This window comes from Streptomyces sp. NPDC055632 (assembly GCF_053618675.1).
This window is the reverse complement of record NZ_JBSHHY010000013.1, coordinates 112,867-167,557: the sequence shown is the minus strand read 5'-3', so window position 1 is coordinate 167,557 and position 54,691 is coordinate 112,867. Positions and strand designations below refer to the sequence as shown.

The window sequence follows — 54,691 nt, the reverse complement described above, 5'->3', positions numbered from 1 at the left end:
CGAACTTCTTCACCAGCGCCTCCGTCACCTTCCGCTTCGTCGCCGTCGTCGCGCAGAAGCGGTACTTCTCCTCCGGCTCGGCCGTCGCGTACGCGAGCCGCTCCGAGTCGGTCAGGTTCACCCGGACCTCGACGCAGTCGGCGGGCGCGATGTACCCCTGCGCCTCGATCTCCTTCCACGGCGCGTCGAACCGCTTCGGTCCGATCAGCGAGAACACGTCCGACTCGCGCCCGTCCTCGCGCACGAGGGTCGCGGTGAGGCCGAGGCGGCGGCGGGCCTGGAGGTCGGCGGTGAACTTGAAGACGGGCGCGGGCAGCAGGTGCACCTCGTCGTAGACGATGAGGCCCCAGTCGCGGGAGTCGAACAGCTCCAGGTGCGGATAGACGCCCTTCCGGCGGGTCGTGAGCACCTGGTAGGTGGCGATGGTGACGGGCCGGATCTCCTTCTTCGTCCCGGAGTACTCGCCGATCTCGTCCTCGGTCAGCGAGGTCCGCTTCACCAGCTCGTGCTTCCACTGCCGGGCCGAGACGGTGTTGGTCACCAGGATCAGGGTGGTCGCCTTGGCCTCCGCCATCGCCCCGGCGCCGACCAGCGTCTTGCCCGCGCCGCAGGGCAGCACGACGACGCCGGAGCCACCGTGCCAGAAGCCCTCCACGGCCTGCTTCTGGTACGGCCGCAGGCTCCAGCCGTCCTCGGCGAGGTCGATCCGGTGCGCCTCCCCGTCCACGTACCCGGCGAGGTCCTCGGCCGGCCAGCCCAGCTTCAGCAGGGTCTGCTTGATCTGCCCGCGCTCGGAGGGGTGCACGGCCACGGTGTCCGGGTCGATCCGCTCCCCGACCAGCGGCTGCACCTTCTTCGACCGGAGGATCTCCTCCAGGACGGGCCGGTCGGTGGTGGTGAGCACGAGCCCGTGCACGGGGTGCTTGGAGAGCGTGAGCCGCCCGTACCGGTCCATCGTCTCGGCGACGTCCACGAGCAGCGCGTGCGGCACGGGGTAGCGCGAGTACTCCACGAGCGCGTCCACGACCTGCTCGGCGTCGTGCCCGGCGGCCCGCGCGTTCCACAGCCCGAGGGGCGTCACGCGGTACGTGTGGATGTGCTCCGGCGCCCGCTCCAGCTCCGCGAAGGGCGCGATGGCCCGCCGACAGGCCTCGGCCAGCTCGTGGTCGACCTCCAGGAGCAGCGTCTTGTCGCTCTGGACGATCAGTGGTCCGTTCACGCGCGATCAGATCCTTCCCGGGCCGCTCCGACGACGGCCAATCCTCCAGTCTGCCTGATACGGGGCCCATGTCGGCAGGGGCTGCCACACTGGGGGCACCGGTTTCCGCGCGAGGGAGGTGGCGAGAGATGAGCGTGGCTCACGATCCGCATTACGGGCCTTGGACGATAGAGGAGGTCCTGGCTCTGGGGGAGGACCGTGGTGAACGTCGCGAATTGATGGGGGAAGCACTCCTGATGTCACCGGCTCCGGGATTCCTGCACCAGCGGGCTTCGTCGCGGCTGTGGAGTCTGCTCGACTCCGCCGTCCAGGCGGCCGGTATGTCCGCCGAGGTCCTCGAAGCCGTGAACGTCGTCCTGCCCGACGGGCTCTTCATCCCCGACATCGTCGTCGTGGAGGCCGCTGCCGCAGCCGAGAACCCGGTGACGTGCGACGCCGACGCCGTGCTCCTCGTCGTCGAGATCGTCTCCCCGTCGTCCTCCGGCCGCCGCACGGACCGGCTGCTCAAGCCGCCGTACTACGCGGAGGCCGGCATCGAGCACCTGTGGCGCCTGGAACTGGAGCCCGCGCCCGCCCTCGTCGTCTCCGAGCTGCGGGACGGGCACTACGTGGAGCGGCTCGTCGCCGAGGCCGGGCGCGAGACGGCCGTGGAGGCGCCGTTCCCGCTGAAGCTCGACCCCGGCGCCCTGGTGGCTCCGCGCCGTTGAGGACGGGCCCCGGCCCCGTCACACCTGGTCGTCCGCCAGCTCCGCCACGCCCGTGATCCGGTGCAGCGGGTACGTGCGCATCTCGTCGGCCGTGTGGTCGTAGCCCGTCACGAAACCGCCCTCCACGCGGACCGGGGCGATCACGCGCTGGCTCGCCGCGCCGTCCGCGTTCACGTAGCCGATCCAGACCGCCGAGCCGGTCATCGCGGCCGCCTGGACGGTCGCCAGGGTCTCGGCGGACGAGGTGCGGGGGAGGGAACCGGCCGGGGCCGGGACCGCCGGCTCCCTGCGGACCGCCGTCGCCGCCCGGTCGCCCGCCCGGATCGCCTTCACCGCCGCGTGCAGGAGGGTCGCGTCCGGGGCGGGCGGGCCGTCCGGGACGGGAACGGGGGCCGTACGCGCGGGCGTGCGGTGCGCGTCGGCGCGCGTGACCAGGACGTCCCCCTCCGCCGACTCGGCGGCCGGCGCGTACCCCATCGCCCGCAGCCCTTCGAGCAGCGCCGCCGGGTCCGTCTGCGCGGCGAGCACCGTCGGCGCCAGGCGCCGCAGGCCGAGGGCGGCTGAGCGCCGGTCGGCCAGGATCTCGCCGAGGACGGTGTCGTCGTCGCAGCGCACGTACGCGGACGCCGCCCCCACCCGCAGGTGCCCGTGGCGCCGGGCCACGTCGTCCACGAGGTACGCGAGCGGCTGCGGCACCGGCGTGCGGGAGTGCGCGGCGAGGAAGGCGTGCACGTCGGACGCGGCGAGACCGGAGTCGAGGGCCCGCCGCACGGAGCCGGGCGTGAACCGGTAGACCGTCGCGCCACCCTTCGACTCCACGTCCGCGAGGACCGCGAGCGCGTCCGCGAGGGGCCGCCGCAGCGGGCCGGGCGCGACCGCCGTCAGGTCGGCCTGGAGCAGCACGTGGTCGACGGCCTCGGGCAGCAGCGGCGCGAGCAGCGTCGCCGCCCGCTCGGCGGCCACCGACTCCTCGACCCCGCCGCCCTCGTCGGCCGGCGACGCGGCCTCGGCCAGCGGCAGGTTGAGCAGCGCCCGCGCCGGGGCCGCCAGGGCGCCCCGGCCGGTGAGCCCCAGGAGCTCGGCCTCCGCGAGCGACCAGCGCGCGAGCCGGGACCGCAGGTCGTCGGGGAGGACGGAGGCGGAGTCGGTGCCTTCCGTACCGGGAGAGGCGGGACCGGTGGTCACCCCGCCCCGCAGCGGCCGCTCCCACCGCAGCCGCGCGAACAGCGTCTCCGGGTCGGCCGCCGCGCCCGGCGGCAGCGTCGCCAGGAGGCCGAGCACCCGGTGCCGCACCTCGGGCGCGGCCGCCCGGTCCAGGTCGGGCCCGAGCGCGGAGAGCGCACGCCCCTTCGCGTCCTGGCCGCCGGCCAGGCCCGGCGTGCGGGTCGAGGCGAGCCAGGGCGCGACGAGCCGGGCCCAGCGTTCGGCGGGCGGCAGGTCCAGCCAGTCGTCGTAGGCGGGCGTCGGCGCGTACCGCTCGTCCGCCTCCCCGTCCGAGGCGAGCAGCCCCGCCCCGTGGCAGAGCTCCAGCCAGAAGGACGCGACCGGCTCCGTCACGTCCAGGGCGGCGGCGGTCCGCCGCAGGTCCCGCACGGAGAGCCCGCCCGCCCGCAGCACCTGCGGGCCCCCCTTGTCCCAGGACTTCAGCAGCTCCTCGACGGTCGCGAGCGCCGTGTACGCCTGCCCGGCCGCCGCGCCGTCCACCACCTGGGGACGGTGCTCGCGCAGCACGGCCACCTCCGGCGCCACCGGCTCCGGCGCCCGGTGCGCCCGCCCGCCCCGCAGGTGCAGCGCCACCTCGCGCGGCAGCACCACCGTCCGCGCCGACACCGGGAGCAGCAGGCCCCGGTCGCGCAGCCAGCGCACGGGCGGCGCCGGGTTCGCCGTCACCTCGCCGTACGGCGGCCCCCACACGAGCCGGTCCAGGACCGCCAGCGCCTCCGGCGGCGCCTCGTCGAGGAGCGCGCCCATCCGGGCCCGGTCGGTGAAGAGCCCGGTCAGGGCCGCCACCGCCGACACCGGGTCGTGCGTCGCGGCGAGCCCGGCCGTCGCGATGATCTCCTGCACCCGGCCCGGCGACATGCCGGACGTCGCCTCGGCGACCGTCGGCCCGAGCCCGGTCGGGGAGGGGTGCTGCGGCGACGGCGAGAGCAGCTCGCGCGCGGTCCGCACGAGCCGCAGCCGGTCGTCCTCGCCCCACACGAGCGCCTGTTCGCGCAGCAGCGCCACCGCGCCCGGCAGCGCCGCCCCGATCACGGGATCGCCCTCGTCGCCGGTGAGCAGGGCGAGGAGCACGGGGTACGGGGCCGGGTCGGGGGCGACGGCGAGCGCCTCGGCCGTCTGGAGCGCGAACCGGTCGAGCCGCTCCAGGGCCCGCACCACCGAGCCCCGCGTCCCGGCGCGGGTCGCGAGCTGCGTCAGGTCGTTCGGCACGGGGTTCAGCAGGTCCGGGCGGGCGCGCAGCAGCGCGGCGAGCCCCTCGTCCCCCCGGGCGCGGAGCGCCTCCGCGAGCGTGCGGGGCGCCGCGGCGGCGCCTGTTCCCTCGGCCACGTGCGCCTCCCGGTCGAGCCCACCGATCCCCATCCGGACCACGTTAACCGCTGCGCAGGCGCTAACGTCGGGCCGTACCGGGCGAACCGGCCGTGGAGGGGCACCGTGGGCATCGAGAGCGACCAGTTGGTCTACGACTACCTGAGCCGGGTCGGCGATCTGGCCCAGCAGCGCCACCTGCCGGCGGGCGACCGCATGCGGCTCGTGTCGACGCTCCGGAACGAGATCGACCGCCGGCGCGCCACCCACGGCGAGGAGACCCCGGCGGCGGTGCGGGGCATCCTCGGCGCCCTGGGCACCCCGGACGAGGTCGTGGACCGCGCGGGGGTGCCTGGAGGCGCCGGGAAACCGGAGACGGCCCGGGGCCCGGTGCCGCAGCCGCGCGGGGGCGGCCCGGAGCCGGGTGACTCCTCCCGTACGCGGAGGAAGGACCGTACGGGAAAGCCCGGAGACGCCCCGGCGGGCGACCGGGCGGGCCGCGAGGGCCGGACGGGCCGTCCGGCCCCGGACGGCCGTAAGGGCTCCGGCACCCGGTCGCCCCGCGAGGGAACCGCCCCCGACAAGCCCGGAATCCCGGCACCGCGCCCCGGCGTGTCGGGCCCGGACCGGCCGCTGTTCCACGGCGGGGCGGAGCGGGGCGTCTTCGACGGCCCGGAGGAGCCCGACTGGTGGCGGACGGAGGACGCCGACGGCGTCCCCGGCTTCTTCGGGGGGATCGAGCGCCCGGACCTCTTCACGCCGCCCGCCCCCGAGGAGGACGGGGAAGAGGAGGGGGCCGAGGCCCCCGCGTCCGGGAAGCGCCGGGTACTGGCCCGGATCCTGCGCCCGCGCAAGGGCCTGGCCCCGGCCCCCGAGGCGGAGGCGCCGGTGGCGGAGGCCCCGCCCCGCGCCCGCCTCGCCAACCCCTTCGTGCTGCTCGCCGCGCTGCTCCTGATCGGCGGCGCCGTCTTCGGCTCGCTCCTCGCCCTCGCCGCGGGCTGGCTCCTCGCGTACGCCTCCCGCCGGCTGACCCCCGGCGAGGTCAAGGGCGCGGTCCTGGTGATCCCGGGCCTCGCCGCCGGTGCCGGAACGCTCTGGCTGTGGGGCCGCGTCCAGGGCCGCTGGGGCGACCCGGTGGTCCCGGGCGGCGAGGCGATGGGCGCGGCGGTCGCCGAGACCTGGCCGTGGGTCCTGCGGGGGGCGGCGGTCGCGTCGGCCCTGTTCCTGCTGTGGCGCTCCCGCAAGCACTGAGACACCGGGCCGCGGACCGGGACACCGCCCACCGGGTACGACCCCGACCCCGCCCCGGAACACCCGGGTACGACCCCGATCCCGAGCACCCGGGTACGACCCCGACCCCACCCCCGAACCCCCGGGCACGACCCCGACCCTGCCACCGGACACCGGGACCGACCCCTACCCCGACCCCACCCCCGAACCCCCGGACCGCCCCCGAACACCCGCCCCGCCTGGCCCAGAATGGGAGCCATGACCTCTCCGGACGCGCCGCTCACCGTCGGCTTCGACCTCGACCTGACCCTCCTCGACACCCGCCCCGGCATCAAGGCCACGTGGGAGGCGTTCGCCGCCGAGACCGGGGTCGCGATCGACGCCGACCTCGTCGTGACCCGCCTCGGACCGCCGCTCGAACACGAGATGGCGTACTGGTTCCCGCAGGAGCGCGTCCCGGAGATGGTGTCCCGCTACCGCGCGCTCTACCCGGAGTACGCGATCGGGCCCACCGTCCCGATGCCGGGCGCCGAGGACGCGCTCCGGGCCGTCCGCGAGGCGGGCGGCCGGACGCTCGTCGTCACCGCCAAGAACGGCCCCCACGCCGAACTGCACTTCGAGCGCCTCGGCATCGAGCCCGACGCGGTCGTCGGCGGCCTGTGGGCCGAGGGCAAGGCGGAGGCCCTGCGCGCCCACGGCGCCCGGGTGTACGTGGGCGACCACACCGGCGACGTCCGGGGCGCCGCCGCGGCGGGCGCCCTCTCGGTGGCCGTGGCGACCGGCCCCTGCCCCGCCGAGGAGCTGCGGGAGGCGGGCGCGGACGTGGTCCTGGCGGACCTGACGGACTTCCGTGCCTGGTGGGAGGCCTACCTGGGCTGAGCGGGCGTGCCCGTACCGGCCTTGGCCTGGCGCCGCTGGGCCGCGATCGAGCGCATCACGCCGGCGGCGGCGACGAGGAATCCGACCCCCATCAGCATGGAGACGGTGTACGCGACGGTGGGGAACGGGTCCGTCCCGAGGAACAGCGGAGCCACGGTGACCAGCGTCGCGACCGCGCCGATCACGAAGAGGATGCCGCCGGCCTTGACGAGGCCGTCGCCCGGGGCGCTGTCGTCCACCGGCACGGCGCGGGTTTCACTACGCATTCGACCAGGGTAGTTCCCAGGCCGTAGGAACACATCGGCGACGTCTTGTCACCGGCCTCCGGACCATTAGCCTTGGTGCCGGCGGGTCGGTCGACCCGCCGTTTGCCATCCCCATCGACGAGGACGAGGACGGACGTGCCTACCGGCAAGGTGAAATGGTTCAACAGCGAGAAGGGCTTCGGCTTCCTCTCCCGTGACGACGGCGGCGACGTCTTCGTCCACTCGTCGGTGCTCCCCGCCGGAGTCGAGGCGCTGAAGCCGGGCCAGCGGGTGGAGTTCGGCGTCGTCGCCGGCCAGCGCGGCGACCAGGCGCTGTCCGTCGTGATCCTCGACCCCACCCCGTCCGTCGCCGCGGCCCAGCGCCGCAAGCCCGACGAACTCGCGTCCATCGTGCAGGACCTGACGACGCTCCTGGAGAACATTACGCCGATGCTGGAGCGCGGCCGCTACCCGGAGAAGACGGCGGGCAAGAAGATCGCCGGCCTGCTGCGGGCGGTCGCGGACCAGCTCGACGTCTGATCCGCCCTACGGGAAGGCGAGCGCGTCCGGGCCGAGGGGCGGTACGAGTCCCTCGGCCGCGGCGCGGGTGAGCAGCCCGCGGACCGCCGCGTAGCCGTGCTCGCCGAGGTCGGCCGTGAACTCGTTCACGTACAGGCCGATGTGCTGGTCCGCCACCTTCGGGTCCATCTCCTGCGCGTGCTCCATGACGTACGGCCGGGAGGCGACCGGGTCGTCCCAGGCCATCCGCACGGACGCGCGGGCCGCGTCGGCGAGCAGCCGGAGGGTCTCCGCGCCGAGCGAGCGGCGGGCGACGATCGCGCCGAGCGGGATCGGCAGGCCCGTCGTCGTCTCCCAGTGCTCGCCCATGTCGGCGAGCCGGTGCAGCCCGTACTCCTGATACGTGAAGCGGGCCTCGTGGATGACGAGCCCCGCGTCGACCTTGCCGTCGCGGACGGCGGGCATGATCTCGTGGAACGGCATCACGACCACCTCGCCGACCCCGCCGGGCACGGCCTCGGCCGCCCACAGCCGGAACAGCAGGTACGCGGTCGAGCGCTCGCTCGGCACGGCGACGGTCTTCCCGGCCAGGTCGGCGCCCGTTCCGGCGTCCCGGGTCAGGACGAGCGGCCCGCAGCCCCGGCCCAGCGCGCCGCCGCAGGGCAGCAGGGCGTACTCGTCGAGGATCCAGGGCAGCACGGCGTACGACACCTTCAGGACGTCGTGCGCGTCGGTGCCGCTCTCGGCCCAGCCGTTGGTGACGTCGATGTCGGCGAAGGTCACGTCGAGCCGGGGGGCGCCGGGGACGCGGTCGTGGGCCCAGGCGTCGAAGACGAAGGTGTCGTTCGGGCAGGGCGAGTAGGCGATCTTCAGTTTCACGGCGTCTCCACGGGGACGGTGCGGCTCAGTGCCCCGGCGGCCCGGCGGAGCGCGTCCAGGGCGTCGCCGATGCGCCAGGCGGCGCGGTCGCGGGGGCCGACGGCGTTCGACACGGCACGGAGTTCGATGACGGGCACGCCGTACGCGGCGGCGGCCTCGGCGACGCCGAAGCCCTCCATCGCCTCGGCGGCGGCCCCGGGGTGCCGCTCCGCCAGCTCGGCGGCGCGCCGGGCGCTGCCGGTGACGGTGGAGACGGTGAGGACGGGCGCGACGGCGCACGGCAGGCCCTCGGCGGCCAGGGCGGCGCGGAGGCGGCCGGTCAGCGCCTCGGGCACGGGGTGGACGGACCGTCCGAAGCCGAGCTCGTCGACGGCGAGGTACCCGTCGGGGGTCTCCGCCCCGAGGTCGGCGGCGACGATCGCGGACGAGACGACGAGGGTCCCGAGCGGGGCGGACGGCTGGAACCCGCCGGCGATCCCGGCGGAGACGACGAGGTCGTAGGGACGTTCCCGGTGGTCCGTACCCGTCGCCGGGGTGGGCGTCGGCGCCGTGCCCGTCGTCGAGGCGTGCGTCGGGTCCGTACCCGTCGCCGGGGCGTGCGTCCGACCCGTGTCCGTCGTCGAGGCGTGCGCCAGGGCCGTTCCCGTCGCGGCGGCGACGGCCGCGGGGCCGACCCCGCCGACCAGGACGTCGACGCGCGCGCGGTCCCCGTCCGCGTGGCGGCGCAGGGCGAACCCCCCGGGCAGCGGGACGTGCTCCGGGGCGGCGGTCGCGACGGGTGCGAGGCCGGCGGTGACGGAGTCCGCCTCCGCCGCCACGGCCGTCACGATCAGGATCCGGTGGACCACCGGCGGATCAGGATTCCTTCTTCAGCTGGAAGTGCCAGACGCCGGTCAGCTTCTTGCCGGTGTTCTCGACGATGGTCACCTGGGCCTGGTCCAGGGTCTCGCCGGTCTGCTGGCTGGAGAAGAAGGCGCTGGCCGGAATGGTCCGGTAGGTCTTCTTGTACGGCTCGGCCTCGGCCTGCTGGCCGCCGAGGAAGATCGTCCACCCGTTGTCGGCGATCTCGGGGTCCACGCCGAAGCGGATCCGGTCGTCCGGCGCGACGGTGATGGTCTTCTCGGCCTTCTTGTTGAGGCACTCCTGGACCTGCGACTCCTTGATGGCGTCGCCGTCGTTGTAGCAGGCGGCCTCGGAGTGGACCGAGTCGGATCCGACCGTCAGGGTCGCGATCGGGGTCGGCTTGTCGCAGGCGGAGAGGACGAGGAGCCCGGCGGAGACGGCCCCGAGGGCGACGGCGGTCCGGCGGCGCGAGCCGGAGAAGAACGCAACGGTCATGAGCCGAAGGCTATCGGGCCGTCGCTTCCGCGCCACGCGGGGGTACGGCGTGCCGCCTCCCGGTACCGGACGGGCTGGGCCATCCGTACGTCCGGAGGTCCCTTTCCCACCGCATGGGCCGCCATCCCGGGCCGCCGCCCGGTCACGCCCCGGGCCACTGCCCGGTCACGCCCCGGGCCACTGCCCGGTCACGCCCCGGGCCACTGCCCGGTCACGCCACCCGGGTCTTCGGGCGGTTCTTCGGGCCCGGGCGGCGGCGGGCGGCCGAGAGCAGGCCGCGGACGGCCAGGAGGGCGCCCAGGGCCAGGATCGCGGCGGCGACGGACATCCCGAGGGTGCCGTTCAGGGGGAGCGCGATGCCGATCGCGCCGCCCACCACCCACGCCATCTGGAGGGCGGTCTCGGAGCGGGCGAACGCCGAGGTGCGCACCACCTCCGGCACGTCCCGCTGGATCAGCGCGTCCAGGGACAGCTTCGACAGGGCCTGGGTGAGGCCCGCGACCGCGCCGAGGACGGCGACCATCACGCCGCCGAAGAAGATCGCCGTGCAGATCGCGGTGCCGAGGACCACGCTGATCATCGTGGCGATGATCACCTCGGGGCCGTGGCCCCGGTCCCGGAGCAGCGAGCCGACCGCCGTCCCGCACGCGTTGCCGACGCCCGCCGCCACGCCCACGATGCCGAGGGAGACGGCGGCGCTCTGCCCCGAGAGCGGGTGCTCGCGCAGCAGGAACGCCAGGAAGAAGATCAGGAAGCCCGACAGCATGCGCTGGGCCGCGTTGGCCGCCAGGCCGTGCAGGACCGCCGGGCCGACCGTCCGCAGGCTCGGCTTCTTCTCGCCGTGGGTCAGCAGGTGCGCCCGCCGCTCGCCCTTCGCGGAGTCCACCTTCGGCGGCATCCGCAGCGCCCAGAACACGCCGAGCAGGAACAGCGCGCACGCGCCGTACAGCGGCCAGCCCGGCCCGATCATCTGGAGCCCCGCCCCGATGGGCGCGGCGACCCCGGTGGCGAGCAGCCCGGCCAGGGTGACCCTGGAGTTCGCCTTCACGAGCGAGAAGTCCGGTGGCAGCAGCCGGGGCACGACCGCGCTGCGGACCACCCCGTACGCCTTGGAGGCCACGAGCACGCCGAGCGCGGCCGGGTACAGCTCGATGCCGCCGGTCGCGACGGCCCCGGACATCATGATCGCCAGGACCGCGCGGGTCCCCATCGCGCCCGCCATCGCCGCGCGCCGGCCGTGCGGGATGCGGTCCAGGAGCGGGCCGATCACGGGGGCGAGGAGGGTGAACGGGGCCATGGTGATGGCGAGGTAGAGGGCGACGCGGCCGCGGGCCTCGTCGGTCGGCACGGAGAAGAAGACGGTGGAGGCGAGGGCGACGGTGATCATGACGTCCCCGGCGCCGTTCACGGCGTGCAGCTCGATCAGCTTGCCGAGCCCCGACTCGCCCGCGCCGTGCGCGTGGGTGGCCTTCCGGATGCCCTTCGCCGTGCCGGTGAACGGCAGGTGCAGGGCACGCCCGACCGCCCGGCCCGCTCTCCGGAGCGGCCCGGCGTGATCCTCGGATCGTGCGGGGGACCGTGCGGCTGCCACCCCGTCATAGTGCCCCAAGGTCGGGTCCCGAACCGTGGCGTGACGCGGGATACATCCGGACCGACCGGGCTGCCCGCGGCGCGGCGGAGGACCCGGAGACGCGCCGGAGACCCGCTCGAACGGACCCGCGCGCCGGGCGTGTCGCGGCCGCGCCGGGGACGGGGGCGCGCCGTCGGCCGGCGCGGGCGGCCGGAGCGGGCGGCCCGTGGACCGTACGGCCGGCGCGGTGGTTCCGGGCCTCCGCGACCAAGCGCGCACGTGGTCCGCCCCGTCGTTCCCGGCCTCCGCGACCGGACACGCATGGGGTCCGCCCCGTCGTTCCCGGGCCTCCGCGACCAAGCGCGCACGTGGTCCGCCCCGTCGTTCCCGGCCTCCGCGACCGGACACGCATGGGGTCCGCCCCGTCGTCCCGGGCCTCCGCGGCCGGGTGTGCGCGCGGCCCGTCCGGCCGTTCCCGGGGCTCCGTGACCGGCCCGGCCGTCCGCGATGCGGCCCTCTTGGGACGGGCAGGTGGGCGGAGGCCCGCGAACGGGGTAGCGTGCGTAGCGCGTCACCGGCGGAAGCTCTCGGCCGCGCGCCTCTTCGGCATACCGCAGAATGGATGGCGTTAGGTGTGCCCGAGACGCGCGAGACACGTCGGGTGCGGACGTCGATGCGGCCCTCTGGTCCGCTCCGCCCGCCGCCCGTTGCTTCGCTCCCGCCTCCCGGCCGGCGCACCTGTGAGACGGCGTAGGAGAGAAGCGATACCTGTGAGTGCTGCGACGACGCGAAGCGGTACCCCGCGTGCCCCGCGAGCCACGCGTACCCCCGACCGCCTGTGCGCCGAGGCGGTGGAACTCGCCCGGGAGGCCGCCGAGGAGGCGGCCGCGCCGGGGATCGTGGGCGCCCACGTGGAGGTCCTCGCGGAGGGCGACCGCGTCGTCACCCACTTCTTCGAGTGCAAGGAGCCCGGCTACCGGGGCTGGCGCTGGGCGGTGACCGTGACGCGCGCCTCCCGCGCCAAGAACGTCACGCTCGACGAAACCGTCCTGCTGCCGGGACCCGACTCCCTCCTCGCCCCCGAGTGGGTGCCGTGGAGCGAGCGGCTGCGCCCCGGCGACATGGGTCCGGGCGACCTGCTGCCGACCGAGCAGGACGACCCGCGCCTGGAGCCCGGCTACACCGGCGAGGACGCGCCGCCGCCGAACTCCGCGGTCTCGGAGGAGCTGGCGGACCACCTCGACGTCGAGGACGCCGAGATCGTGACCCGTACCCCCTCGCGGGGCGCGATCGCGTCGGTCGCCGACGAGCTCGGCATGCGCCGGGCCCGGGTCCTGTCCCGCTACGGCCTGCACGTGGCCGCGGACCGCTGGGACGAGGCCTTCGGCGCCAAGACGCCGATGGCGCAGGCGGCCCCCGCCACCTGCGAGTCCTGCGCCTTCCTGGTGCCGCTGGACGGCTCCCTGAAGCAGGCCTTCGGCATCTGCGCCAATGAGTTCTCCCCGGCGGACGGCCGGGTCGTCTCCCTGGCGTACGGCTGCGGCGGCCACTCGGAGGCCGCCGTCATGCCGAAGCCGCCGCGCCCCGCGCCCCCGGTCCACGACTCGACGGCCGTCGACGCCTTCCCCCTCCGCCCCTCCAGTGACTCCGGCTCCACGACGGAACCGGACGAGGTCCTGGAGGACCTGGGCCACTCGTAGGGGCGGGCCCCTCCGCGGGGAAGGCCGTACCGCGCGGCGCGGTACCTTCGGGCCCCGGGACCTCCGGAACGGCACCGTACCGGTCCCGACCCGATTCACCGCACCGCAGAGTGGAGTCAGACGTGAGCGTCAGCGTCCGGACGACGACCGACGGAACCGACCCCTTCGGCACCGCACGGCTGCGCCGCGGCGTCCTCGACGCCTGGGGGGCCTCGCCCGCCCGGTTCCGGGAGGACGCCAACGCCGAGGAGGACCTCGCGCTCGGCGGCTACCGCGACCGGCTGGTCGTCGAGCTGGCCCAGAACGCCGCCGACGCCGCCCGCCGCGCCGGCGTCCCCGGCCGCCTCCGCCTCACCCTGCACCCGGCGGACCACGAGGGCCCGGCCGTCCTGGCCGCCGCCAACACCGGCGCCCCGCTGGACGCCACGGGCGTCGAGTCGCTGTCCACCCTCCGCGCCTCCGCCAAGCGCGAGCAGGGCGGCGAGGGGGACACGGGGGCCGTGGGCCGCTTCGGCGTCGGCTTCGCCGCCGTCCTCGCCGTCACCGACGAGCCCGCCCTCCTCGGCCGCCACGGCGGCGTCCGCTGGTCCCTCGCCGAGGCCCGCGAACTGGCCGCCGACGCCGCCCGCCACAGCCCGGGCCTCGGCGACGAACTGCGCCGCCGCGACGGCCACGTGCCGCTGCTCCGCCTCCCGCTGCCCGCCGAGGGCACCGCGCCCGACGGGTACGACACCGTCGTGGTCCTGCCGCTGCGCGACGCGGCCGCCCAAGACCTCACCGAGCGGCTCCTCTCCTCGATCGACGACGCCCTGCTGCTCACTCTTCCGGGTCTGTCCGAGGTCGTCGTGGAGACACCCGAAGGTGTACGAACGCTCCGCCGCTCCGAGGCCGACGGCTACGTCCGCGTCGAGGACTCCGCGAGCGGCGCGCACCGCTGGCGGACCGTCGGCCACGGCGGCCCGCTCGACCCCGAGCTCCTCAGGGACCGCCCGGTCGAGGAGCGCCTGCGCCCCCACTGGTCGGTCACCTGGGCCGTGCCCGTGGACGACGCGGGGGCCCCGCGCTACCCGCAGACCACCCCGGTCGTGCACGCCCCGACCCCCACGGACGAACCCCTGGGCATCCCCGCCCTCCTCATCGCCTCCCTGCCGCTCGACACCGCCCGCCGCCACCCGGCTCCCGGACCGCTCACCGACTTCCTGGTGCAGCGGGCGGCCGACGCGTACGCCGAACTGCTCGCCGACTGGCGGCCGGTGACGACCGCCGCGCTCGACCTCGTGCCCGGCCCGTTCGGCAAGGGCCCGCTCGACGGGGCGCTGCGCGAGGCGATCCTCGACCGGCTGCCGCGCGTCGGGTTCCTGGCGCCCGCCGTCCCGACCGAGGAGCTGCCCGCGCTCCGCCCGATCGAGGCGGAGGTCGTGGAGGGCGCGGGCGCGGAGACCGTGAACGTGCTCGCGGAGGTCTTCCCGACGCTCCTCCCGGCCGGTCTGGAGCGCCGCCCGGAGCTGCGCACGCTCGGCGTCGGCCGGGTCCCGCTGACCGAGGCGATCGACCGCCTGGCCGGGGTCGACCGGCCCGCCGGCTGGTGGTGGCGCCTGTACGACTCCCTCGCGGGCGTCGACCCGGACCGGCTCACGGGCCTGCCGGTGCCGCTGGCGGAGGAGACGGAGGGCACCCGGTCCCGCACGGTGATCGGCCCCCGCCAGGTCCTCCTGCCGCAGGAGGGCACCCCGCCCGAGCTGGCCCGGCTCGGCCTGAAGGTGGCGCACCCGGACGCCGCCCACCCGCTCCTGGAGAAGCTGGGCGCCCTGCCCGCCACGCCCCGCGCGATCCTGACGACCCACCAGGTGCGGCTCGCGGTCGCGGCCTCCCTCGACGTGGGCGAGATCTGGGACGAGGACGTCGACGCCCTGGACGCCGAGGAGCTGGCCGAGACCGTCCTCGGCCTGGCCCGCGACGCGGAGCTCGCCCCGGGCGAGGAGCCGTGGCTGGGCGCGCTCGCCCTCCCCGACGAGGACGGCGAACTCGCCCCGGCGAGCGAACTCGTCCTGCCCGGCTCGCCCTTCGCCGCCGTCGTCCGCGAGGACGAGATCGCCTTCGTGGACGCCGGCCTCGCCGCCCGCTGGGGCGAGCAGCCCCTCACCGCGTGCGGGGTGCTCGCCACCTTCGCCCTGGTCCGTACGAACGACCTCGTCCTCGACCCGGACGAGGTCGAGCCCCGCGAGGGCGACTACCCGGAGCCGGACGACGCCGGGCTCCTCGACGCGGTCGACGTGTGGTGCGAGGACGTCCTCGACCGCCTCCCGGAGACCCCGGTGCCGCCGGTGGCGACGGAGATCGTCGCCGTACGGGACCTGGACCTGGTCGACGACGACGCCTGGCCGCGGGCGCTGGCCCTGCTCGCGGTGCCGCCCCTGAGGGACGCCCTGATCCAGCCCGTACGGGTCCTCCTGCCGGACGGCACGACGGAGACGGTCCGCCCGTACACGGCCTGGTGGCTCCGCGACCACCCCGTACTGGACGGCCGCCGCCCGGCCGGACTGCGCGCCGCCGGCACCGACCCCCTCCTGATCGGCCTGTACGACTCCGCCGACGCGACCGGCTTCGACGACGAGCAGGTCCTGCGGGCCCTCGGCGTCCGCACCTCGGTCCCGGCGCTCCTGGACGAGCCGGGCGGCGCGGCGGAGCTGCTCGGCCGCCTGGCGGACCCGGACCGCGTGGTGACGGCCCCGCAGCTGCACGCCCTCTACACGGCCCTCGCGGACCTGGACCCGGAGCAGGTGACCCTCCCGGACGAGCTGCGGGCGGTCGTCGACGGGGTCGTGACCGTGGTCGACGCGGCGGACGCGGTGGTGGCCGACGCCCCCGACCTCCTCCCGCTGACGACGGGCCTGCCCCTCCTCCCGGTCGCCCCGCCCCGGGCGGCGGACCTGGCCGAGCTGTTCCAGGTGCGCCGCCTGAGCGAGACGGTCGAGGCGCGGGTCACGACGGCCGGCGAGGAGCACGGGGTCCCGGACTCCGTGACGGCCCTCCTCGGCCCCGCCACCCCCTGCTTCTACGTCGAGCACGAGGAACTCCGCGCGGGCGGCGTCGAACTCGACTGGCGCCGCACCCCCGACGGCACCGTCCACGCCGCCACCCTCGAAGGCGTCGCCGCCGGCCTCGCCTGGGCCGCCGGCCAGTGGCCCCGCCGCTTCGAGGTCGCGGCCCTCCTGGAGGACCCGACCCGCACGGAGGAGCTTTCGCGGGACCGGTGGTTCGACTGACCGGCCCGCCCGGCCCGTTACGCCGGGAACCTCCGGTCCACCCAGCGCCACGCGGCCTCCAGGAGCGCCGCGCCCGTCGCCGCGATCGCCACCGCCGCCCAGGGCATCGTCGTGCCGACCAGTTTCAGGGCGAAGAAGTCCTGGAGCCAGGGGACGACGAGGACGAGGAGGAAGGCGCCGGCCATGGTGGCGACCAGGGCGAGGCGCCACCAGGTGTAGGGGCGGGCGATGATCGCGAGGACCCAGAGGGAGACCAGGAAGAGGGTGAGGGTCGCCGCGCTGGTCTCGGCCCCCAGGGCGTCCGCGCCGCTGTAGTGGTGGCGGGCCAGGAGGTACGTGGTGAAGGTGGCCGCCCCGGCGATGATCCCGCCCGGGATCGCGTACCGCATCACCCGGCGCACGAAGTGCGGCTTCGCCCGTTCCTTGTTCGGGGCCAGGGCCAGGAAGAAGGCCGGGACGCCGATCGTCAGGGTGGACAGCAGGGTCAGGTGGCGGGGGAGGAAGGGGTACTCCACCTGGGAGCAGACCACCAGGACCGCGAGCAGTACCGAGTAGACCGTCTTCGTCAGGAAGAGGGTCGCCACGCGCGTGATGTTGCCGATGACCCGGCGCCCCTCCGCCACCACCGACGGCAGCGTCGCGAAGGAGTTGTTCAGGAGGACGATCTGCGCGACCGCCCGGGTCGCCTCCGAGCCCGAGCCCATCGAGACGCCGATGTCCGCGTCCTTCAGGGCCAGGACGTCGTTCACGCCGTCCCCGGTCATCGCGACCGTGTGGCCCTTCGACTGGAGCGCGGCCACCATGTCCCGCTTCTGCTGCGGGGTGACCCGGCCGAAGACCGCGTTCTCCTCCAGCACCTCCGCCATCTTCTCCCGGTCCTCCGGGAGCGTGCGGGCGTCCACCGTGTGCTCCGCCCCCGGCAGCTCCAGCTTCCCGGCCACCGCCCCCACCGAGACCGCGTTGTCGCCGGAGATGACCTTCGTGGCGACGTTCTGGTCCGCGAAGTACGCGAGGGTGTCGGACGCGTCCGGGCGCAGCCGCTGCTCCAGGACCACGAGCGCGGCCGGGCGGGCCGCCTCCGCCGCCCCGGGGGCGCCGGGCTCGCGGTCCGTACGGGCCAGGAGGAGGACCCGCAGGCCCTGCTCGTTCAGGTGGTCGGTCTCGGCGAGCGCCGGGTCACCGGCCTCCAGGAGGACGTCCGGGGCGCCCAGCAGCCACGACGAGCCCTCGCCGCCGCCCTCGTCGAACGTCGCCCCGCTGTACTTGCGGGCCGACGAGAACGGCAGCGCCTCCGTGCAGCGCCATCCGTCCGCGTCCGGGTAGGCCTCGATGATCGCCTGGAGGGAGGCGTTCGGGTGCGGGTCGGACGCGCCGAGCGCGCCGAGGACCTTCCGTACGTACGCCTCGTCGGTGCCGTTCAGCGGACGCAGGGCTGTCACGTCCATGCCGCCCTCGGTCAGCGTGCCCGTCTTGTCCAGGCACACGACGTCGACCCGCGCCAGGCCCTCGATGGCCGGCAGCTCCTGGACCAGGCACTGCTTGCGGCCGAGCCGGACCACGCCGATCGCGAAGGCCACGGAGGTGAGGAGGACGAGCCCCTCCGGGATCATCGGGACGATGCCGCCGACGGTCCGGGCGATCGAGTCCTTGAGGTTGGTGTCCTTGACGATCAGCTGGCTGATGATCAGACCGGTCGCGGTCGGGACCATCATCCACGTCACGTACTTCAGGATCGTGGAGATGCCGCTGCGCAGCTCGGAGTGGACGAGCGTGAAGCGGGACGCCTCCTCCGCGAGCTGCGCCGCGTACGCCTCGCGACCGACCTTCGTGGCCGTGAACGCGCCGCCGCCCGCCACCACGAAGGAGCCCGACATCATCGGGTCGCCCGGCCTCTTCACCACCGGGTCCGCCTCGCCGGTGAGCAGCGACTCGTCGACCTCCAGGCTGTCGGCCTCCGCCACCACCCCGTCGACGACCACCTTGTCCCCGGGCCCCAGCTCGATCAGGTCCCCCAGGACGATCTCCGAGGTGGACAGCTCGGCGGCGGTCCCGTCGCGCCGGACCGTCGGCTTGGCCTCGCCGATGACGGCGAGCCCGTCGAGGGTCTTCTTGGCCCGGAGCTCCTGGATGATGCCGATGCCGGTGTTCGCGACGATCACGAAGCCGAACAGGCTGTCCTGGATCGGCGCGACGAAGAGCATGATCACCCACAGCACGCCGATGATCGCGTTGAAGCGGGTGAAGACGTTGGCCCGGACGATGTCGACGGCTGAGCGGGAGCTCCGTACGGGGACGTCGTTGACCTCCCCGCGCGCGACCCGCTCCGCGACCTCGGCGGAGGTGAGCCCGGCCGGGCGGTGCTCGACGGGCGGGCCGTTCTCCGGCGTCCCGCCGCTTTCCGTGTCGATCTTCGACCGCTGCGTCATGCTCTCGACGGTACGGCCGGAAGGGGGCGTTCACCTGCCGGAGAGGGGGATATGGGGGGCGGGAGGGGGCGGGATCGGACCGTGGGGGGAGGGGGAGTGGTCCCGTGGTACTACCCGGTGCCGGGCGGCGTCACGGAGCCGGGTGCTCCTCGGCCTCCCGCGCCGCCGCGTGCCGCTTGAGCGCCGCGTCGCGCTTCCGTACGTACCAGATGCCGATCAGGCCGAGCCCGGCCCCGGCCAGGCAGGTCCACACCCACCAGGTCAGGTCCCGGTCGTCGAACCAGCCGTAGAAGGGGAGCTGGACGAGGAAGAGCACGAACCAGAGGATCGTTCCGCCGGTGATGGTGGCGACGACGGGCCCTTCCAGGGGCTCGGGTGCCTCGTGCTTCGGTGTCCACTTCGCCATGGGGGCCAGTCTAGGCGGCGGGGCGGGCGGCGGATCGGGTGGCGTGAATTCTTGTCTACGCGCGGAGATGGACGCTCGCTCGTTCATGTGTTCATACTGAAACGGTTTGCCTGTGGCGGGTTTCCTTCGTATGAACCGCCAAAATGGACACTCTCCTACGAGGACTCCCATGAGCACCACGGCCACCGCCAAGGCCCCTTCCCCCGAGCCGTCCGGTTCCCCCGAACCGACCTCCGGACTCGACCGCTTCTTCAAGATCTCCGAGCGCGGTTCGACCGTCGCCCGCGAGGTCCGGGGCGGCTTCGCCACCTTCTTCGCGATGGCCTACATCATCGTGCTGAACCCGATCATCCTCGGCAGCGCCAAGGACATGTACGGGCACCAGCTCGACAGCGGCCAGCTCGTCACCGCCACCGTCCTCACGGCGGCGTTCACCACCCTCCTGATGGGCGTCATCGGCAACGTCCCGATCGCCCTCGCCGCCGGCCTCGGCGTCAACACCGTCGTCGCGCTCCAGCTCGCGCCCCGGATGTCCTGGCCCGACGCCATGGGCATGGTCGTCCTCGCCGGCCTCGTCGTCATGCTGCTCGTCGCGACCGGTCTGCGCGAGCGCGTGATGAGCGCCGTCCCGGCCGGGCTCCGCAAGGGCATCGCGATCGGCATCGGCCTCTTCATCCTGCTGATCGGCCTCGTCGACTCGGGCTTCGTCTCCCGCATCCCCGACGCCGCCCACACCACCGTCCCGCTCCAGCTCGGCGGCGACGGTCACCTCACCGGCTGGCCCGTCCTCGTCTTCGTCCTGGGCGCCCTGCTCACCCTCGCGCTGATCGTCCGCAAGGTCCCCGGCGCCATCCTCATCTCGATCGTCGTCATGACCGTCGTCGCCATGGTGATCAACGCGGTCGCGGACGTCCCGTCCTGGGGCCTGACCACCCCGGAGTGGCCCGGCAACCCGGTCGCCTCGCCCGACTTCGGCCTCTTCTGGCAGTTCAGCCTCTTCGGCGGCTTCCACAAGGTCGGCGTCCTGACCGGCGTCCTCTTCGTCTTCACCGTGCTGCTGTCCTGCTTCTTCGACGCCATGGGCACGATCCTCGGCGTCGGCGACGAGGCCAAGCTGACCGACAAGGACGGCAACTTCCCCGGCATCAACAAGGTGCTCCTGGTCGACGGCCTGGCCGTCGCCTCCGGCGGCGCGACCTCCTCCTCCGCCACCACCTGCTTCGTGGAGTCCACGGCCGGCGTCGGCGAGGGGGCCAGGACCGGCCTCGCCTCCGTGGTCACCGGCGGCCTCTTCTCCGTGGCGCTGTTCCTCACGCCGCTGGCCACCATGGTCCCGTCCCAGGCCGCCACCCCCGCGCTGCTCGCGGTCGGCTTCCTGATCATGGCCGGTTCGGTCAGGGACATCGACTGGAGCGACTTCACCATCGCGGTGCCGGCGTTCCTGGCCATGGTGATGATGCCGTTCACGTACTCGATCACGAACGGCATCGGCATCGGCTTCATCGCCTTCAGCGTGCTGCGCCTCGCGGCCGGCCGGGGCCGTGAGGTGCCGGTGGCCATGTACGTCGTGTCGGCGGTGTTCGTCTTCTACTACGCGATGCCGGCGCTCGGCCTCACGTGATCCCGGGGCGGGGCGGGCGCCTGCTGCGGCTCCCCCTCCGCCCCCTCCGCACCGTAGAACTTCTCCGTCTCGTCGACGGCGGTCTTGAACCGCTCGTCGAAATCCTCGCGAATGAGCGTCCGGGCCACGTAGTCCTGGACGCTCATTCCTCTTTTCGCGGCGTGACTCCTGAGCCGGTCGAGCAGCTCACCGTCGATGCGCAGGCTGAGCACTGTCGATCCCATGCCGTCAGGGTCGGGGCACCCGGGGCTTCTTTGCGTCACTTTCTGGATCCGACTCACTCGTTTGGGTGATACATGGATGCCGAAGCGTGATCTGGGCCGGTGTGTGTTGTCGCGCGCGGGTGCGTGGGTGCGCGGGCGGGTGTGGGCGGGTGCATGGGGGGTGGGCGGGTGTGGGCGGGTGCATACGGGTGCGGGGGGCGGGCGGGCGTGTGCGTATCGGTGCGTGTGATCCGCGTGACGTCGGTGGGTTTCCGGTGGTATTTAGACAGGGTAATGAGTTATGCTAACGAACATGCCTGACCTGTCCCACGGCACCGCCGACGACGTCGCGGCCGTGAACGCGCTCCGCTCCTCCGTCATGCGGCTGGGCCGACGCCTCAAGCACCAGCGCGTCGACGAATCGCTGAGCCCCACCGAGATGTCGGTGCTCGGCACCCTGTCGCTCTGCGGCTCCGCGACCCCCGGCGAGCTGGCCCGCAAGGAACACGTCCAGCCGCCCTCGATGACCCGCATCGTCGCGCTGCTCGAAGCCAAGGGACTGGTCCGGCTGGAGCCGCACCCCGACGACCGCCGGCAGAAGGTGGTCAGCCAGACCGAGCAGGCCGAGGCCATGCTCGAGGAGTCCCGCCGCAAGCGGAACGCCTGGCTGGCCGCGCTCGCCGAGGGTCTGGACGAGGACGAATGGGCCAAGCTGCGCGCGGCCGCCCCCGTCCTGGAGAAGCTCGCGCACCTGTAGACCACGAGCCGAGGAGGCGACGCACTTTGAGTACGGGACCCGGAGCAGACTCCGCACCCGTCCACAAACCCGATACCTACACCCGTCGGGGCGGGGGAACCTTCTCCTCGCTCAAGATCCGGAACTACCGGCTGTTCTTCACCGGAGCGATCGTCTCCAACACCGGTACGTGGATGGCCCGGATCACCCAGGACTGGCTGGTCCTGAGCCTCACCGGCTCGGCCGCCGCCGTCGGCATCACGACGGCCCTCCAGTTCCTGCCGATGCTGCTCTTCGGCCTGTACGGCGGTGTCATCGCCGACCGGTACCCGAAGCGGCAGCTGCTTCTCGTCAGCCAGGCGGCTCTTGGGCTGTGTGGTGTGGCGCTTGCCGTGCTGACCCTGTCCGGGCACGTGCAGGTCTGGCACGTCTATCTGATCGCTTTTCTGCTGGGCATGGTCACCGTTGTCGACAATCCGGCGCGGCAGTCCTTCGTCTCCGAGATGGTCGGGCCCGAGCAGCTCCGTAATGCCGTTTCGCTGAACTCCGCCAACTTCCAGTCCGCTCGGCTCGTCGGGCCCGCCGTCGCCGGTGTCCTCATCGCCGGGGTCGGGAGTGGGTGGGCCTTTCTGCTGAACGGCCTCTCCTTCGTCGCGCCGGTGGTCAGCCTGTTGCTCATGCGGACCGGTGAGCTCCACAAGGTGGAGCGCGTTCCGCGGGGGAAGGGGCAGCTCCGGGAGGGGCTGCGGTACGTGGCCGGGCGGCCCGATCTGGTGTGGCCCATCGTCCTTGTGGGGTTCATCGGGACGTTCGGGTTCAACTTTCCGATCTGGCTCACTGCTTTCGCCGATGGGGTCTTTCACGTGGGGGCCGGTACGTACGGGTTCCTCAATACGCTGATGGCCGCCGGGTCGCTCGTGGGCGCCCTCGCGGCGGCCCGGCGCGGCTCGACCCGGCTGCGGATGCTGGTGATCGCCGCCGGCGTCTTCGGTGTGCTGGAGGTCGTCGCGGCGCTGTCGCCGGCGTTCTGGCTGTTCGCGCTGCTGCTCGTGCCGATCGGCATGATCGGGCTCACGGTCAACGTCACCGCCAACTCCGCCGTGCAGATGGCCACGGATCCCGCGATGCGGGGGCGGGTGATGAGCCTCTACATGATGGTCTTCGCCGGGGGCACGCCGATCGGTGCGCCGCTGCTCGGGTGGGTCACCGATGTGTACGGCGCTCGGGTCGGGTTCGCTGTGGGGGGACTGATCTCGCTTGCCGCGGCCGTTGTCGTGGGGCTCGTGCTCGCTCGGGTGGGAGGCCTCAAGGTCGCCGTGGGGTGGCGGCGGGGGCATCCGCAGGTTCGGTTCGTGGCGCGGGAGCGGTTGACCACTGCGGCGTAGGCCTTCGGGGGCCCGTGGGGGTGACGGGGGCGGGGCCTCCGCGGGGGAGGTGGTGTCCGGGCTGCGTCTCACCGTGCTTCGCGGGTTCAAGACGCTTTTACGCCCGGACACCACCTCCCCCGCTCCGGCCCCACCCCCTCCCGTACGTCGTCGTCAGACCCGCTGCTCCAGGATCTGGCCCTGCCAGTCGCCCACCGCGAAGGTGTCCGTGCGGGTGAAGCCCTGCTTCTCGTAGTACGCGATCAGGCGGCCCTCGCTGCCCGCGAAGCAGTCCACGCGGAGGAGCGAGACGTTTTTGCGGCGGGTCTCTGTGGCGGCGTGTTGGAGGAGGGCCGCTCCCACGTCTTGGTTGTGGAAGTTCTTGTCCGTGGCCAGGAGGCGGATGTAGGTCTCCGGTTCTTCGGCGTGGGGGACGTGTTTGCCGGGGTGGGGGGTCAGGGTCATCGTGCCCGCCGGTGTGCCGTCGATCTCCGCTATCCAGAGGTCGCCCTCGGCCACGGTCTCTTCCACTTGTCGTACGGCCGCGGGGCGGGCCGTGAAGGGGTCCGTGCCCCACTGGGCGGTGATGCCCTTGTCGTTCAGCCAGACCACGGCGCTGTCCAGGATGGCGAGTACTGCGGGCATGTCCTCGGGCCCGCCCTTACGGATCTTCATGATGGTGAGGGTAGGGGGTGCCACACTTTTTCCATGAGGCTTTTCGCTGCCGTCCTGCCGCCTCCGGAGCGGTTGGACGAGCTCGGGCGCGTGGTCGAACGGCTGCGGGAGCTGCCCGGGGCCGGTGGTGTGCGGTGGACCCCGTCGGGCGGGTGGCACCTCACGCTCGCCTTCATGGGGGAGGTGGATGAGGCGCTGGTGCCCGAGTTGCGGGTGCGGCTCGGGAGGGCCGCCTCTCGTACGCCCGGCTTCTCGTTGCGGCTGCACGGTGGCGGGCACTTCGGGCGGCGGGCGTTGTGGGCCGGGGTCGCCGGCGATCTGGACGTGCTGCGGCTCCTCGCCGAGCGGTCCGACGCGGCCGCGCGCCGGGCCGGGGTCGGGATGGGGGAGCACCGGCGGTATCGGGCCCATCTGACCGTGGGGCGGGAGGTGGGAGGCGATGTGGGGCCCTTCGTGGAGGTGCTCGGGGGGTTCGAAGGGAGTCGGTGGGAGGTGGGGGAGCTGGTGCTCGTGCGGTCTCGGCTGCCGGTGAGCGGGGTGCGGGGGGAGCGGCCCCGGTATGAGGCGGTGGGAAGGTGGCCCCTGGGCGGGGGCGGGGGCGGGGCGGGTTAACCTCGAAGGGTGGACCCCAAGACTCGTAACCGGATCATGGCCGGTGTTCTCGTGCTGATGTTCGCCATCGTCGCCGTCGCGTCGGTGGTCGGGCAGTAGGTGCTTGCCTGGAGTGCGTTCTAAGTAGTTGGCTGGTGACTCATGGAGTACACGCAGCTCGGACGCACCGGACTCAAGGTCAGCCGACTTGTTCTCGGCACGATGAACTTCGGACCCCAGACGGACGAAGTCACCAGTCACGCCATCATGGACGCGGCGCTGGACGCGGGGCTCAACTTCTTCGACACCGCCAACGTGTACGGGTGGGGTGAGAACAAGGGGCGGACCGAGGAGATCGTCGGCTCCTGGTTCGCCAAGGGCGGCGCCCGGCGCGACCGCACCGTCATCGCCACCAAGGTGTACGGGAACATGGGCGCCGACGGGGAGGCCTGGCCCAATCACGACAAGCTCTCCGCCCTCAACATCCGGCGGGCGGTCGAGGGCAGTCTCAAGCGGCTCGGGACCGATTACATCGATCTGTACCAGTTCCATCACGTCGATCGCTCCACTCCTTTCGAGGAGATCTGGCAGGCCGTCGACGTGCTGATCCAGCAGGGGAAGATCCTTTACGCGGGGTCCTCCAACTTCCCCGGGTACAAGATCGCCCAGGCCAACGAGATCGCCGCGCGGCGGGGATCGGTCGGGCTCGTGAGCGAGCAGTGCCTGTACAACCTCTTCGAGCGGCGCGCCGAGATGGAGGTCGTCCCGGCCGCGCGGGAGTACGGGCTCGGGGTCGTCGCCTGGTCGCCGCTGCACGGCGGTCTGCTCGGCGGGGTCCTGAAGAAGGAGGCCGAGGGCGGGCGGCGTACGGAGGGACGCGCGGCGGCCACGCTCGCCGACCCGGCCGCCCGGGCGCAGCTCCAGGCCTACGAGGACCTGCTCGACAAGCACGGGCTCCAGCCCGGGGAGACCGCTCTGGCGTGGCTGCTCACCCGGCCCGGTGTGACGGGGCCGATCGTGGGGCCCCGGACGCCCGAGCAGCTCGCCGGTGCGCTGAGGGCCCTGGAGGTCGAGCTGGGCGAGGAGCTTCTGGCGTCCCTGGACGAGATCTTCCCCGGGCCCGGACCCTCGCCGGAGGCCTTCGCCTGGTGATCCCGGAGTTCCCTCCGGGGGTGTCCCGTCGGTCGGTACGGGGTGGTGGGGTGCCCCTGGGTTCGTTGCACCCTCTAGGGCCGGACAGGCCCTAGGGCCGGGGCGCGTACGGGCCGCCCAGGGCCCACGCCCGGTGCATCGCGTCCGCGAAGGCCGACGCCAGTTTGTGTTCGCCGGTGGGGCCCGGGTGGGTGCCGTCGTAGGTGTCGGTCGGGAGGGCGTACGCGTCCGGGACCGTCGCCAGGAGGAGCGGTGACGCGGGGGTGTCCAGGTCGGCGACGGCCTTCGCGAGGAGGTCGTTGAAGCGGGCGCACTCGGCGGCGAAGGGGGCGTCGTAGGTGGCGCGGACGTTCGGGATGACCGGGAGGAGGACCGCCCGGACGCGCGGGTTCGCGGCGCGGGCGGCCCCGACGAAGGACCGGACGTTCTCGTCCGTCTGGTCGCTGTTCGTGTAGAAGCCGAGGTCGATCAGGCCGAGGGAGACGAGGAGGACGTCCGCCCCGGTCGCCGCGACCGTCTCGCCGATCACCGGTGCCATGTGCAGCCAGCCCTCGCCCCAGCCGGCCAGGTGGCGGCGGGCGGGGGCGGGGAAGTCCGGGGCGGCGTACGCCTCGGGCGCGTGGGAGCCGTCCGGGTCGTACAGGCCCGTGCGCGGGCCCACGATCTCGTACCCGCCCGGGAGGGTCGCCTCCAGGTGCTGCCACATCCGGTAGCGCCAGGTCCAGTCGCCGGCGCGTCCGATGGTCATGCTGTCGCCGACGAACAGAAAACGCATGGTCATATCATCGCGGATCGTGTGACGGGGCCTGTTGTGATCCGGGGCACCTTCGGGACCCGGGCGCCCTCAGGCGAGGAAGGCGTTCAGCGTCGCGGTGAGGCGTTCCGGGGCGTCGTGCCAGGGGAAGTGGCCCGCGCCGGGCAGGACGGCCGTCTCCGCCTTCGGGAACAGGGCCGCGTACGCGGCGGCCGTCGGCGGCGGGGTGTTCACGTCGCCCTCGCCCGCCACGACCAGGACCGGGCGGTCGAACCCCGCGAGCGCCGCGCGGGTGGCGGGCGGGTCGAAGGCGCCCTCGCCCGCGTAGACCGCCGCGGCCTCGTCGTTGCGCCGCCGGCCGCTCTCGGCGTGCCGCTCCCGCGCGGGTGCGTCCCAGGTCCCGTGGAGGAACGGCGCGACCGCCGAGAACGCCTCCGCCCCGCCCCGTCCCGCCGTGACCTCCTCCAGGGCCGCGTACGCCGGGCCGAACCACGGCTCCGCGCTCCGCAGCCGCGCCGCCGCGAGCCGCTCCTCCGGGGGCGTGTCGAGCCCCACCGCCGCCGTGCCCGGCGTGACGAGCACCAGGCGGTTCACGCGGTCGGGGTGCCGGGAGACGTAGAGCGCGGCCAGGTTGGCGCCCGCCGAGTGGCCGAGCAGGTCGACGGTGTCGAGGCCGAGGTGCGTCCGCAGCGCCTCCACGTCGTCCACCAGCCGGTCGCAGCGGTACGAGGCCGGGTCGGCCGGTGTCGCGGACGCGCCCGTGCCCCGCGGGTCGAGGCGGATCAGGCGGCGGCGGGCCGCCGGGCCGCCGAGGTCGCCCAGGTAGGCGGAGTCCTGCATCGGGCCGCCGGGGAGGCAGAGCAGCGGGGCCCCGGAGCCGGAGTCGTGGTACGCGAGTTCCGTGCCGTCGGGCGCGGTGAAAGTGGGCATGGACGCGACCCTGGCAGCGGTGCCGATCATGGTCAACCGGGTTGTCGCCGCCCGTGGCAGGCTTGGGGCATGCGATCTGCTCTGTGCGCCCTCGGCGCGGCGGCGGCCCTGGTGCTGCTCCCGGCCGGTCATGCCCGTGCCGAAGGGCAGGATCCCGACCGGGACTTCACGATCCGGGACGCCCGGATCACCGAGTCCAGCGGCCTCGCCGCGAGCCGCGCCCACCCGGGGATCTACTGGACGCACAACGACCAGGACGCGCCCCTGATCTACGGCGTCGACTCCCGTACGGGAGAGACGGTCGCGACCCTGACCCTGCAGGGGGTCGGCACGCCCAGGGACATGGAGGCGATCTCCGTCGGCCCCGACGGGAACGTCTACGTCGGCGACATCGGCGACAACCGCGACGGCTCCTGGGACCACGTCTGGATCTACCGCTTCCCCGAGCCGAAGGTCCTGAAGGACCAGAAGGTGGCGGCGCGGCAGTACGTAGTGAAGTACGCCGACGGGCCGCGCGACGCCGAGGCCCTGATGGTCCATCCGAAGACCGGCCGGGTGTACATCGCGAGCAAGAAGCAGGACGGCGGCGGCCTGTACGCCGGGCCCGAGCGGCTCTCGTCGTCGGGGACGAACGTCTTCCGGCGCGTGGGCGAGGTGCCGTGGGTGACCGACGGCGCCTTCTCGCCGGACGGCGGCCGGCTCGTCCTGCGCGGCTACTTCACCGCCCAGGAGTACGCCTGGAAGGACGGGCGGCCCGGGGACGGGGGGACGTCCGTGGGGGCGCCCTTCCAGGGGCAGGCGGAGTCGGTGACGTACACGGCGGACGGCTCGGCCCTCATGTTCGGCTCGGAGGGGAGGAACAGCCGGGTCCTGCGCGTGGATCCGCCGTCGGGCGGCGGCGGGCGGGAGACGCGGACCCCCGGCGCTCCGGCCGCCCCCGGCGCCTCCGCGTCGCCGTCCGCGGCGCCCGCGGGAGGCGAGCGGGGGAACGTCACCGTCGGCTTCCTCGTCCTCGCCGGCGCCACGCTCCTGGTGGTGGCCGGGAAGCGGCTCGTCAGGCGCCGCTGACCCCCTTCCGCCGGTTCACCAGGGCCTCGAAGCCGTCCAGGAGCCGTTCGAGGCCGAAGGCGAAGTGGTCGGCCTCGCGGGCGAAGGTGTCCTCGGCGAGCCCCGCCATCAGCGGGTAGTCGCCCGAGAGCATCGCCCGCTCCAGGTAGGGGCGCTGCGCGTCCCAGAACGCGTCGTCGCTGATCCCGGTCTCCCGCGCGGCCTCGGAGGCCTGGAGCTCCATGCGGGCCGTGCCCGCCGCGTACCCCTGCACGGTGATGATCACCGAGATGGTCTCGGGGTCGCTCAGACCCATGCCCCGCGGCCCCTTGAGCCCCGCGAGGCACAGCTCCAGGCCGCGCAGGGCGCTCGGGCCGAGGACGGAGCGGGCCTGGTTGACCCGGAGCAGCCAGGGGTGGGCCCGGTAGAGGCCGAGGGTGGTGCGGGCCAGGGCCGTGACGGTCTCCCGCCAGTGGGCGGCGGGCGGCGGGTCGTCGGGCAGGGACTCGCCCTGGACCCGGTCGAGCATCAGGTCGAGGAGCTCGGTCTTGCCGGGGACGTACCGGTAGAGCGACATCGTGCCCACACCCAGCTCGTTCGCCACCCGCCGCATCGAGACCGCGTCGAGCCCCTCCGCGTCGGCGAGGCCGACCGCCGTCGTGACGATCCGGTCGACGGTGAGGCCGGGTTTGGGGCCGCGGCTGGGGCGTTCGCCCGTGCCCCAGAGGAGGTCGAGGCTGCTCTTGGTCATGCGGCCACTTTAAAACGCTCCGTTTTTAAACTGGGTACGGTGTACTCGTAATGGAGTACGGTGTACTCGGTTACGTGTTCCGAGAAGACCGCACCGACCGGAGGCCTTCGTGTCCCAGCACGCCGTCACGCCCGAACGCACCGACACGCCCGAACGCACCGACGCGGCCGCCCGCGTCCCCGAGTACGCCGTCCTCGCCGAGGGCCTGCGCAAGGAGTACCGGGGCAGGGGCGGCGCCACCCACGCCCTCGACGGCTTCGACCTCGCCGTCCGGCCCGGCACCGTCCACGGGCTCCTCGGTCCCAACGGCGCCGGGAAGACCACCGCCGTCCGCATCCTCGCCACCCTCCTCCGGGCCGACGGCGGACGCGCCGAGGTCGCCGGGATCGACGTCACCCGCGACCCGCGCGCCGTCCGCACCCGCATCGGGCTCGTCGGCCAGTACGCCGCCGTCGACGAGGGCCTGACCGGCCGCCAGAACCTGGAGGTCTTCGGCCGCCTCTTCCACCTCGGCGCCCGCCGCGCCCGCGACCGCGCCGCCGAACTCCTCGACCGCTTCTCCCTCACCGAGGCCGCCGACAAGGGCGCCGGCCAGTACAGCGGGGGCATGCGGCGCCGGCTCGACCTCGCCGCCTCGATGATCCTCGCCCCCGCCGTCCTCTTCCTCGACGAGCCGACCACCGGACTCGACCCGCGCGCCCGCGGCGAGGTCTGGGAGGCCGTCCGCACCCTCGTCGCGGGCGGCACGACCGTGCTGCTCACCACCCAGTACCTCGACGAGGCCGACCGGCTTGCCTCCCGGATCACCGTCGTGGACCGGGGCCGGGCCATCGCCGACGACAGCCCCGACGGCCTCAAGAACCTCGTCGGCGGCGACCGCGTCGAGGTCGTCGTCGCCGAGGCCGCCGACCTGCCCGCCGTCCGCGCGGTCCTCGCCCGGGTCGCGGGCGCCGAACCCCGCACCGACGAGGCCGAACGGCGCGTCCACGTCCCCGTCACCGACCGCGTCGCCGCCCTGACCGAGGTCGCGCGCACCCTCCAGGAGGAGCGGATCGCCGTCGAGGACCTCGCCCTGCGCCGCCCCGCCCTCGACGACGTCTTCCTCCGGCTGACGGGGCAGGAGGCCGATCGCGTCGGTGGGGAGGAGGCCGATCGGCCCGGTGGTCGGGAGACCGGCCGGCCCGGTGGCCAGAAGGCCGCCGCCCGTGAAACCGACGCCCGTGGAGCCGACGCCCGCGAAACCGCCCCCCAGGAGGCCGCCGCATGAGCACCGCCGTCACCACCGTCACCGCCGCCACCACCGGCGGCCGCGCCTACTGGGCCCTCGCCGACTGCCTCACCCTCGTCCGCCGCACCCTGCTCAACTACCGCCGCAACCCCGTCGCCATCCTCTGGCAGCTCGGCTTCCCCATCGTCTCCGTGCTGCTCTACGGGTTCGTCTTCGGCAGCGCGATGCGGGTGCCCGGCGGCGGCGACTACCGCGCGTTCCTGATGCCCGGCATGTTCACCATGGCCATGGCCTTCGGGCTCATGAACACCGCCGTGGCCGTCGTCACCGACAGCGGCAAGGGGGTCGTGGACCGCTTCCGTTCCATGCCGATGGCCCCCTCGGCCGTCGCCACCGGCCGCGCCCTCTCCGACCTCATGATCGCCACCGCCGAACTCGCCGTCCTGGCCGTCACCGCCCTCGCCATCGGCTGGACACCGGGCAACGGCCTCGGCCCCGCGCTCCTCGGCTTCGGGCTGATCCTGCTGCTGCGCTTCAGCCTGATCTGGGCGGGCGTGTGGTGCGGCCTCGTGCTGCCGAACGCGGAGGCGGCCGGCGCCCTCTACGCCGTGGTCTTCCCGGTCACGATGATCTCCAGCGTGTACGTGGCGCCGTCCCTGATGCCCTCCTGGCTCGCGCCCGTCGCCGCCTGGAACCCGATCTCGTCCACCGTGACGGCCACCCGCGAGCTCTTCGGCAACCCGGGCGCGGGCGGCGGCTCCTGGATCGAGCAGCACGCCGTCCTCATGGCCGTCGTCTGGCCGCTCGTCCTCGTGGCGCTCTTCCTGCCCCTCGCGGTCCGCCGCTACCAGGCCCTGAGCCGGTGACGTACACGCAGGAGGGCCCGACACCGCGTGCGCGGCGCCGGGCCCTCCGTACGGGAAGTACGCGAAGTGCGGGGCGGAGGAGTTACAGCTTCTCGATCACGTAGTCCACGCAGGCCGTCAGGGCCCGCACGTCCGCCGGGTCGATCGCCGGGAACATCGCGATCCGGAGCTGGTTGCGGCCCAGCTTGCGGTACGGCTCGGTGTCCACGATGCCGTTGGCGCGCAGCACCTTCGCGACCGCCGCCGCGTCGACCTCGTCCGCGAAGTCGATCGTGCCGATGACCTGCGAGCGCTTCGCCGCGTCCGCCACGAACGGGGAGGCGTACTTGGACTCCTCGGCCCAGGAGTACAGCGCGTCCGACGACTCCTTCGTCCGGGCCACGGCCCAGTCCAGACCGCCCTGGCCGTTGATCCACTTGAGCTGCTCGTTCAGCAGGAAGAGGGTCGCGAGCGCCGGGGTGTTGTACGTCTGGTTCTTCAGGGAGTTGTCGATCGCGGTCGGCAGCGAGAAGAACTCCGGGACGTGCCGGCCGGAGTCGTGGATCCGCTGCGCGCGCTCCAGGGCGGCGGGCGAGAAGGCCGCCAGCCACAGGCCGCCGTCGGCCGCGAAGGACTTCTGCGGGGCGAAGTAGTAGACGTCCGACTCGGTGATGTCGACGGGCAGGCCGCCCGCGCCGGAGGTCGCGTCGACCAGGACGAGCGCGCCCTCGTCGGCGCCCGCGACCCGCTCGATCGGGGCGGCGACACCGGTGGAGGTCTCGTTGTGGGTGTACGCGTAGACGTCGACGCCCGCCTCGGCCACCGGCTCCGGGTGGGTGCCCGGGTCGGAGGAGATCACGCTCGGGTCGGCCAGCCAGGGAGCCAGCTTGGCGGCCTTCGCGAACTTGGAGGAGAACTCGCCGAAGGTGAGGTGCTGGGACTTGTTCTCGATCAGTCCGTGGGTCGCGATGTCCCAGAAGGCGGTGGAGCCGCCGTTGCCCAGGATCACCTCGTAGCCCTCGGGCAGCGAGAAGAGGTCACGGATGCCGGTACGCACCTCGCCGACCAGGTTCTTGACCGGAGCCTGGCGGTGGGACGTGCCGAGGAGGGAGGTGCCGGTGGCGGCCAGGGCGTCCAGCGCCTCCGTACGCACCTTGGAGGGGCCCGCGCCGAAACGGCCGTCGGCGGGCTTGATGTCAGCGGGAATCTGGATATCAGCCACGAGGCGGAGAGTATCGGGTCGGGAAGGGGACGGTCGCCGGATGTCCGCCGGATGAGACGAGCGAGGAGAGATCCTGGAGTTGTGGGAAGACACCAGGAACACGCGTCCGAGCTCGCCGCCGCCCTGCGTTCGGCCGTCGCCGGAGAGGTCGACTTCTCCGTCACGGCCAGGGCCCTGACCACCATGGACGCCTCCAACTACCGCCGCGTTCCGGCCGGTACGGTCGCCCCGCGCGACGCCGCCGACGTCGCGGCGGCCCTGGAGGTCTGCCGGGCGCACGGCACGCCCGTGGTCGCCCGGGGCGGCGGGACGTCCATCGGCGGGCAGGCCACGGGCACCGGCGTCGTGCTGGACCTCACACGGCACATGGGCGGGATCGTCTCCCTGGACCCGGAGGAGCGGACGGCGGTCGTCCGGCCGGGGCTCGTCCTCGACCGGCTGCGGGCGGCGGCCCGCCCGTACGGGCTCACCTTCGGCCCCGATCCGTCCACGCACAGCCGCTGCACGCTCGGCGGGATGATCGGCAACAACGCGTGCGGGGCGCACTCGGTCGCGTGGGGCACCACGGCGGACAACGTGCGCTCCCTCGATGTGGTGACCTACCGGGGCGCGGAGTTGACGCTCGGGCGGGAGGGGCGGGGCGCGCCGCCCGGACTGCGGGAGCTCGTGGAGGGCAACCTCGCCCTGCTGCGGACCGGTTACCCGGAGGGGCTCCCGCGCCGGATCTCCGGGTACGCCCTCGACGCGCTGCTCCCGGAGCGGGGTGTGGACGTGGTCCGCTCCTTCTGCGGCAGCGAGGGCACGCTCGGGGTGGTCACGGAGGCGACGGTACGGCTCGTGCCGCTGCCCGCCGATCCCGTACTGGTGGTGCTCGGGTACGCGGACGAGGGCGCGGCGGCGGACGCGGCGCCGGGGCTCCTGGAGCACAGGCCGCTGACGGTGGAGGGGATGGCCCTCGATCTCGTACCGGACGCCGTGGGGCTGCCCCGGGGCGGGGCGTGGCTGTTCGTGGAGGTGGACGGCGAGGGGGCGGCCCGGCGGCTGGTCCGGGCGGCGGACGCGGTGGACGCGGCCGTCGTGCGGGACCCGGCCGGGCAGCGGGCGCTGTGGCGGATCCGGGAGGACGCGGCGGGGACGGCGACCCGGGCGCTCGGCGGGGGCGAGGCGTGGCCGGGGTGGGAGGACTGCGCGGTGCCGCCGGCGCGGCTCGGCGCGTATCTGCGCGCGTTCCGCGCCCTGCTCGCCGACTTCGGCCTCCGGGGGATCCCGTACGGGCACTTCGGGGACGGCTGCGTCCACGTCCGGATCGACTTCGACCTGTGGACGCGGCGGGGGGTACGGGAGTTCCGCCGCTTCTCGGAGGCGGTGGCCGACCTGGTGGTCGCCCACGGCGGCTCGCTCTCCGGCGAGCACGGCGACGGGCGGGCGCGGGCCGAGCTGCTTCCGAGGATGTACGGGGAGGAGCTGGTCGGGCTCTTCGGCGCGGTCAAGGACGTGTGGGACCCGGACGGGGGCCTGAACCCGGGGATGCTGGTCCGGCCGGGGCGGCTGGACGAGGGGCTGCGGTTCGAGGGGCTGCGGTTCGAGGGGCTTCCGGTGGTGGGGCCTTCGTCGGAGGGCCCTCCGTCGGAGGGGCTCGCCGTGTCCGGGCTTCCGATCACGGCGGTGGGGCGGGCGGCGGCCCGGTGCGTGGGGGTGGCCAAGTGCCGGGTGGAGGGCCCGAGTTCGGGGCCCGGCGTGATGTGCCCCTCCTACCGGGCGACGGGCGAGGAGCGGCACTCGACCCGGGGGCGGGCGCGGCTGCTGCACGAGATGGCGCTCGGGGAGGTCGTCACCGACGGCTGGCGCTCGGAGGAGGTCCGCGAGGCGCTCGACCTGTGCCTGTCCTGCAAGGGCTGCCGCAGCGACTGCCCGGTGGGCGTCGACATGGCCGCGTACAAGGCGGAGTTCCTCGACCGGCACTACGCGGGCCCGCTCGGCCCGCTGCGCCGGCCGCGCTCGCACTGGACGATGGGGAGGCTGCCGCACTGGCTGGACGTGTTCGGGCGGGGCCTGAACGCGGCGATGCGGCTGCCGTTCGCGGCGCGGCTCGCGGGGGTGACGCCGGAGCGGACGATGCCGAGGGTGGCGGCGGCCCCGTTCACGTCCTGGTTCGCGGAGCGCGCCTCGGACCGCCCGCCGGCCCTGACCCTCTGGCCCGACACCTTCACCGACCACCTGTCCCCGGAGGTCGGCCGGGCGGCGGTCCGGGTCCTGGAGGACGCGGGGCTGGGCGTGCGGCTGCCGGAGGGGCGGGTGTGCTGCGGGCTCACGTACGTGTCGACGGGGCAGTTGAGGGCGGCGAGGCGGGTGATGCGCAGGACGCTGGACGTGCTGGACCCCTCGGACGGGGGCCTGCCCGTCGTGGTCCTCGAACCCTCCTGCGCGGCGACCCTCCGCACCGATCTGCCCGAGCTGCTGCCGGACGACCCCCGGGCCGCCCGGCTCGCCGCCTCCGTCCGCACCTTCGCCGAGGCGCTGGAGGAGCTGGCCCCCGACTGGGACCCGCCGCGCGTCGACCGTCCGGTCACCGGCCAGACCCACTGCCACCAGCACGCCGTCCTGGGCGACGCGGCCGACCGGCGGCTGCGCGCCCGCGCGGGCCTCACCGGCGGCCTGGCGGGCGGCTGCTGCGGCCTGGCGGGCAACTTCGGCTTCGAACCGGGCCACTACGAGGTCTCGGTCGCCTGCGCCGAGGACCAGCTCCTGCCGGCCCTGCGGGACGCACCCCCGGACGCCGCCGTCCTGGCGGACGGCTTCTCCTGCCGCACGCAGATCGCCGACCTGACGGGCGGACGGGGACGGCACGTGGCGGAGCTGCTGGCGGAGGCCGTCGACAAGGCGGGCGGGGCCTGAGGGCCCCTAGGGGCGTGTCCGGCGTGGTCATGAGCACGCCGGGCATCGAGCGCAGGGGCCCGGGGCGGGGGCCGCCGCGGCGGGGTGCGGGGCCTCGGGGATCTCACTCCTCGGCCGGTCCCGGCTCCTCGTGGGTGGCGATCTCGCGGGCCAGCGCCGCCAGGGCCGCCGTCGCCGGGTGCGGGAAGGCGTCCCGCCAGGCCAGGACGACCGGGAGCGGGGGCGCGTCCGGCAGGGGGCGGTAGACGACGCCGGGGTACGGGTGGAGGGCGGCGGTGGAGGCGGAGGAGACGCCGACGCCCCGGCCCGCGGCGATGGCGGTGAGCCAGTCGTCGGTGTTGGCGACGGTCAGGGTGGCCGCCGGGCGGGCGGCGGCGGGCCACAGGGTGAGGGTGGTGGTGCCGGAGACGGTGTTGAGGACGACCGTCTCGCCTGCCAGCTCGCCGAGCGCGAGCCGGGGCCGGCCGGCGAGCGGGTGGTCGGCGGGCAGCGCGGCGACCCGGGGCTCGGTGGCGAGCTCCTCGGTGACCAGGCCGGGCGCGTCCACGGGGCCCCGGAGCAGGGCGGCGTCGACCTCGCCGCGGACGAGCCCGGCGGTGCGGTCGTCGACGCGGAGGAGTTCGAGCGGGGTGTCGGGATGCTCCCGCTGCCAGCGCCGGAGCAGGGGAGTGGTGTACGGGCCGAAGGCCGACCAGGCGTGGCCGAGGCGCAGGGGGCGGCGGCTGAGCCCGGCCGGGTCGACGGCGGCGTCGAAGGCGGCGAGGGCGGCGGCGGCCCGGTCCCGGAAGGCGAGGCCCTCGGCGGTGAGGGCGAGGTGGTGGGTGGAGCGGTCGACGAGCCGGACGCCGAGGTGTCGTTCCAGGGCGGCGAGGGTGCGGGAGACGGCGGGCTGGGTGAGGTGGAGCCGGACGGCCGCCCTGGTCAGGCTGGACTCCTCGGCGATGGCGAGGAAGCAGCGGAGGTGGCGTAGCTCGATGCTCATGCGTTCGGAGCATAACCGCAGCGCAACAGGCATTTCCGCTGCCGCGCGGGGGCCCGTACGGTGAGGTGGTGCCGTACCGGTCCCGGTGCGGCGGACCTTCGTGCGTGGCGTGTCCACGTGCCGTGTTGAGGAGCAGCCGGTGGACAGTCCGGTCAAGGACGTGGCCCCGGTCGCGACGGCGGGGCCCGGCGACCTTCCCGTACGGGACGGGGACGGGGGCCCGGGCCGTCGGCTGGGTCCGGTCGCGCTGGTCGTCACGAGCGGGCTCTCCGTGCAGTTCGGGGCCGCCGTCGCCGTCCTCCTGATGCCGCGCGCCGGCGCCCTCGGCGTGGTGACCCTGCGGCTCGTGCTCGCCGCGGCCGTGCTGCTCGTCGTCTGCCGGCCCCGGATCCGCGGCTACGGCCGCGCGGACTGGGGCACGATCGTCGCGTTCGGCACGGCGATGGCGGGGATGAACGTCCTCATCTACCAGTCGTCGAGCCGGATCCCGCTGGGCGCCGCCGTGACGCTGGAGGTCCTCGGCCCGCTGATCCTCTCCGTGGTCGCCTCGCGCCGCTGGACGAACCTGCTGTGGGCCGGACTCGCGCTCGTCGGCGTGGTCCTGCTCGGCGGGGGCGGCTTCGACCGCCTGGACCCGCTGGGGGCGGCCTTCGCGCTCGGGGCGGGCGGCATGTGGGCCGCGTACATCGTCTTCGGCGCCCGCACCGGCCGCCGCTTCCCGCAGGCCGACGGGCTCGCGCTCGCCATGGCCTTCGGCGCCCTCCTCAGCCTGCCGCTCGGCCTCGCGGAGGCGGGCGACCGGCTCCTGGTGCCGTCGACGCTCGCCCTGGGCCTCGCGGTCGCGCTGATGTCGTCGGTCCTGCCGTACACCCTGGAACTCCTCGCGCTGCGCCGCATGCCGGCGCCCACCTTCGCGATCCTGATGAGCCTGGAGCCGGCCATCGCGGCCATGGCGGGCTTCCTCGTCCTCAGCCAGGCCCTGTCGGCCGCCGACGCCCTGGCCATCGCCCTCGTGATCGCGGCGAGCATCGGGGCGGTCCGCACGACCCGCCGGAAGGGGTAGGGGCCCGGGCGCGTGCCGCATCTCTTTCCGGCCGACGATGGCCGATGTCGGCTCTCCTGAGCAGGGACGCGGCGGCCCGCCTGAGTACCGGCACTCAAGCTCCGGCGATGTCGGGGAACGAGAGTGGGGTCAGACCGAACGACCGACAGGAGACCCCCGTGATCACCCCCCTGACCGGCACCGCCCCTTCCCTCCGCCGCCGGATCCGCACCTCCGCGGCCGCGGCGCTCACCGGAGCGGCCGCGGTCCTGGCCCTGACCGGATGCTCCGGCTTCTCCTTCCAGGACGCCGTCTGCGGCGGGGGCGAGTACCCCGTCCTGGCCGTCGGCGGGACCGGCTCCGCCTGCGTCAAGGACGGCGAGAAGGTCCCGGAGGGCTACACGCGCTACCCCGAGGGCAAGGTGCCGCGGAAGGTGGACGACGAGTGGGACGTGTACTGGCGCACCCACACCGTCGACAAGGACGGCAACATCGTCGACGCGCCCGAGGCGGGCTGACCGGGCCGTGGGGGAGGCGGACTCCACCGCCTCCCCCACGGCCCGGGGCGAACCGCCTCGCCTCCCCCACGGTCCGGGGCGAACGTCAGACGCAGCGTCCGTCCATCCAGTCGGTGAGGCCCTTCGTCCACGAGGTGGCCACACGGGTCGGCTCGGCGTCCAGCGCCCGCTGCCAGGAGGCGTAGTTGCCGGAGGCCGGCAGGGGCGGCTCCTGCCACTTGACGGTGTCGAGCCCCCACGTGGGATGGCCGGTGAGGGTCGCGGAGAGGCCTGCGGCGCTGACCCGGCTCCGGAGCTCCAGATCCAGGTCCGTGTCACTCGTGTAGATCATGATCTCCTGGGACGCGATGCGCTCCTTGATCGGGTCGAGCACCTCTTTCCAGGCCGCCTCCTTGATCGACGAGTCGCTGTGGAGGAGGTACTGCTTCGTCTCGCCCTTCACCTCCACCAACACGACCATGCCGAGGGACTTGGCGCTGTCGAGCCACTCGCGGAACGTGTACACGGTCTCGCCCTGGTAAGGGCCGCGCGTGATGGTGCGCCCCTTGAGCGGGTTCGTTCCGTTCGACCACGTCAGATCCGAGATGGGAGCGGACGATCCGGTCAGCCCGTAGGTGGTTTTGTTGTGCCACATCACGGCCTTGCTGCCGTCCTTGGTCAGCCGCAGATCGGCCTCCACCCCGGCCGCGCCCCAGCTCTTCTCCTGGGCGAGGCCCCTGGGGTGGTTCGCCGCACGGATCTGGTCCTCTCGCCAGCCTTCCGCCTCCGTGGGCCACCCGCCGTGCCCGAACACCGCGGGACAGTAGGGCAGCGTGGCGGGGCTGGTGTACCCCTCCATCATGTGGACCTGGCTGAAGGTCCAGTTGCCGGGCTCGGACTCCCAGCTGTGCAGGGGGCTGTTGAGGGCACCGTCGGACCTCGCGGTGAAGGTGATCGTCTTCACCCGTCCGTCGGCGTAGCCGTAGAGGGTGGCCAGGTCGTCGCGGCCGTCCCCGTTGAAGTCACCGGTGACGATCTTCATGCGCGAACGGTCGTACGAGCCCGCCGGGAGGGTCAGCATGTCCCGCCGGTCGCCGAACTTTCCGTCCGTGCCGAGGCGGAAGCCGATCACCGCGTCGTGTCCGTCCGCGTAGTCGTACCAGGCGGCCAGTTCGTCACGGCCGTCACCGTCGAAGTCACCCGCGTGCAGACTCGCCTGCCGGAACGCCCAGCCCGTGGACTCCCAGCCGTGCACGGGCTCGGCGAACCCGCCGTCGGTCAGCCCGGCCCAGTACATCAGCTTCACACTGCCGTCCCGGTACCCGTACAGCGCCGCGAGGTCGTCACGGCCGTCCCCGTCGAAGTCGCCGGTGGCGAACTTCATGCGGTTGACGTGCCAGCCGTCCCCGGGGGCCCGCTGGAAGGAGGAGGAGTGCGCGCCGAAACCGCCGTCCGGGCGGGCGAGCATCGTGAAGAGCTTGTCGCCGCCGTCCCCGTAGGCGTACCAGACGGCGACGTCGTCACGGCCGTCCCCGTTGAAGTCGCCGGCCTGGGCGGTCATGGCGTCGAAGTTCCATTTGCCCGGCGCGGCGGTCCAGGAATGGAGAGGCCCCGTGAAGCCGCCGTCTCCCCGGCCGAGCCAGGTCAGCAGGGTGACCCGGCCGTCCTCGTAACCGTAGAAGGCCGCGAGGTCGCCCACGCCGTCCCCGTCGAAGTCGCCGGTGAGGCGCTTCATGTTCTCGGCCCAGTAGTTGCCCGCGGGGGTCTCCCAGCCCACCCCGGGCGCGGCGAAGGCGCCGGTCGGGCCCGCGAGGAAGGTGCGTACGGCGTCGTGCCCGTCCGCGTAGTCGTACCAGGCGGCCAGATCGCTGCGGCCGTCACCGTTGTAGTCGTGGCGGACACCGGTGCCCGGCCCGGCGGCCTTACCGGTCGCCTTGCCGGCCATCTTACCGGTCGGAGCATTCGCCGCGCCGTCGAACGCCGTGGCCGTCCCCGCCGGTTGCCCGGGCGTGGCGGTCGCGCTGCCGACGCCCGTGGACAGGCCGAGCAGAGCGAAGCACAGCATGGCCGAGCCCACCGCTATGGAAGGTCTCCTCATTCAGCTCTTCACATCCCTTGCCGTCGAACGAGAAAAACGCACCCCTCGGCGGGGGTGCGTGGGGAGCGGGCCCCGCCCGGCCGGATCCCTCATCTCGCCACATTCATGACAAAAACGACGACCGACTCCTGCGGGGCCGTCGGTCATTAGATCACCCAAGATCCTTCCGAGACCGGTGAAGCGGGAGACCGGGCGTCCCCGAGGGGCCGGGTGCGGGCCCGCCGTGTCACCGATACCGGCCCGCCCGCGCCGACGGGTAACCCTTCACGGCGGACTCCCCCTCACGTCCAGGGACTTCCCGGTCTCCCGCCGGAGGCCGCACGGCCGCAGGCGCGTCTTCCGCACGGTGCCTCGCGGTGGCGTTCGGCGTGCGCGGTTTCGGCGTCCGGTCCGGAAGCGAGAGCTCGATCCGCGCCCACCGCGCGTCGGTCGACGGCACGACCGGATGATCCGAACGAAGCGGCCCCGGCCCTGATCCGCCGGACACGCCCTAGGCTCCCCAGGTGATCGCCGACCTCCAGTGTCTCGTCCTCGACTGTTCCGAGCCCCGCGCGCTCGCGGAGTTCTACCGGGCCGTGCTCGGCGGGGAGGTCGACCGCCCGGACCGGCGCTGGGCCCTCGGCGAGGGCTGGTCCACGCTGCACGCTCCGGGCGGGCTCGTCCTCTGCTTCCAGGGCGTCCCCGGCCACCGCCCGCCGACGTGGCCGGACCCGGCGGTCCCCCAGCAGTCCCACCTCGACTTCGGCGTCCCCGACCTCGACACCGCCCACACCCAGGTCCTCGCCCGGGGCGCGACCCTCCTGGACGCGGGGCGGGGAAACCGGAGCTGGCGGGTGTACGCGGACCCGGCCGGGCATCCGTTCTGCCTGGTCCGGCACTGACGGGAGAGCGGATCCGGCAGGGCCCTGGGGAGCGGAAGCCCCGCACGGCACGCGGCCGTACGGGGCGTTCCGCTGCCGGTACGGGGTCACGCGCCCCGGTCGAGCTCTCCGGGTACGGGCCCGGGGGCCACGTCCACGGCGTGAACGGGGCAGGCGTAGAGGATGACGTCGGGACCGCTCGCGCGGAGGTGGCACCCGACTTCCACGGGCACGTCCGTCCACCGCCCGCAGCGGCAGCACGGAGCGCCGAAGGCGGCCGGGACGGGGCATGTCAGTCCGTCACGGGTCACACGGGCACCGCCGTCGCGGCGGCGGCGAGAGCCTCGAACTGGTCGCCCTCGTAGCCGTAGGGCCAGTCCACACCGAGGGTGGCGAGGACGACGGCCCGTCGCCGCTCGCAGATCACGTCGAGTTCCCATGTGCTGTCGATGCGGCAGTAAGGGCGGGTGAGGGAGACGTCTTCACCGCGGAGCGGAGCGTAGAGGTCCCGCACGTGCGCGGGAGCCGGCGGCGTCGGCCACGGCTTCGACCACGGGTCGACGCGCACGGGTTCTTCGGCTCGGACGGGTTCGGCCCGGTCGGCGAGGAAGGCGGCGGAGTGGCGGCCGGGGCGGTGGGGGACGAGGAGGGTGAGCGCCCAGGAGAGGGCGCGGGCGATAGCATCGCGCATGGTCGTGCAGCTCCTAGCAAGCTGTTCGGCAAGCCCCGGCGAACCGGTCCTAAGCGGTTTGCCGGGGCGTTTTGGTATGCCGACGCCAGCGGGTCTGTATACCCCTGTCTATAGCAAGGGGTATACAGGTGGATCTATGCGCCTATGGATACGGATGAGTACTGTCCGGCCGTGATTGAGTTCGATCCCACCCGCCCGAAGTGGCAGCAGATCGCGGACGTCCTGCGCCGGCGCATCGCCGATGGTGAGTACCCTCCGCGCCATCTCGTGTCGGAGGTCCGGTTGGAAGCCGAGTTCGGCGTGGCGCGGACCACGGTCCGGAAGGCCACGGCGGCACTGAGGGAAGAGGGGCTGATCTTCACGACCCCCGGCATGGGCTCCTTTGTCAGCGGGCGCGAAGGTGAAGGCGCGGGCGGCGTATAGGCGTGCGGGTGCGCGTCGGCCGCGTGGCGGCGATCCGGGGCCGGCGCTTTCCGGGGCCTTACCGGCCGGTGGGACGGGGAAGCGGTTCCTGCGCCGTCGGGTGTTCGCCCCTGGATGCGTGGTGTCGCTCCCGAAGAAGCCCGGGAGGTTTCAGAGGCGCCGCACGGTGTCCGGCGGAACCATCCACTCAAGGCCTCCACCTTCGGGCCGGACGAACGCGACGCGTTGCTTCCGGCGCTTTCCCGGCGGCTTGGCGGGATCCTCCCAGCCGTGATCCACCGCGCACAGGACGCCGGTCCTTGCTGCGCCGTCTTCCACCCGGTGACCGATGTCGTTCCGGTCGTCGATCATCCCGGGCATCCGTCCAAGTGCCGGTAGACGACCATGTCCGGCTGCGAAGGCCGACGGAGTGTCCCCCGGCGGCAGCGCTCAAGAGGCTTGATCGGCTTGAGGCAGGCGGGGCACATCTCACCCGCCGGGGCGTAGGTCGTGTACTCCCACTTCCGCGCGTCCGTATCGCTCGGCTCTACCCCTGTCGCCATGTGGCCGTCTCCTCGCTGCTGCTGTCTCCTTTGGCACGACGCTAGGAGGGCGGTTGACCGCACGCCTACGAAGTTGCATGTGCTTGCACGTCAACTCATTTGGCTCGTAAGCTCCTTGGTTGCTCACTCGCTGCTCGTCATGGTTCGTGTAAGTCCGTGCAATCACCTGGACCGAGGAGTCAGCCATGGCCGTAGAGTTCGTAGGCATCGACCCGAACACCGACCGGGACCACTGCCCGACAGTGTGGGCGGACACGGAAACTCAGGAGATCTTGTTGCAAGGCTGGAAGCCTGAAGGTGAGACTCGGGCCCGGTGCGAGGCGAGCAGCCCCGCGAACGGACCGGTCCCCGACGGCGAGGCGATCGTCAGGATTCCGGCCCGCATGATTCCGATGATCCGGGAGGCGTGCGATGCCGTCGAGCGTGCCCGACTTCGCTGAGTTGCTCGGCCGTTGCGAGCGGTCCGCCGTACACCTGGAGATGCGCGACTCGTACGCGTCGACCGAACGTTTCGAGGCGTGGCTGCGGGGCGAGCGCATCGACTGGGACGACCGCATGTCCTGGTGGCACCCGTACGACCAGCTGATCGCGGACACCGTGGCTCGGGGAGTATCGATCCGTCGCGCCCGGATCGTCTCCGAGCCCGTGACGGAGTACATCCGGTGGGAGCACTACGTCACCCACGCCAATGTCACGGCCGGCGAGGACGTTCGATGGCTGCCGCGCCGCAGGGCCACGGACATCCCCCTCCCCGGGAACGACTTCTGGCTCTTCGACGGCGTTCTCCTGCGCGTACACCACTTCTCGGGGGGCGGGGCGGTGGTCGAGGACGAGATCACCGGAGACGCGGCGACCGTGGAACTCTGCGCGTCGGCTTTCGAAACCGTCTGGGACCGGGCCGTCCCGCACCGCTTGTACGCGATCTGAGGACACCCGACCCTGTGCCTCCACACCCCTCGTCGAACGTTCAGCAAGCCCGTGAGGCATTGGCGGGACGGCTGCGCGAGATCAGGCGGGACGCCGGGATCAGCGGGCGGGAGCTGGCTGTCAGGTGCGGATGGTCGGAAGCCAAGGCTTCGCGCATCGGAAACGCGAAGACGCCGCCTTCCGACGCGGACATCCGTGCCTGGTGCCGGGCGTGCGGTGCCGAGGGCCAAGTGGCGGACCTGATCGCGGCGAACCGCCAATCCGCCGATGCCCACATCCAGTGGAGACGACTCCAGCGCGGAGGTCTTCGGCACGTACAGGAGTCCACGGAGGGCCTGTACCGGCGCACACGGCTGTTCCGGGTCTACGTCTCCGACGTGATCCCCGGCTTCCTTCAGACGCCTGGTTACGCCACCGCTCTCCTGTCGTCCATCGCGGACTTCCGGGGGACACCCGACGACGTGACGGAGGCCGTCAAGGCCCGCATGAGAAGGAACGCTGTACTGGAGAACGCGGCGCACCGGTTCTCCTTCATCCTGGAGGAATCGGTACTGCGCTACCGGCTGTGCACCGTCGAAGCGATGGCGGCGCAGCTCGGCCACCTCTTGGAGGTCATGGATCTCCAGAACGTGGCCGTGGGCATCATTCCGTTCTCGTCCCGGAGAGCCGCTTGGCCCATGCCGACATTCACGATCTTCGACGACGCGAGGGTGCACGCGGACACTTTGGACGCCGCCTCCACGCTGACCCAGCCGGACCAGATCGACCTGTACGCCAGGGCCTTCGGCCGGCTTTCCCGAGGGACGGCACGCGGAGCCGCCGCACGTTCCCTCGTCTCTTCCGCCTTGGAGTCCCTCGGATGATCGGCGTGCAACCTGCTGCAATTCGCTCCAGGTTGAGGCGGCTCTCTCCCTGGCCTCGTCGTATCGCGGACCCGCAGGAGGTTCGTGGGGAAGAGGGGAAACGTCATGGGATGGGGAACGGGCAAGGGCGGAAGCGGTGGCGACGGAAAGCACTCGGGCAAGAAGGACCCGGGCGACGTCAAGCCGTCCCCCGACAGTGCGAGGCCCAGGCCGGAGCCGAAGCACAAGAAGGACAAGTAGGCGGACGCCGTGGACGACGGTTCAGTGAGTGACGGTTCGGCAGTGCCGCACGCCCTGCTGCGCGGTCTCCTCGGTGAGGTGGCCGCGGAATTGGGTTTCCTGGCACCGGAATGGGTGCGGGCCGCACACGAGGTGCCGCGCCACCGGTTCCTCCCCGATCGGCTGTGGACCGGGGAAGACCTGGAGACGTGCGACCGCGAAGCCGGGCCGGACGCCTGGCTTCGGGCCGCCTACGCCAACGCGCCCGCCGTGGTGCAGATCAACGACGGCCGTGGTCCGGAGGCCGATGAGGAGAGGTGGCCGTCGTCCTCCGCGAGTGCTCCGGACATCGTGTTCCGCATGCTGCGCATGCTGGACGTGGAGCAGGGACACAAGGTCCTGGAGATCGGCACGGGAACCGGCTGGAACGCAGGCCTCCTGGCCCACGTCGCCGGACCGGGGAACGTGACGAGCGTCGAGATCGACCCCGCCCTTGCGTCGGAGGCCGGGGAGCGTCTGCGGGAAGCGGGACTCACCGTGGACGTGGTGGTCGGGGACGGGGCCGAAGGACACGCGGGCAACGCTCCGTACGACCGCCTGGAGGCCACGTGCTCGGTGCGGTCCGTCCCGCGCCCGTGGCTCAGACAGATGAAGCCCGGCGGTGTCGTCCTCACCCCGTGGGACTCGGCGTGGTTCTGCTACGGACTGCTCCGCATGACCGTGGACGGTATCGGGAACGCGTCGGGACGGTTCTCGCCGCACTCCGCCTTCATGGTCATGCCCGAGCACCGTACCGACATGGGCATCTACCGCGACGTGGTGCGCGACGAGCACCAGCCGGAGGAGTCGGCCACCCCTCTCTCCCCGTGGAAGGTGGCAGGGGACGACGTCGACGCGCAGTTCGCCCTCGGGCTCCGGCTCCGTGACGTGTGGCGGATGCGGCATCAGGACCCTGACGTCGAAGGCGTGGAGACCCGGCTGTGGGTCGCCACGACCGACGCCACGTCGTGGGCCGCCGTGGACCGGGACGGGAAGTCCGACGACCGGTTCACGGTCTGGCAGTACGGCCCGCGTCGGCTCTGGGCCGAAGTGGAAGCGGCCGGCGTACGACTGGTGGACGGCGCACGGCCGTCCCGGCCCGGAACGGTTCGGGCTGACCGTGACCGCCCTGGGGGAGACGCCATGGCTGGACGACCCCGGGCAGCCGGTCTCCGGGACCGGCTGATCGGGGGCGCCCGTTCCGCGGTTCGGCCTCGGTTTCCGTTCCGCGGTTCGGCGTCGGCGCCCGCGGCGCTCAGTCGAACAGGTCCAGCAGACCCGTCCCCGACCCGTTGTCGGACGAGCGGGCCCGCATCGGGCGCGGTTCCGGGTACGTGGTCGTCGCGGCCCTCGCGCGGACCGCTTCCGGGCCTCCACACGCCGTGACCGCGAAGTCGCCGAAGATCCTGGCGAACGCGGCCGGGTCGCGGAACTCCACGCCGTAGGCCCGGCCGTCGTGCAGCGGCACCCACACCACCCGGTCGGACCGCGTCCACTCCGCCACCGGCCGCTCGTCCGCCGTCGACCGGCCCTCCAGCCACAGCCGCGCCACGTGCAGCAGGTTCACCCGGTCCATCGGCAGCCGCCTGCGCCGTACGCGCAGCTCCCGCGTCGTCAGGGTGACCAGGTGGTCCTTCCGCGCGTACCAGACGACACCGATCCCGAACGGCACCCACAGCAGGACCCCGATCACCGCCCAGATCAGGGCGTCGCCCCACGACCGGACCAGCCCGCCGTCCAGCAGGTACAGGGCCCCGAAGACCACGACCCACTTCGCCGTCATCCGCCAGAACCCGGTGCCCTGCCGGTACAGAACGCGCTGCTTCCCCGTTGCCGTCATGCCCGCACGCTATCCGCCGCCCGAACGGGCGGAACGGGCGGCCCGATTCCGTCGAATCCTGGCCGTCGGACTGTTGAGACGGCCGGGGCGGGTGAAGAGCATGGGTGGTCACAGCCGTACGAGGAGGGGAGTGGGCCATGGCCCTGGAGATGCGCGACCGGTGCGAGCGGTGTCAGGTGGTGGTGCTTGCGGCGGACGGGCCCGCGCGGATCTGCTCGTACGAGTGCAGCTTCTGCGTGCCGTGCGCCGACGCGATGGGGAGCATCTGCCCCAACTGCGGGGGCGAGCTCGTCCCGCGACCGCGCCGTTTCGCCGCCGTAAGCGGGTAGAGGCCGCCGGCCGCGGGAGCGGGAGCGGGGGCGGGGCCGGGAGCGGGAGCGGGAGCGGGGCCGGTAGCGGGGGCGGGAGAATTTCCTGAGAAACCTCGCGCGGCGGCGCGCATGCCCCGGGACTTCCCGGGCACACGGAGGGGGAGCGCGTGGGACCGCTCCAGAACGCCGGGCCCGTGGTTCCCCCCGTACCGCGGGCCCGGTGAAGCAGAGCGCGCGGCCCGTACACCTGGCGGAGGTGCGGGCCGCGCGCCGCTCGTTCACGGTAGGGGTTTTGGCAGGGGTGATTTCCTCGCCGTCCTCGCCGCACCGCGCGCGTGGCGCCCCTCCCCGGCCCCCCGCCGCACCATGATGGCGCCCATGAACGCCCGCAACGTCGCAGACGAATCCGTCATCCGTGTCGTGGGAGCGGCCGCCAACAACCTCAGGAACGTCACCGTCGACCTGCCCAAGAAGGCCCTGACGGTCGTCACCGGCGTCTCCGGGTCCGGCAAGTCCTCGCTCGTGCTCGACACCGTCGCGGCCGAGGCGCAGCGCCTCGTGAACGACTCGTACCCCTCCTTCGTGCGCAACCGGCTCCCGCACATGCCGGCGCCCGAGGTGCAGTCGATGAGCGGGCTCACCTTCACCGCCATCATCGACCAGCGCCGCTTCACCGGGAACGCCCGGTCCACCGTCGCCACGGCCTCCGACATCGCCCCGCTGCTCCGGCTCGTGTTCTCCCGGATCGGCGAGCCCTCCGCCGGGTACTCGCCCGCGTACTCCTTCAACGACCCCTCGGGCATGTGCCCCGACTGCGAGGGCCTCGGCACCGTCGTCGACATCGACGTCGACGAGCTGATCGACCCCGAGAAGAACATCGACGAGGGGCCCGTGCGGTTCAGCCAGTTCCGGCCCGGGGTCTACCGCTGGAAGCGCTTCGCCCACTCCGGCCTCTTCGACCGGAAGAAGCCGCTGAAGGACTACACGGAGGAGGAGAGGAACCTCTTCCTCTACGCCGAGCAGCTGAAGCTGCCGAACCCGGACCCGAGCTTCCCCAAGACCGCCCGCTTCGACGGCGTCGTCACCCGGATGCGCGACGTGTACGTGAAGAACCGCCCGGCCAAGATCTCGCCGCAGGTCCACGAGGAGCTGGAGCGCCTCACCACGCACCGCGTCTGTCCCGCCTGCGGCGGCGCGCGCCTGAACGGGCCCGCCCGCGCCAGCCTCGTCGACGGGCGTTCGATCGTGGACTGGTCGGCGATGTCGGTGGCCGAACTCCGCCGTGTACTGGGGGACTTCGACGATCCGCGTGTGGCCCCCGCCCTCGCCGGCGTCCGCCACACCCTGGACGCGCTGCTCTCGGTCGGGCTCGGCTACCTCTCGCTCGACCGCGAGTCCTCGACGCTCTCGGGCGGCGAGGCGCAGCGCGTGAAGATCGTCCGGCACCTCGGCAGCGCCCTCACCGACATCACCTACGTCTTCGACGAGCCCTCCACCGGTCTCCACCCCGCCGACGTGCAGCGCCTCAACCAGCTCCTGCTGAAGCTGCGCGACGCCGGCAACACCGTCCTCGTCGTGGAGCACCACCCCCAGGTGATCCGCGTCGCCGACCACGTCGTCGACATGGGGCCGGGAGCGGGGTCGGAGGGCGGTCTCGTACGGTTCGAGGGGACGCCGGAGGAGCTGCGGGCGAGCGACACGATCACGGGGCGGCTGCTCTCGACGCCCCTGGAGCTGCGGCGCGAGGTCCGCGAGCCGCGCGGCCGGGTCCGGGTCGAGCGCGCCTCCGCGCACAACCTCACCGGCTTCGACGTCGACGTCCCGATCGGCGCCCTCACCGCCGTCACGGGCGTCGCCGGCTCCGGCAAGAGCTCCTTCGCCGTCGACGAACTCCCGCGCCAGCACCGTGAGTTCACCGTGGTCGGGCAGGATCCGCTGCGCGGCGGCGTGCGGTCGATGTCGCTGAGCGTCCTCGGCGTCGCCGACGGCGTGCGCGAGGCGTTCGCCGCCGCGTCCGGGCTCGAACCGTCCTGGTTCAGCTTCAACTCCAAGGGCGCCTGCCCCGCCTGCCGGGGCAAGGGCCACATCACCACCGAACTCGCCTTCCTGGACGACGTCGCCACCCCCTGCGACGCCTGCGGGGGCGAACGCTTCAACCCCACGACCCTGAAGGCGGAGCTGGACGGCCACACGATCGCCGACGTCCTGAGGATGCCGGCGGGACCCGTGGCCGACCTCTTCGCCGACCGCCCCGGCATCGCGGGGCCGATGCGGTGGCTGGAGCGCGTCGGGCTCGGCTACACCGCCGTCGGGCAGTCGCTCGACACCCTCTCCGGCGGCGAGAAGCAGCGGCTGCTGCTGGCCCGGCACCTCAGCGCCGCCGCTTCCGGACCCGGAGGGGGAAGCGGCTCCGGCTCCGCCTCCGGTTTCGGCTCCGGCTCCGGCTCCGGCTTCGCCGAGGAGCGGATCGTCCTCGACGAGCCGACGACCGGTCTGCACCCCAGTGACGTGGAACGGCTCGACGTGCTCTTCGCCGACCTCGTGGACGCGGGCGCGACCCTCGTCGTGGTCGAGCACAACCTCCGCGTCGTCGCCCGGGCCGACCACGTCATCGACATCGGCCCGGGCGCGGGCGCGGACGGCGGCCGCCTGCTCTTCGCGGGGCCGCCGATCGAACTGGCGGGGCGGGATGACTCGTTGACGGGGCGGGCTCTGGCGGAGGCGGCGAAAGGGTGAGGGTGTGCGGCGCCGTACCCCCGAAAGGAGCCGACGCGATGGCGGTCGGCGCACGCCCCGAACACCGCGTCCACGACGGTTTTCGAGAGGGTGCCGCGGAAAGCCTGGCGTACACGCCTGACCTGCTCGTTCCCCGCTCTTCGGGCCCATTGTCTCCCCGGTCGGTCCACACCTGGTCCACTGGGCCGACTCAGTCGCCGGAGAAACCCCAGAAGTGGATTTCCCGCGGCTCCCCTTGGTCGTCGTGGAGCACGGCGCACCGCCCGTACCAACGCCAGTGGTCGAACTCCCCGAACCTCGGCACATGCGCCCGGGTGAGCTTCCGCGTGCCCAGGACACGCAGCGCCTCTTCTTCGGTCACCTGCTTCATCGTGGAGTAATCCGGTTCCTCGTCCGGCCCGATGATCTGGAAGATGTCGAGGATCGAGTGAGTCCCGTCGTGCTGCACGAGCTCGTGCTCCCACAGCTCCTCCTCGGTCTCGGGCCACGGCAGCCGCTCCTCCTCCGGCCGCCAGTCGCCGCCCGGACCCCAGTAGTAGTCCCGCTCCTCGAAGACCTTCCTCCGCAGCGCATCGAACGCCCCGACGAGATCCTCCTGATACGGCACCGAGTAGTCCCACCCCGACGCGCCCATAGGGCGGCCCCTCTCCACACAGCTCTTCCAGAACGGCCGGACGCTAACAGCGGCCACTGACAGAACACGGGCCAAGAGACAAGAGAGCTGGAGAAGCAGAAGCGCCAGTATTCGTCACCCTGACACAAAATCTGGCTGAACCTAGCGGAATCCAGAGGTGGTTCTGCGATGCTGGAGGCTGATCGAGAGGGGCCGCAGCGATGCAGTGGAAGATCCACGGGGAACGTCCGATCTACGAGAACGCATGGGTGAACGTGTGGCTCACCGACATCGAGACCCCGGACGGGAACCGCTGGGAGCACCACGTCGTCAAGCTCCGGCACCTGGCCGTGGCCGCTGTGGTCAACGAGCGGCGCGAGGTTCTGATGATGTGGCGGCACCGCTTCATCACGGACGCCTGGGCGTGGGAGCTGCCGATGGGCCTGGTCGAGGTGGGCGAGACCCCCGCCGAAGCGGCCGCGCGCGAGGTACTGGAGGAGACGGGCTGGCGGCCAGGACCGATCAGGCCGTTGATCTACGCCGAGCCGGCCAACGGCATCACCGACTCCCAGCACCACGTCTTCCGGGCCGAGGGGGCGACGTACGAGGGACCGCCGACCGAGAAGAACGAGTCGGACCGGGTCGAGTGGATCCCGCTGGCCGACGTGCGGGGCATGATCGACCGGCGGGAGATCGTCAGCAGCGGCTCCCTCGTCGGGCTCCTCTACGTGCTCATGGACGAGGCGATCCGCTGACCTGGCGGGGCAGCGCTTCCCGGAGCCGGGACTCGAACGCCACCGCGACGGGTTCCCGGCGGAAGGGTTCCAGTTGCTCGTAGAACTCGCGGAGATGGCCGGCGACTCGTTGTGAGCTGACGGCCGCCGCCGGGACCAGGGCGTCCATCGCCGTATGGCACGCCTCGTCGAGCTTGCCGCGCTGGAGCTGGGTGCGGGCGAGCCAGAAGGCGTGGAAGGCGCGGCCCCGGTGGTTCGTCGCGTGTTCCCGGCGTAAGGCGTCCGCGATCAGGGGCTCGGCGAGGACGGCTTCGCCCAGGCGGCCGTGTGCGATGCCGGTGTCCACGACCAGCTTCGTCTCGTCGAAGTACGCCACCCATGCCGGGTCCGGGTCGCCGGGGCCGATCCGTCCGAAGTGGGTGTGGGCTTCCGAGATCGCGGTGTGGGTGGCGCTGCGGTTCCCGAGGGTGGCGTGGGCGAAGGCTTCGCGCATCGCGAGCATGGCCAGGACGCGCGGCGTCGTCCCCACTGCGGCCCGGGCCTGGTCCTGAGCTGCCGCGACCAGGGCGAGGGCGTCTCCCGGCTTGTCCTGGTAGGTGGCCTGGAGGCTCATGCAGGCGAGCACGTTGGCCATGAACCGGTGGTCGTCGACCGCCTTGGCCAGGCCGAGGGCCTCGGTGAAGTAGGCCCGCGCCTGGTGGTACCGGCGGGCGTCGAAGTACGTCCACCCGGTGAGCCGGGCCAGCTCGGCGGCGATGCCGTGCAGGCCGTCCCGCATGGGTGAGGAGCGCTCCTCCTTGAGGAGGCCGACGACGTAGTGGAGCTGTCCGACGACCGCCGGCCGTAAGGTCTCGCCGCCGTGTTCGTCGTCCCGGCGCCAGTAGTCCGTGATCGACGAGTGCAGCGCGTTCAGCGTCGACGGGCTGAGGTCCCGTTCGGCCGCCAGGGCGAGGATGCTGTCCACGTCCGTTCCTGGCAGACCTGCGGCCAACTGCGCGTCCATGGGCGGTGTCGCCTCGGCGGGCTCTCGTGGTGTGGCGGCCAGGTTCTGCGGTGTCTCCCATGTGCGCCGGGCCAGGCCGAGCATGTGTCCGGGGATGCGCAGGCCGTCCGAGATGCGCTCGATCACGTCCATGTGCAGCAGCTGCCGACGGCCGTCGATCACCTCGCCGACACGGCTGGGGGTCAGGTCACAGCGTCGCGCGATCATCGACGGGTAGATGCCTGCCCTCGTCTTGACCAGCTGAAAGACGCGGCCGAAGTCCCTGGCCCGGCATGCCTCGATCATCACTGGATCCGTGAGCAGGCTGACGGGGAGTTCTTTCGAGCGAGATGGCTCGGGCATCGGCACGCTCCGGCATGAGGACTACGGATCGCTGCTCTTCGTCAACCGTGGGTGATGTTACCCACGTTGGGTAACCCGCTTGGCCTTTCTGGGTCACTGCCCGGATCGCGATGCTCCTGGTCATGGCGAACGGACAGGATGACGTACGGATGACGCTGCGGGTCTCGCGCGACTCCGGCCGGACGTGGGGGCCTCTCACGGAGGTGCGGGTGGGCGACGATCCGGTGCTCCCGGACAACCCCGGCCGCTTCCCGCCGTGCGCCTGTCGCCGATGTGCGGAGCGGGACTCCGCCGCATTCCTCCGGGCGGTGTCGTGATGCGGTGCGTTCACTGGAGCCGGTTGTCCCTGGACCTGGTGCGAGAAGCCCGGGAGAAGCGGGGCGTCGATCACGTCGACGGGGCGGTGCAGTGCCAACTGCCCGCGCACGACGACGGTGACCACTTCGGCCTCCTCAGCGACACCGGCCCGTACGGGACCGCAGTGTGGCTCCGCTGGTGCGGGACGGGCGAGGCGGAGCTCGTCGTGCTGCCGGACTGCCCGGTGGCCGCCCCGGGGCCCGACGGTGAGGGCTGCTGTCTGTTCGCCGGCCACGCCAAACAGCACACCTGGGAAGACGCCTCGGAGGAGACCCCGTGCACCAGCTGATCGCGAGCCCGTACAACGGAACGTTCCTGATCGCCCGCCCCGGCTCCAGGGGCGGCATGCGCATCACCCGGACGCCGTCCTCGTACGCTCCGGTACCGGCCTCGGCTACGGCCGGGCCACGTACGAGATCAACAAGGGCTGCAACTTCAACTGCGAGCACTGCTACCTCGCGGAGCGGAAGTTCGAGGGGCTGCCCTGGCCGGACAAGGTCCGGCTCCTGAACCTGCTGCGGGACGCCGGGGTGCTGTGGCTCCAGTTCACCGGTGGCGAGCCGCTGATCGACCGGGACTTCGTGGACGCGTACACCCTCGCTCACCGCTCCGGGATGCTGATCGAGATCCTGACCAACGGCTCCCGGCTCCACCGCCCCGAGATCATCGGCCTCCTGCGCGACCTGCCACCGCACAAGGTGACCGTCTCCCTCTACGGGGCGACCCCGGACAGCTTCGACTCGCTCACCCGCAAGCCGGGGGCGTTCAAGCTGGTCGAGAAGGGGCTCGTCGCGGCGCGCGAGGCCGGCATCGCGCTGGAACTGGCACTGATCATCACCCGGCACAACGCCCATGAGCTGGACGCCATGCGCGCTCTCGCCGAGCGGTACGGGGCGGGCCGCCAGGAGTACGGCACGATCTCCCCCACGTACACCGGCACGCCCGAACCGCTGGCCGCGCAGGCCCCCGGCTTCCTGGACAAGACCAGCATCTTCAGGGGCTGCCCCGCCGGCCACACCTTCTTCCACGTCGACCCGCACGGCCTGGCGACCATGTGCAAGGTCGGCCGCGAGAACCCCGTCGACCTCATGTCCGAGGGCCTGGACGGGCTCCTCCGTCTGCCCGGCATCGCCGATGCCCAAATGCTTCGCACCGGTGGCTGCGGCGGCTGTCGGCTCTCCGGCACCTGCCGGGTCTGCCGACCGCTCGCCAAGGCCTACCAGGAGGCGAAGGCACCACTGAACACCTACTGCCAACACGGAAGCGAGGAAGCGCCATGACCGCTGTCACGGTGGAGATCGGCCCCCGGCCGCCGGCCCTGGAGGAGCCCGGGGGAGTGATCCTCCTGGACGACCTGGAGGTGCTGTCCGAAGGGGCCGTCCCGGGCTGCAACGACGACAACCCGTACCGGTAGACGACCGGTCGCACAGAACCGCGGGGGCTCCCGGACGTTCTTCCGTCCGAAGCCCCCGCACCACTGCCCGCTCACGCCCGCACCCGCCCCCGTGGAAGAGTGAAGCCCCATGGCGACCATCCGCATCGGCCTCGACCGACTGCCGCCCGCCGCTCGCGCCGCCGTCGAAGAGCACACCGGCCCCCTCCTCACGGTCGAGGAGATCTCTGAGGGCTTCAACAGCGAGATCGCCGCCCGCGTCACCTCTGCCACGGGCACCTGGCACATCAAGGGGCTGCGCACCGATCACCCCCGCGCCTGGACTCAACGCCGGGAGGCCGCCGTCGCCCCCTTCCTCACCGGCCTGGCCCCTGCCCTCCGCTGGCGCGTCGAGGCCGCCGGCTGGGACCTCCTCGGTTTCGAAGTCCTCGGAGGCCACCACGCCGACTACGCCCCCGGCTCCCCCGACCTCCCCGAAGTCGCCTCCCTCCTGCGCCGCCTCGGCGAGACCTCCTGCTCCGGCATCGAACTGCGTCACGCCGAGCAGCGTTTGGAGCACTACGCCGCCCACCGCGACGACCTCCGCTTCTTCGCCGGGACCCACCTGCTCCACACCGACCTGAACAACGCCAACGTCCTCGTCGACGATCACGCTCTCCAGGGCGATCGGGCCCGCCTGGTCGACTGGGCCTGGGCGACCCGTGGAGCGGCCTGGCTCGACGCCGGCTACTGGGTCATCTGGCTCATCGCCGCCGGTCACGCCCCCGCTTCCGCCGAGCACTGGGCCGCCGAAATCCCCTCCTGGCACACCGCCCCGACCGAGGGCGTCACCGCCTTCGCCGCCGCCAACGCCAACGTCTGGTCCGAGATCGGCAACGCCGATCCCGACCCGTGGACCCTGCGCCTCGCGACTGCCGCCACCACCTGGCACGTGCACCGCAGGACTGGCTGAACCGGACTCTCCACTCGGGTGGGCCGTGGCCTGCGTCCAGGGGTCTATGCACCCTGTGTATACACAGTGCGTATAGTCAGGCGGCATGGCATCACCCGCACCCACCCCCGCCGCCCCCCGCCTGCTCAAAGCGCTGATCGTCTCGTCGATCGGCGTCGCGGCGTCCCATCTGGTCCTGTCCGACACGCTCTATCTGTCGCTCGCCGCCCAGGCCTCCGCCACGCTCGGGGCCGGGCCCGGGTACTCCTCCGACCAGGCGTTCACCTCGGCCCTCATCAACACGTTCCTGCTCATGCCGCT

Annotated in this window: 53 protein-coding genes and 1 pseudogene (2 of these 54 running past the window's edge); 32 read left to right on the top strand and 22 right to left on the bottom strand. The window is 73.0% G+C overall.

All coding sequences use genetic code 11. From position 1 onward, the window contains the following. Positions 1-1,219: the 5' portion of a DNA repair helicase XPB gene (locus ACWGSR_RS19020; RefSeq protein WP_376240273.1), read on the bottom strand. The gene continues 422 nt to the left of window position 1, outside the view; only the first 1,219 of its 1,641 coding nucleotides appear in the window; the start codon lies at positions 1,217-1,219; its stop codon lies off the left edge, out of view. A 128-nt stretch (positions 1,220-1,347) separates the two neighbouring features. Between ACWGSR_RS19020 and ACWGSR_RS19015 the strand changes: the two genes are divergently transcribed. Next, on the top strand, positions 1,348-1,926 hold the full coding sequence (locus tag ACWGSR_RS19015) for a Uma2 family endonuclease (RefSeq protein ID WP_432086829.1): 579 nt from the start codon (positions 1,348-1,350) through the stop codon (positions 1,924-1,926). 18 nt (positions 1,927-1,944) lie between these two features. Here the strand turns inward: ACWGSR_RS19015 and ACWGSR_RS19010 are convergent, their stop codons facing one another. Next, positions 1,945-4,509, bottom strand: coding sequence for a helicase-associated domain-containing protein (locus tag ACWGSR_RS19010; RefSeq protein ID WP_453567635.1), 2,565 nt, complete (start codon positions 4,507-4,509; stop codon positions 1,945-1,947). Positions 4,510-4,581: 72 nt separating this feature from the next. On the opposite strand from ACWGSR_RS19010, the gene ACWGSR_RS19005 reads away from it, so the two are divergent. Together ACWGSR_RS19005 and ACWGSR_RS19000 are read left to right on the top strand one after the other, a co-directional pair. After that, the gene (locus ACWGSR_RS19005; RefSeq protein WP_453567633.1) at positions 4,582-5,706 is read left to right on the top strand and encodes a hypothetical protein; all 1,125 of its coding nucleotides are present in this window, start codon (positions 4,582-4,584) and stop codon (positions 5,704-5,706) included. A 228-nt stretch (positions 5,707-5,934) separates the two neighbouring features. Next, complete coding sequence (locus ACWGSR_RS19000) at positions 5,935-6,564, top strand: HAD family hydrolase (protein WP_453567631.1); 630 nt, start codon at positions 5,935-5,937, stop codon at positions 6,562-6,564. On the opposite strand, the gene ACWGSR_RS18995 is transcribed toward ACWGSR_RS19000, so the two are convergent. Continuing rightward, the gene (locus ACWGSR_RS18995; protein ID WP_432086833.1) at positions 6,552-6,830 is read right to left on the bottom strand and encodes a hypothetical protein; all 279 of its coding nucleotides are present in this window, start codon (positions 6,828-6,830) and stop codon (positions 6,552-6,554) included. The genes ACWGSR_RS19000 and ACWGSR_RS18995 overlap by 13 nt on opposite strands. 135 nt (positions 6,831-6,965) lie before the next feature. Between ACWGSR_RS18995 and ACWGSR_RS18990 the strand changes: the two genes are divergently transcribed. Further along, a complete protein-coding gene (locus ACWGSR_RS18990; protein WP_366376211.1) occupies positions 6,966-7,349 on the top strand; it encodes a cold-shock protein in 384 nt (127 codons plus the stop codon). A gap of 6 nt (positions 7,350-7,355) precedes the next feature. Here ACWGSR_RS18990 and ACWGSR_RS18985 read toward each other — a convergent pair whose 3' ends face one another. The 4 genes from ACWGSR_RS18985 to ACWGSR_RS18970 all read right to left on the bottom strand — a co-directional run bounded on the left by ACWGSR_RS18985 (position 7,356) and on the right by ACWGSR_RS18970 (position 11,136). Then, a complete protein-coding gene (locus ACWGSR_RS18985) occupies positions 7,356-8,207 on the bottom strand; it encodes a 1,4-dihydroxy-6-naphthoate synthase (protein WP_376240289.1) in 852 nt (283 codons plus the stop codon). Next, positions 8,204-9,055 carry a futalosine hydrolase gene (locus tag ACWGSR_RS18980; RefSeq protein ID WP_453567628.1) on the bottom strand — a complete coding sequence of 284 codons (852 nt, stop codon included), beginning with the start codon at positions 9,053-9,055 and terminating at the stop codon, positions 8,204-8,206. Before ACWGSR_RS18980 ends, ACWGSR_RS18985 begins: the two co-directional genes overlap by 4 nt. A 7-nt stretch (positions 9,056-9,062) precedes the next feature. Continuing rightward, positions 9,063-9,545: a DUF2771 domain-containing protein gene (locus ACWGSR_RS18975; protein ID WP_366376216.1), complete on the bottom strand. Its 483-nt coding sequence runs from the start codon at positions 9,543-9,545 to the stop codon at positions 9,063-9,065. A 211-nt stretch (positions 9,546-9,756) separates the two neighbouring features. Further along, positions 9,757-11,136, bottom strand: a complete 1,380-nt coding sequence (locus tag ACWGSR_RS18970) for an MFS transporter (protein ID WP_453567626.1) — start codon at positions 11,134-11,136, stop codon at positions 9,757-9,759. Positions 11,137-11,885: 749 nt separating this feature from the next. On the opposite strand from ACWGSR_RS18970, the gene ACWGSR_RS18965 reads away from it, so the two are divergent. Together ACWGSR_RS18965 and ACWGSR_RS18960 are read left to right on the top strand one after the other, a co-directional pair. Next, positions 11,886-12,815 carry a DUF3027 domain-containing protein gene (locus ACWGSR_RS18965; protein WP_376240298.1) on the top strand — a complete coding sequence of 310 codons (930 nt, stop codon included), beginning with the start codon at positions 11,886-11,888 and terminating at the stop codon, positions 12,813-12,815. 110 nt (positions 12,816-12,925) lie between these two features. Then, on the top strand, positions 12,926-16,081 hold the full coding sequence (locus tag ACWGSR_RS18960; protein ID WP_453567623.1) for a sacsin N-terminal ATP-binding-like domain-containing protein: 3,156 nt from the start codon (positions 12,926-12,928) through the stop codon (positions 16,079-16,081). Between the two features lie 17 nt (positions 16,082-16,098). Here the strand turns inward: ACWGSR_RS18960 and ACWGSR_RS18955 are convergent, their stop codons facing one another. Continuing rightward, complete coding sequence (locus ACWGSR_RS18955) at positions 16,099-18,507, bottom strand: HAD-IC family P-type ATPase (protein ID WP_453567621.1); 2,409 nt, start codon at positions 18,505-18,507, stop codon at positions 16,099-16,101. A gap of 130 nt (positions 18,508-18,637) precedes the next feature. Further along, positions 18,638-18,913 carry a DUF2530 domain-containing protein gene (locus ACWGSR_RS18950; RefSeq protein WP_376240307.1) on the bottom strand — a complete coding sequence of 92 codons (276 nt, stop codon included), beginning with the start codon at positions 18,911-18,913 and terminating at the stop codon, positions 18,638-18,640. A 169-nt stretch (positions 18,914-19,082) separates the two neighbouring features. Between ACWGSR_RS18950 and ACWGSR_RS18945 the strand changes: the two genes are divergently transcribed. Next, positions 19,083-20,534 (top strand): NCS2 family permease, encoded by a 1,452-nt coding sequence (locus ACWGSR_RS18945; protein ID WP_376240309.1) that lies wholly within the window; start codon positions 19,083-19,085, stop codon positions 20,532-20,534. Here the strand turns inward: ACWGSR_RS18945 and ACWGSR_RS18940 are convergent. Next, on the bottom strand, positions 20,504-20,758 hold the full coding sequence (locus tag ACWGSR_RS18940) for a hypothetical protein (RefSeq protein WP_376240311.1): 255 nt from the start codon (positions 20,756-20,758) through the stop codon (positions 20,504-20,506). The genes ACWGSR_RS18945 and ACWGSR_RS18940 overlap by 31 nt on opposite strands. Positions 20,759-21,050: 292 nt before the next feature. Here ACWGSR_RS18940 and ACWGSR_RS18935 point away from each other — a divergent pair, with 292 nt between their 5' ends. Then, the gene (locus ACWGSR_RS18935) at positions 21,051-21,494 is read left to right on the top strand and encodes a MarR family winged helix-turn-helix transcriptional regulator (protein WP_062753095.1); all 444 of its coding nucleotides are present in this window, start codon (positions 21,051-21,053) and stop codon (positions 21,492-21,494) included. A gap of 26 nt (positions 21,495-21,520) precedes the next feature. Beyond that, positions 21,521-22,858 (top strand): MFS transporter, encoded by a 1,338-nt coding sequence (locus ACWGSR_RS18930; RefSeq protein WP_376240314.1) that lies wholly within the window; start codon positions 21,521-21,523, stop codon positions 22,856-22,858. A gap of 153 nt (positions 22,859-23,011) precedes the next feature. Here ACWGSR_RS18930 and ACWGSR_RS18925 read toward each other — a convergent pair whose 3' ends face one another. After that, positions 23,012-23,512: a GNAT family N-acetyltransferase gene (locus ACWGSR_RS18925; protein ID WP_376240316.1), complete on the bottom strand. Its 501-nt coding sequence runs from the start codon at positions 23,510-23,512 to the stop codon at positions 23,012-23,014. Positions 23,513-23,545: 33 nt separating this feature from the next. Here ACWGSR_RS18925 and thpR point away from each other — a divergent pair, with 33 nt between their 5' ends. Together thpR and ACWGSR_RS18915 are read left to right on the top strand one after the other, a co-directional pair. Further along, positions 23,546-24,124 (top strand): RNA 2',3'-cyclic phosphodiesterase, encoded by a 579-nt coding sequence (thpR, locus tag ACWGSR_RS18920; protein ID WP_453567616.1) that lies wholly within the window; start codon positions 23,546-23,548, stop codon positions 24,122-24,124. 141 nt (positions 24,125-24,265) lie between these two features. After that, a complete protein-coding gene (locus ACWGSR_RS18915; protein WP_453567614.1) occupies positions 24,266-25,255 on the top strand; it encodes an aldo/keto reductase in 990 nt (329 codons plus the stop codon). A 91-nt stretch (positions 25,256-25,346) separates the two neighbouring features. On the opposite strand, the gene ACWGSR_RS18910 is transcribed toward ACWGSR_RS18915, so the two are convergent. Together ACWGSR_RS18910 and ACWGSR_RS18905 are read right to left on the bottom strand one after the other, a co-directional pair. After that, entirely contained in the window at positions 25,347-26,030 is a 684-nt protein-coding gene (locus tag ACWGSR_RS18910) for a GDSL-type esterase/lipase family protein (RefSeq protein WP_376240323.1), read from the bottom strand. Between the two features lie 69 nt (positions 26,031-26,099). Further along, positions 26,100-26,939 carry an alpha/beta fold hydrolase gene (locus ACWGSR_RS18905; protein ID WP_453567612.1) on the bottom strand — a complete coding sequence of 280 codons (840 nt, stop codon included), beginning with the start codon at positions 26,937-26,939 and terminating at the stop codon, positions 26,100-26,102. A gap of 69 nt (positions 26,940-27,008) precedes the next feature. Here ACWGSR_RS18905 and ACWGSR_RS18900 point away from each other — a divergent pair, with 69 nt between their 5' ends. Continuing rightward, complete coding sequence (locus tag ACWGSR_RS18900; protein ID WP_453567610.1) at positions 27,009-28,007, top strand: WD40 repeat domain-containing protein; 999 nt, start codon at positions 27,009-27,011, stop codon at positions 28,005-28,007. On the opposite strand, the gene ACWGSR_RS18895 is transcribed toward ACWGSR_RS18900, so the two are convergent. Next, positions 27,994-28,737 carry a TetR/AcrR family transcriptional regulator gene (locus tag ACWGSR_RS18895; RefSeq protein ID WP_453567608.1) on the bottom strand — a complete coding sequence of 248 codons (744 nt, stop codon included), beginning with the start codon at positions 28,735-28,737 and terminating at the stop codon, positions 27,994-27,996. The two genes, ACWGSR_RS18900 and ACWGSR_RS18895, sit on opposite strands and share 14 nt — an antisense overlap. A gap of 205 nt (positions 28,738-28,942) precedes the next feature. On the opposite strand from ACWGSR_RS18895, the gene ACWGSR_RS18890 reads away from it, so the two are divergent. Further along, positions 28,943-30,004 carry an ATP-binding cassette domain-containing protein gene (locus ACWGSR_RS18890; protein WP_453567679.1) on the top strand — a complete coding sequence of 354 codons (1,062 nt, stop codon included), beginning with the start codon at positions 28,943-28,945 and terminating at the stop codon, positions 30,002-30,004. Then, positions 30,001-30,831: an ABC transporter permease gene (locus tag ACWGSR_RS18885; RefSeq protein WP_376240335.1), complete on the top strand. Its 831-nt coding sequence runs from the start codon at positions 30,001-30,003 to the stop codon at positions 30,829-30,831. Before ACWGSR_RS18890 ends, ACWGSR_RS18885 begins: the two co-directional genes overlap by 4 nt. 82 nt (positions 30,832-30,913) lie before the next feature. Here the strand turns inward: ACWGSR_RS18885 and serC are convergent, their stop codons facing one another. After that, the gene (serC, locus tag ACWGSR_RS18880; RefSeq protein ID WP_376240337.1) at positions 30,914-32,032 is read right to left on the bottom strand and encodes a phosphoserine transaminase; all 1,119 of its coding nucleotides are present in this window, start codon (positions 32,030-32,032) and stop codon (positions 30,914-30,916) included. A gap of 51 nt (positions 32,033-32,083) precedes the next feature. Between serC and ACWGSR_RS18875 the strand changes: the two genes are divergently transcribed. After that, a complete protein-coding gene (locus ACWGSR_RS18875; RefSeq protein WP_453567605.1) occupies positions 32,084-34,927 on the top strand; it encodes an FAD-binding and (Fe-S)-binding domain-containing protein in 2,844 nt (947 codons plus the stop codon). Between the two features lie 103 nt (positions 34,928-35,030). Here ACWGSR_RS18875 and ACWGSR_RS18870 read toward each other — a convergent pair whose 3' ends face one another. After that, positions 35,031-35,909 (bottom strand): LysR family transcriptional regulator, encoded by an 879-nt coding sequence (locus tag ACWGSR_RS18870; protein ID WP_453567603.1) that lies wholly within the window; start codon positions 35,907-35,909, stop codon positions 35,031-35,033. A gap of 160 nt (positions 35,910-36,069) precedes the next feature. Between ACWGSR_RS18870 and ACWGSR_RS18865 the strand changes: the two genes are divergently transcribed. Then, positions 36,070-36,972 (top strand): EamA family transporter, encoded by a 903-nt coding sequence (locus tag ACWGSR_RS18865; protein WP_376240348.1) that lies wholly within the window; start codon positions 36,070-36,072, stop codon positions 36,970-36,972. Between the two features lie 158 nt (positions 36,973-37,130). Beyond that, on the top strand, positions 37,131-37,469 hold the full coding sequence (locus tag ACWGSR_RS18860) for an SCO0607 family lipoprotein (RefSeq protein ID WP_435188436.1): 339 nt from the start codon (positions 37,131-37,133) through the stop codon (positions 37,467-37,469). A gap of 85 nt (positions 37,470-37,554) precedes the next feature. Here the strand turns inward: ACWGSR_RS18860 and ACWGSR_RS18855 are convergent, their stop codons facing one another. Next, the gene (locus ACWGSR_RS18855; RefSeq protein ID WP_453567600.1) at positions 37,555-39,546 is read right to left on the bottom strand and encodes an FG-GAP-like repeat-containing protein; all 1,992 of its coding nucleotides are present in this window, start codon (positions 39,544-39,546) and stop codon (positions 37,555-37,557) included. A gap of 503 nt (positions 39,547-40,049) precedes the next feature. Here ACWGSR_RS18855 and ACWGSR_RS18850 point away from each other — a divergent pair. Continuing rightward, positions 40,050-40,427 carry a VOC family protein gene (locus tag ACWGSR_RS18850; protein ID WP_453567598.1) on the top strand — a complete coding sequence of 126 codons (378 nt, stop codon included), beginning with the start codon at positions 40,050-40,052 and terminating at the stop codon, positions 40,425-40,427. Positions 40,428-40,713: 286 nt separating this feature from the next. Here ACWGSR_RS18850 and ACWGSR_RS18845 read toward each other — a convergent pair whose 3' ends face one another. Next, positions 40,714-41,097: a hypothetical protein gene (locus ACWGSR_RS18845; RefSeq protein ID WP_376232563.1), complete on the bottom strand. Its 384-nt coding sequence runs from the start codon at positions 41,095-41,097 to the stop codon at positions 40,714-40,716. A gap of 171 nt (positions 41,098-41,268) precedes the next feature. On the opposite strand from ACWGSR_RS18845, the gene ACWGSR_RS18840 reads away from it, so the two are divergent. After that, positions 41,269-41,520 (top strand): GntR family transcriptional regulator, encoded by a 252-nt coding sequence (locus ACWGSR_RS18840; RefSeq protein ID WP_376232561.1) that lies wholly within the window; start codon positions 41,269-41,271, stop codon positions 41,518-41,520. A 150-nt stretch (positions 41,521-41,670) separates the two neighbouring features. Here the strand turns inward: ACWGSR_RS18840 and ACWGSR_RS18835 are convergent, their stop codons facing one another. After that, positions 41,671-41,871, bottom strand: a complete 201-nt coding sequence (locus tag ACWGSR_RS18835) for a hypothetical protein (RefSeq protein ID WP_376232559.1) — start codon at positions 41,869-41,871, stop codon at positions 41,671-41,673. Between the two features lie 376 nt (positions 41,872-42,247). Here ACWGSR_RS18835 and ACWGSR_RS18830 point away from each other — a divergent pair, with 376 nt between their 5' ends. The 5 genes and pseudogenes from ACWGSR_RS18830 to ACWGSR_RS18810 all read left to right on the top strand — a co-directional run. Next, a complete protein-coding gene (locus tag ACWGSR_RS18830; RefSeq protein WP_453567595.1) occupies positions 42,248-42,502 on the top strand; it encodes a hypothetical protein in 255 nt (84 codons plus the stop codon). Then, positions 42,474-42,989: a DUF6879 family protein gene (locus tag ACWGSR_RS18825; protein ID WP_453567594.1), complete on the top strand. Its 516-nt coding sequence runs from the start codon at positions 42,474-42,476 to the stop codon at positions 42,987-42,989. The genes ACWGSR_RS18830 and ACWGSR_RS18825 overlap by 29 nt, the downstream gene beginning before the upstream one ends. Positions 42,990-43,003: 14 nt before the next feature. Continuing rightward, positions 43,004-43,852, top strand: coding sequence for a helix-turn-helix domain-containing protein (locus ACWGSR_RS18820; protein ID WP_376232554.1), 849 nt, complete (start codon positions 43,004-43,006; stop codon positions 43,850-43,852). Between the two features lie 105 nt (positions 43,853-43,957). Beyond that, positions 43,958-44,092 carry a hypothetical protein gene (locus ACWGSR_RS18815; RefSeq protein ID WP_376232553.1) on the top strand — a complete coding sequence of 45 codons (135 nt, stop codon included), beginning with the start codon at positions 43,958-43,960 and terminating at the stop codon, positions 44,090-44,092. Positions 44,093-44,101: 9 nt separating this feature from the next. Next, positions 44,102-44,692, top strand: a pseudogene (locus ACWGSR_RS18810) (methyltransferase domain-containing protein); the annotation flags it as partial. 673 nt (positions 44,693-45,365) lie between these two features. On the opposite strand, the gene ACWGSR_RS18805 reads toward ACWGSR_RS18810, so the two are convergent. Further along, complete coding sequence (locus ACWGSR_RS18805) at positions 45,366-45,950, bottom strand: hypothetical protein (RefSeq protein ID WP_453567591.1); 585 nt, start codon at positions 45,948-45,950, stop codon at positions 45,366-45,368. 137 nt (positions 45,951-46,087) lie between these two features. On the opposite strand from ACWGSR_RS18805, the gene ACWGSR_RS18800 reads away from it, so the two are divergent. Together ACWGSR_RS18800 and ACWGSR_RS18795 are read left to right on the top strand one after the other, a co-directional pair. Continuing rightward, complete coding sequence (locus tag ACWGSR_RS18800) at positions 46,088-46,279, top strand: DUF1272 domain-containing protein (protein ID WP_453567589.1); 192 nt, start codon at positions 46,088-46,090, stop codon at positions 46,277-46,279. 360 nt (positions 46,280-46,639) lie between these two features. Further along, entirely contained in the window at positions 46,640-48,997 is a 2,358-nt protein-coding gene (locus ACWGSR_RS18795; RefSeq protein ID WP_453567588.1) for an excinuclease ABC subunit UvrA, read from the top strand. A gap of 190 nt (positions 48,998-49,187) precedes the next feature. Here the strand turns inward: ACWGSR_RS18795 and ACWGSR_RS18790 are convergent, their stop codons facing one another. Then, complete coding sequence (locus ACWGSR_RS18790) at positions 49,188-49,631, bottom strand: hypothetical protein (RefSeq protein ID WP_453567586.1); 444 nt, start codon at positions 49,629-49,631, stop codon at positions 49,188-49,190. Positions 49,632-49,831: 200 nt separating this feature from the next. On the opposite strand from ACWGSR_RS18790, the gene ACWGSR_RS18785 reads away from it, so the two are divergent. Further along, positions 49,832-50,365: an NUDIX hydrolase gene (locus tag ACWGSR_RS18785; protein ID WP_453567584.1), complete on the top strand. Its 534-nt coding sequence runs from the start codon at positions 49,832-49,834 to the stop codon at positions 50,363-50,365. Here ACWGSR_RS18785 and ACWGSR_RS18780 read toward each other — a convergent pair. After that, positions 50,343-51,689, bottom strand: coding sequence for a hypothetical protein (locus tag ACWGSR_RS18780; RefSeq protein ID WP_453567582.1), 1,347 nt, complete (start codon positions 51,687-51,689; stop codon positions 50,343-50,345). The genes ACWGSR_RS18785 and ACWGSR_RS18780 overlap by 23 nt on opposite strands. Before the next feature lie 340 nt (positions 51,690-52,029). Between ACWGSR_RS18780 and ACWGSR_RS18775 the strand changes: the two genes are divergently transcribed. The 5 genes from ACWGSR_RS18775 to ACWGSR_RS18755 form a co-directional block, all read left to right on the top strand. Continuing rightward, on the top strand, positions 52,030-52,335 hold the full coding sequence (locus ACWGSR_RS18775) for a hypothetical protein (RefSeq protein WP_453567580.1): 306 nt from the start codon (positions 52,030-52,032) through the stop codon (positions 52,333-52,335). Further along, positions 52,253-53,326 carry a radical SAM protein gene (locus ACWGSR_RS18770; protein WP_453567578.1) on the top strand — a complete coding sequence of 358 codons (1,074 nt, stop codon included), beginning with the start codon at positions 52,253-52,255 and terminating at the stop codon, positions 53,324-53,326. Before ACWGSR_RS18775 ends, ACWGSR_RS18770 begins: the two co-directional genes overlap by 83 nt. Further along, a complete protein-coding gene (locus tag ACWGSR_RS18765) occupies positions 53,323-53,460 on the top strand; it encodes a hypothetical protein (protein ID WP_453567576.1) in 138 nt (45 codons plus the stop codon). The genes ACWGSR_RS18770 and ACWGSR_RS18765 overlap by 4 nt, the downstream gene beginning before the upstream one ends. A 109-nt stretch (positions 53,461-53,569) precedes the next feature. After that, entirely contained in the window at positions 53,570-54,391 is an 822-nt protein-coding gene (locus ACWGSR_RS18760) for an aminoglycoside phosphotransferase (protein ID WP_453567574.1), read from the top strand. 85 nt (positions 54,392-54,476) lie between these two features. After that, positions 54,477-54,691, top strand: partial view of a hypothetical protein gene (locus ACWGSR_RS18755; protein ID WP_376232545.1) — the 5' portion only. The gene runs 205 nt beyond the window's last position; only the first 215 of its 420 coding nucleotides appear in the window; the start codon lies at positions 54,477-54,479; the stop codon falls past the right edge of the window.

Excerpts from the sequence above, each read along its gene's own strand:
- ACWGSR_RS19015 (WP_432086829.1), top strand. The coding sequence starts at position 1,348 with ATGAGCGTGGCTCACGATCCGCATTACGGGCCTTGGACGATAGAGGAG.
- ACWGSR_RS19010 (WP_453567635.1), bottom strand. The coding sequence starts at position 4,509 with ATGGGGATCGGTGGGCTCGACCGGGAGGCGCACGTGGCCGAGGGAACA.
- ACWGSR_RS19000 (WP_453567631.1), top strand. The coding sequence starts at position 5,935 with ATGGGAGCCATGACCTCTCCGGACGCGCCGCTCACCGTCGGCTTCGAC.
- ACWGSR_RS18995 (WP_432086833.1), bottom strand. The coding sequence starts at position 6,830 with ATGCGTAGTGAAACCCGCGCCGTGCCGGTGGACGACAGCGCCCCGGGC.
- ACWGSR_RS18975 (WP_366376216.1), bottom strand. The coding sequence starts at position 9,545 with ATGACCGTTGCGTTCTTCTCCGGCTCGCGCCGCCGGACCGCCGTCGCC.
- ACWGSR_RS18955 (WP_453567621.1), bottom strand. The coding sequence starts at position 18,507 with ATGACGCAGCGGTCGAAGATCGACACGGAAAGCGGCGGGACGCCGGAG.
- ACWGSR_RS18950 (WP_376240307.1), bottom strand. The coding sequence starts at position 18,913 with ATGGCGAAGTGGACACCGAAGCACGAGGCACCCGAGCCCCTGGAAGGG.
- ACWGSR_RS18945 (WP_376240309.1), top strand. The coding sequence starts at position 19,083 with ATGAGCACCACGGCCACCGCCAAGGCCCCTTCCCCCGAGCCGTCCGGT.
- ACWGSR_RS18940 (WP_376240311.1), bottom strand. The coding sequence starts at position 20,758 with ATGGGATCGACAGTGCTCAGCCTGCGCATCGACGGTGAGCTGCTCGAC.
- ACWGSR_RS18935 (WP_062753095.1), top strand. The coding sequence starts at position 21,051 with ATGCCTGACCTGTCCCACGGCACCGCCGACGACGTCGCGGCCGTGAAC.
- ACWGSR_RS18925 (WP_376240316.1), bottom strand. The coding sequence starts at position 23,512 with ATGAAGATCCGTAAGGGCGGGCCCGAGGACATGCCCGCAGTACTCGCC.
- thpR (WP_453567616.1), top strand. The coding sequence starts at position 23,546 with ATGAGGCTTTTCGCTGCCGTCCTGCCGCCTCCGGAGCGGTTGGACGAG.
- ACWGSR_RS18915 (WP_453567614.1), top strand. The coding sequence starts at position 24,266 with ATGGAGTACACGCAGCTCGGACGCACCGGACTCAAGGTCAGCCGACTT.
- ACWGSR_RS18910 (WP_376240323.1), bottom strand. The coding sequence starts at position 26,030 with ATGCGTTTTCTGTTCGTCGGCGACAGCATGACCATCGGACGCGCCGGC.
- ACWGSR_RS18905 (WP_453567612.1), bottom strand. The coding sequence starts at position 26,939 with ATGCCCACTTTCACCGCGCCCGACGGCACGGAACTCGCGTACCACGAC.
- ACWGSR_RS18900 (WP_453567610.1), top strand. The coding sequence starts at position 27,009 with ATGCGATCTGCTCTGTGCGCCCTCGGCGCGGCGGCGGCCCTGGTGCTG.
- ACWGSR_RS18895 (WP_453567608.1), bottom strand. The coding sequence starts at position 28,737 with ATGACCAAGAGCAGCCTCGACCTCCTCTGGGGCACGGGCGAACGCCCC.
- ACWGSR_RS18885 (WP_376240335.1), top strand. The coding sequence starts at position 30,001 with ATGAGCACCGCCGTCACCACCGTCACCGCCGCCACCACCGGCGGCCGC.
- ACWGSR_RS18875 (WP_453567605.1), top strand. The coding sequence starts at position 32,084 with ATGAGACGAGCGAGGAGAGATCCTGGAGTTGTGGGAAGACACCAGGAA.
- ACWGSR_RS18870 (WP_453567603.1), bottom strand. The coding sequence starts at position 35,909 with ATGAGCATCGAGCTACGCCACCTCCGCTGCTTCCTCGCCATCGCCGAG.
- ACWGSR_RS18855 (WP_453567600.1), bottom strand. The coding sequence starts at position 39,546 with ATGAGGAGACCTTCCATAGCGGTGGGCTCGGCCATGCTGTGCTTCGCT.
- ACWGSR_RS18845 (WP_376232563.1), bottom strand. The coding sequence starts at position 41,097 with ATGCGCGATGCTATCGCCCGCGCCCTCTCCTGGGCGCTCACCCTCCTC.
- ACWGSR_RS18835 (WP_376232559.1), bottom strand. The coding sequence starts at position 41,871 with ATGATCGACGACCGGAACGACATCGGTCACCGGGTGGAAGACGGCGCA.
- ACWGSR_RS18830 (WP_453567595.1), top strand. The coding sequence starts at position 42,248 with ATGGCCGTAGAGTTCGTAGGCATCGACCCGAACACCGACCGGGACCAC.
- ACWGSR_RS18825 (WP_453567594.1), top strand. The coding sequence starts at position 42,474 with ATGCCGTCGAGCGTGCCCGACTTCGCTGAGTTGCTCGGCCGTTGCGAG.
- ACWGSR_RS18815 (WP_376232553.1), top strand. The coding sequence starts at position 43,958 with ATGGGATGGGGAACGGGCAAGGGCGGAAGCGGTGGCGACGGAAAGCAC.
- ACWGSR_RS18805 (WP_453567591.1), bottom strand. The coding sequence starts at position 45,950 with ATGACGGCAACGGGGAAGCAGCGCGTTCTGTACCGGCAGGGCACCGGG.
- ACWGSR_RS18800 (WP_453567589.1), top strand. The coding sequence starts at position 46,088 with ATGGCCCTGGAGATGCGCGACCGGTGCGAGCGGTGTCAGGTGGTGGTG.
- ACWGSR_RS18795 (WP_453567588.1), top strand. The coding sequence starts at position 46,640 with ATGAACGCCCGCAACGTCGCAGACGAATCCGTCATCCGTGTCGTGGGA.
- ACWGSR_RS18790 (WP_453567586.1), bottom strand. The coding sequence starts at position 49,631 with ATGGGCGCGTCGGGGTGGGACTACTCGGTGCCGTATCAGGAGGATCTC.
- ACWGSR_RS18785 (WP_453567584.1), top strand. The coding sequence starts at position 49,832 with ATGCAGTGGAAGATCCACGGGGAACGTCCGATCTACGAGAACGCATGG.
- ACWGSR_RS18780 (WP_453567582.1), bottom strand. The coding sequence starts at position 51,689 with ATGCCCGAGCCATCTCGCTCGAAAGAACTCCCCGTCAGCCTGCTCACG.
- ACWGSR_RS18765 (WP_453567576.1), top strand. The coding sequence starts at position 53,323 with ATGACCGCTGTCACGGTGGAGATCGGCCCCCGGCCGCCGGCCCTGGAG.
- ACWGSR_RS18760 (WP_453567574.1), top strand. The coding sequence starts at position 53,570 with ATGGCGACCATCCGCATCGGCCTCGACCGACTGCCGCCCGCCGCTCGC.